This is a genomic window from Streptomyces panaciradicis, from assembly GCF_023516615.1.
Lineage (GTDB): Bacteria > Actinomycetota > Actinomycetes > Streptomycetales > Streptomycetaceae > Streptomyces > Streptomyces panaciradicis.
In genome coordinates, this window is sequence record NZ_JAMGBF010000015.1 from 54,670 (window position 1) to 109,332 (window position 54,663).

At 72.8% G+C, this 54,663-nt stretch carries 55 protein-coding genes and 1 pseudogene (2 of these 56 cut by a window edge); 26 read left to right on the forward strand and 30 right to left on the reverse strand.

Going from position 1 to position 54,663, the window contains the following annotated elements:
- Positions 1–684: the 5' portion of a glycoside hydrolase family 75 protein gene (locus M8J74_RS06410; protein ID WP_249835477.1), read on the reverse strand. It extends 12 nt beyond the left edge of the window; only the first 684 of its 696 coding nucleotides appear in the window; it begins with the start codon at positions 682–684; its stop codon lies off the left edge, out of view.
- 444 nt (positions 685–1,128) lie between these two features.
- On the opposite strand from M8J74_RS06410, the gene M8J74_RS06415 reads away from it, so the two are divergent.
- Together M8J74_RS06415 and M8J74_RS06420 are read left to right on the forward strand one after the other, a co-directional pair.
- A complete protein-coding gene (locus M8J74_RS06415; RefSeq protein WP_372500120.1) occupies positions 1,129–2,106 on the forward strand; it encodes a fibronectin type III domain-containing protein in 978 nt (325 codons plus the stop codon).
- Between the two features lie 166 nt (positions 2,107–2,272).
- Positions 2,273–2,833, forward strand: coding sequence for a hypothetical protein (locus M8J74_RS06420; RefSeq protein ID WP_249835478.1), 561 nt, complete (start codon positions 2,273–2,275; stop codon positions 2,831–2,833).
- Positions 2,834–2,836: 3 nt separating this feature from the next.
- Here M8J74_RS06420 and M8J74_RS06425 read toward each other — a convergent pair whose 3' ends face one another.
- A complete protein-coding gene (locus M8J74_RS06425; RefSeq protein WP_249835479.1) occupies positions 2,837–3,388 on the reverse strand; it encodes a PadR family transcriptional regulator in 552 nt (183 codons plus the stop codon).
- 22 nt (positions 3,389–3,410) lie between these two features.
- Positions 3,411–5,426 carry an NADPH-dependent 2,4-dienoyl-CoA reductase gene (locus M8J74_RS06430; protein ID WP_249835480.1) on the reverse strand — a complete coding sequence of 672 codons (2,016 nt, stop codon included), beginning with the start codon at positions 5,424–5,426 and terminating at the stop codon, positions 3,411–3,413.
- 117 nt (positions 5,427–5,543) lie between these two features.
- Between M8J74_RS06430 and M8J74_RS06435 the strand changes: the two genes are divergently transcribed.
- On the forward strand, positions 5,544–6,692 hold the full coding sequence (locus tag M8J74_RS06435; protein ID WP_249835481.1) for a M20 family metallopeptidase: 1,149 nt from the start codon (positions 5,544–5,546) through the stop codon (positions 6,690–6,692).
- 374 nt (positions 6,693–7,066) lie between these two features.
- Here the strand turns inward: M8J74_RS06435 and M8J74_RS06440 are convergent, their stop codons facing one another.
- Positions 7,067–7,435: a hypothetical protein gene (locus M8J74_RS06440; RefSeq protein ID WP_249835482.1), complete on the reverse strand. Its 369-nt coding sequence runs from the start codon at positions 7,433–7,435 to the stop codon at positions 7,067–7,069.
- 105 nt (positions 7,436–7,540) lie between these two features.
- Positions 7,541–8,416: a hypothetical protein gene (locus tag M8J74_RS06445; protein WP_249835483.1), complete on the reverse strand. Its 876-nt coding sequence runs from the start codon at positions 8,414–8,416 to the stop codon at positions 7,541–7,543.
- Between the two features lie 272 nt (positions 8,417–8,688).
- Here M8J74_RS06445 and M8J74_RS06450 point away from each other — a divergent pair, with 272 nt between their 5' ends.
- Both M8J74_RS06450 and M8J74_RS06455 read left to right on the forward strand, forming a co-directional pair.
- Positions 8,689–10,752 (forward strand): SpoIIE family protein phosphatase, encoded by a 2,064-nt coding sequence (locus M8J74_RS06450; protein ID WP_249835484.1) that lies wholly within the window; start codon positions 8,689–8,691, stop codon positions 10,750–10,752.
- 142 nt (positions 10,753–10,894) lie between these two features.
- Positions 10,895–11,650, forward strand: a complete 756-nt coding sequence (locus tag M8J74_RS06455) for a hypothetical protein (RefSeq protein ID WP_249835485.1) — start codon at positions 10,895–10,897, stop codon at positions 11,648–11,650.
- 157 nt (positions 11,651–11,807) lie between these two features.
- On the opposite strand, the gene M8J74_RS06460 is transcribed toward M8J74_RS06455, so the two are convergent.
- Positions 11,808–12,593: a putative protein N(5)-glutamine methyltransferase gene (locus tag M8J74_RS06460; protein WP_249835486.1), complete on the reverse strand. Its 786-nt coding sequence runs from the start codon at positions 12,591–12,593 to the stop codon at positions 11,808–11,810.
- 174 nt (positions 12,594–12,767) lie between these two features.
- Positions 12,768–13,814, reverse strand: a complete 1,047-nt coding sequence (locus M8J74_RS06465) for a hypothetical protein (RefSeq protein WP_249835487.1) — start codon at positions 13,812–13,814, stop codon at positions 12,768–12,770.
- Between the two features lie 81 nt (positions 13,815–13,895).
- Between M8J74_RS06465 and M8J74_RS06470 the strand changes: the two genes are divergently transcribed.
- Positions 13,896–14,333 carry a MarR family winged helix-turn-helix transcriptional regulator gene (locus tag M8J74_RS06470; protein ID WP_249835575.1) on the forward strand — a complete coding sequence of 146 codons (438 nt, stop codon included), beginning with the start codon at positions 13,896–13,898 and terminating at the stop codon, positions 14,331–14,333.
- On the opposite strand, the gene M8J74_RS06475 is transcribed toward M8J74_RS06470, so the two are convergent.
- Positions 14,297–15,040 (reverse strand): GNAT family N-acetyltransferase, encoded by a 744-nt coding sequence (locus M8J74_RS06475; protein WP_249835488.1) that lies wholly within the window; start codon positions 15,038–15,040, stop codon positions 14,297–14,299. The two genes, M8J74_RS06470 and M8J74_RS06475, sit on opposite strands and share 37 nt — an antisense overlap.
- A 275-nt stretch (positions 15,041–15,315) precedes the next feature.
- On the opposite strand from M8J74_RS06475, the gene M8J74_RS06480 reads away from it, so the two are divergent.
- From M8J74_RS06480 to M8J74_RS06515, 8 genes are all read left to right on the forward strand, one after another.
- Positions 15,316–15,921, forward strand: a complete 606-nt coding sequence (locus tag M8J74_RS06480) for a sulfite oxidase-like oxidoreductase (RefSeq protein WP_249835489.1) — start codon at positions 15,316–15,318, stop codon at positions 15,919–15,921.
- Positions 15,922–15,970: 49 nt separating this feature from the next.
- Complete coding sequence (locus tag M8J74_RS06485; RefSeq protein ID WP_249835576.1) at positions 15,971–16,690, forward strand: ferredoxin reductase; 720 nt, start codon at positions 15,971–15,973, stop codon at positions 16,688–16,690.
- Between the two features lie 148 nt (positions 16,691–16,838).
- Positions 16,839–17,432: an Rv1733c family protein gene (locus M8J74_RS06490; protein ID WP_249835490.1), complete on the forward strand. Its 594-nt coding sequence runs from the start codon at positions 16,839–16,841 to the stop codon at positions 17,430–17,432.
- 215 nt (positions 17,433–17,647) lie between these two features.
- The gene (locus tag M8J74_RS06495; protein ID WP_249835491.1) at positions 17,648–18,616 is read left to right on the forward strand and encodes an acetylxylan esterase; all 969 of its coding nucleotides are present in this window, start codon (positions 17,648–17,650) and stop codon (positions 18,614–18,616) included.
- Positions 18,617–18,626: 10 nt separating this feature from the next.
- The gene (locus M8J74_RS06500; protein WP_058927092.1) at positions 18,627–19,031 is read left to right on the forward strand and encodes a nuclear transport factor 2 family protein; all 405 of its coding nucleotides are present in this window, start codon (positions 18,627–18,629) and stop codon (positions 19,029–19,031) included.
- A 162-nt stretch (positions 19,032–19,193) separates the two neighbouring features.
- On the forward strand, positions 19,194–20,360 hold the full coding sequence (locus M8J74_RS06505) for a serine hydrolase domain-containing protein (RefSeq protein ID WP_249835492.1): 1,167 nt from the start codon (positions 19,194–19,196) through the stop codon (positions 20,358–20,360).
- A gap of 131 nt (positions 20,361–20,491) precedes the next feature.
- Positions 20,492–21,238: a GntR family transcriptional regulator gene (locus M8J74_RS06510; RefSeq protein WP_249835493.1), complete on the forward strand. Its 747-nt coding sequence runs from the start codon at positions 20,492–20,494 to the stop codon at positions 21,236–21,238.
- 163 nt (positions 21,239–21,401) lie between these two features.
- Positions 21,402–22,292, forward strand: a complete 891-nt coding sequence (locus M8J74_RS06515; protein ID WP_249835494.1) for a universal stress protein — start codon at positions 21,402–21,404, stop codon at positions 22,290–22,292.
- Positions 22,293–22,327: 35 nt separating this feature from the next.
- On the opposite strand, the gene M8J74_RS06520 is transcribed toward M8J74_RS06515, so the two are convergent.
- Together M8J74_RS06520 and M8J74_RS06525 are read right to left on the reverse strand one after the other, a co-directional pair.
- Entirely contained in the window at positions 22,328–22,552 is a 225-nt protein-coding gene (locus tag M8J74_RS06520) for a DUF2180 family protein (RefSeq protein ID WP_249835495.1), read from the reverse strand.
- Positions 22,553–22,679: 127 nt separating this feature from the next.
- The gene (locus M8J74_RS06525) at positions 22,680–23,402 is read right to left on the reverse strand and encodes a class I SAM-dependent methyltransferase (RefSeq protein ID WP_249835496.1); all 723 of its coding nucleotides are present in this window, start codon (positions 23,400–23,402) and stop codon (positions 22,680–22,682) included.
- Between the two features lie 94 nt (positions 23,403–23,496).
- Between M8J74_RS06525 and M8J74_RS06530 the strand changes: the two genes are divergently transcribed.
- Positions 23,497–23,904, forward strand: coding sequence for a nuclear transport factor 2 family protein (locus M8J74_RS06530; RefSeq protein WP_249835497.1), 408 nt, complete (start codon positions 23,497–23,499; stop codon positions 23,902–23,904).
- Between the two features lie 22 nt (positions 23,905–23,926).
- Here the strand turns inward: M8J74_RS06530 and M8J74_RS06535 are convergent, their stop codons facing one another.
- From M8J74_RS06535 to M8J74_RS06545, 3 genes are read right to left on the reverse strand one after another with little or no spacing between them, the layout of a single operon-like run.
- The gene (locus tag M8J74_RS06535) at positions 23,927–25,186 is read right to left on the reverse strand and encodes an RNA polymerase sigma factor (RefSeq protein ID WP_249835498.1); all 1,260 of its coding nucleotides are present in this window, start codon (positions 25,184–25,186) and stop codon (positions 23,927–23,929) included.
- The gene (locus tag M8J74_RS06540; RefSeq protein WP_249835499.1) at positions 25,183–25,482 is read right to left on the reverse strand and encodes a YciI family protein; all 300 of its coding nucleotides are present in this window, start codon (positions 25,480–25,482) and stop codon (positions 25,183–25,185) included. Before M8J74_RS06540 ends, M8J74_RS06535 begins: the two co-directional genes overlap by 4 nt.
- Positions 25,482–26,204 carry a YciI family protein gene (locus M8J74_RS06545; protein ID WP_249835500.1) on the reverse strand — a complete coding sequence of 241 codons (723 nt, stop codon included), beginning with the start codon at positions 26,202–26,204 and terminating at the stop codon, positions 25,482–25,484. Before M8J74_RS06545 ends, M8J74_RS06540 begins: the two co-directional genes overlap by 1 nt.
- Positions 26,205–26,599: 395 nt before the next feature.
- Here M8J74_RS06545 and rho point away from each other — a divergent pair, with 395 nt between their 5' ends.
- Complete coding sequence (gene rho, locus M8J74_RS06550) at positions 26,600–27,742, forward strand: transcription termination factor Rho (RefSeq protein WP_249835501.1); 1,143 nt, start codon at positions 26,600–26,602, stop codon at positions 27,740–27,742.
- 7 nt (positions 27,743–27,749) lie between these two features.
- Here the strand turns inward: rho and M8J74_RS06555 are convergent, their stop codons facing one another.
- Entirely contained in the window at positions 27,750–28,358 is a 609-nt protein-coding gene (locus tag M8J74_RS06555; RefSeq protein WP_249835502.1) for a cation transporter, read from the reverse strand.
- A gap of 121 nt (positions 28,359–28,479) precedes the next feature.
- Here M8J74_RS06555 and M8J74_RS06560 point away from each other — a divergent pair, with 121 nt between their 5' ends.
- Positions 28,480–29,562 (forward strand): hypothetical protein, encoded by a 1,083-nt coding sequence (locus tag M8J74_RS06560; RefSeq protein ID WP_249835503.1) that lies wholly within the window; start codon positions 28,480–28,482, stop codon positions 29,560–29,562.
- 247 nt (positions 29,563–29,809) lie between these two features.
- Positions 29,810–30,508 (forward strand): annotated as a pseudogene (locus M8J74_RS44785) (D-alanyl-D-alanine carboxypeptidase family protein); the annotation flags it as partial.
- A gap of 83 nt (positions 30,509–30,591) precedes the next feature.
- Here the strand turns inward: M8J74_RS44785 and M8J74_RS44790 are convergent.
- The 12 genes from M8J74_RS44790 to M8J74_RS06625 all read right to left on the reverse strand — a co-directional run bounded on the left by M8J74_RS44790 (position 30,592) and on the right by M8J74_RS06625 (position 42,623).
- Positions 30,592–31,944 carry a glycosyltransferase 87 family protein gene (locus M8J74_RS44790; RefSeq protein ID WP_308406011.1) on the reverse strand — a complete coding sequence of 451 codons (1,353 nt, stop codon included), beginning with the start codon at positions 31,942–31,944 and terminating at the stop codon, positions 30,592–30,594.
- The gene (gene mptB / locus M8J74_RS06575) at positions 31,941–33,338 is read right to left on the reverse strand and encodes a polyprenol phosphomannose-dependent alpha 1,6 mannosyltransferase MptB (RefSeq protein ID WP_249835577.1); all 1,398 of its coding nucleotides are present in this window, start codon (positions 33,336–33,338) and stop codon (positions 31,941–31,943) included. The genes M8J74_RS44790 and mptB overlap by 4 nt, the downstream gene beginning before the upstream one ends.
- Before the next feature lie 152 nt (positions 33,339–33,490).
- Entirely contained in the window at positions 33,491–34,429 is a 939-nt protein-coding gene (locus M8J74_RS06580) for a glutaminase (protein ID WP_249835505.1), read from the reverse strand.
- A 46-nt stretch (positions 34,430–34,475) separates the two neighbouring features.
- Positions 34,476–35,888, reverse strand: a complete 1,413-nt coding sequence (gene aspA, locus M8J74_RS06585; RefSeq protein ID WP_249835506.1) for an aspartate ammonia-lyase — start codon at positions 35,886–35,888, stop codon at positions 34,476–34,478.
- 143 nt (positions 35,889–36,031) lie between these two features.
- The gene (locus M8J74_RS06590) at positions 36,032–37,048 is read right to left on the reverse strand and encodes an asparaginase (RefSeq protein WP_249835507.1); all 1,017 of its coding nucleotides are present in this window, start codon (positions 37,046–37,048) and stop codon (positions 36,032–36,034) included.
- Between the two features lie 31 nt (positions 37,049–37,079).
- Positions 37,080–38,531 (reverse strand): amino acid permease, encoded by a 1,452-nt coding sequence (locus tag M8J74_RS06595; protein ID WP_249835508.1) that lies wholly within the window; start codon positions 38,529–38,531, stop codon positions 37,080–37,082.
- Positions 38,528–39,205: a FadR/GntR family transcriptional regulator gene (locus M8J74_RS06600; protein WP_058928574.1), complete on the reverse strand. Its 678-nt coding sequence runs from the start codon at positions 39,203–39,205 to the stop codon at positions 38,528–38,530. The genes M8J74_RS06595 and M8J74_RS06600 overlap by 4 nt, the downstream gene beginning before the upstream one ends.
- 167 nt (positions 39,206–39,372) lie before the next feature.
- Entirely contained in the window at positions 39,373–40,209 is an 837-nt protein-coding gene (locus M8J74_RS06605) for an undecaprenyl-diphosphate phosphatase (protein ID WP_249835509.1), read from the reverse strand.
- A gap of 73 nt (positions 40,210–40,282) precedes the next feature.
- Complete coding sequence (crcB, locus tag M8J74_RS06610) at positions 40,283–40,657, reverse strand: fluoride efflux transporter CrcB (RefSeq protein ID WP_249835510.1); 375 nt, start codon at positions 40,655–40,657, stop codon at positions 40,283–40,285.
- Complete coding sequence (locus M8J74_RS06615) at positions 40,654–41,034, reverse strand: DUF190 domain-containing protein (protein ID WP_058927071.1); 381 nt, start codon at positions 41,032–41,034, stop codon at positions 40,654–40,656. The genes crcB (M8J74_RS06610) and M8J74_RS06615 overlap by 4 nt, the downstream gene beginning before the upstream one ends.
- The gene (gene crcB, locus M8J74_RS06620) at positions 41,031–41,492 is read right to left on the reverse strand and encodes a fluoride efflux transporter CrcB (protein WP_249835511.1); all 462 of its coding nucleotides are present in this window, start codon (positions 41,490–41,492) and stop codon (positions 41,031–41,033) included. The genes M8J74_RS06615 and crcB (M8J74_RS06620) overlap by 4 nt, the downstream gene beginning before the upstream one ends.
- Before the next feature lie 168 nt (positions 41,493–41,660).
- Positions 41,661–42,623 (reverse strand): SMP-30/gluconolactonase/LRE family protein, encoded by a 963-nt coding sequence (locus M8J74_RS06625; protein ID WP_249835578.1) that lies wholly within the window; start codon positions 42,621–42,623, stop codon positions 41,661–41,663.
- Between the two features lie 181 nt (positions 42,624–42,804).
- On the opposite strand from M8J74_RS06625, the gene M8J74_RS06630 reads away from it, so the two are divergent.
- On the forward strand, positions 42,805–43,644 hold the full coding sequence (locus M8J74_RS06630; protein ID WP_249835512.1) for a YhjD/YihY/BrkB family envelope integrity protein: 840 nt from the start codon (positions 42,805–42,807) through the stop codon (positions 43,642–43,644).
- Positions 43,645–43,730: 86 nt separating this feature from the next.
- Here the strand turns inward: M8J74_RS06630 and M8J74_RS06635 are convergent, their stop codons facing one another.
- The 3 genes from M8J74_RS06635 to M8J74_RS06645 form a co-directional block, all read right to left on the reverse strand.
- Positions 43,731–44,018, reverse strand: a complete 288-nt coding sequence (locus tag M8J74_RS06635; RefSeq protein ID WP_249835513.1) for a helix-turn-helix domain-containing protein — start codon at positions 44,016–44,018, stop codon at positions 43,731–43,733.
- 195 nt (positions 44,019–44,213) lie between these two features.
- The gene (locus M8J74_RS06640) at positions 44,214–45,773 is read right to left on the reverse strand and encodes a glycosyl hydrolase 53 family protein (RefSeq protein ID WP_249835514.1); all 1,560 of its coding nucleotides are present in this window, start codon (positions 45,771–45,773) and stop codon (positions 44,214–44,216) included.
- A 129-nt stretch (positions 45,774–45,902) separates the two neighbouring features.
- Positions 45,903–47,924, reverse strand: coding sequence for a beta-galactosidase (locus M8J74_RS06645; protein ID WP_249835515.1), 2,022 nt, complete (start codon positions 47,922–47,924; stop codon positions 45,903–45,905).
- 231 nt (positions 47,925–48,155) lie between these two features.
- Here M8J74_RS06645 and M8J74_RS06650 point away from each other — a divergent pair, with 231 nt between their 5' ends.
- From M8J74_RS06650 to M8J74_RS06675, 6 genes are all read left to right on the forward strand, one after another.
- Entirely contained in the window at positions 48,156–49,487 is a 1,332-nt protein-coding gene (locus tag M8J74_RS06650) for an extracellular solute-binding protein (RefSeq protein WP_249835516.1), read from the forward strand.
- Complete coding sequence (locus tag M8J74_RS06655; protein WP_249835517.1) at positions 49,484–50,410, forward strand: carbohydrate ABC transporter permease; 927 nt, start codon at positions 49,484–49,486, stop codon at positions 50,408–50,410. The genes M8J74_RS06650 and M8J74_RS06655 overlap by 4 nt, the downstream gene beginning before the upstream one ends.
- On the forward strand, positions 50,407–51,312 hold the full coding sequence (locus M8J74_RS06660) for a carbohydrate ABC transporter permease (RefSeq protein ID WP_249835518.1): 906 nt from the start codon (positions 50,407–50,409) through the stop codon (positions 51,310–51,312). Before M8J74_RS06655 ends, M8J74_RS06660 begins: the two co-directional genes overlap by 4 nt.
- Positions 51,309–52,340, forward strand: coding sequence for a LacI family DNA-binding transcriptional regulator (locus M8J74_RS06665; protein WP_249835519.1), 1,032 nt, complete (start codon positions 51,309–51,311; stop codon positions 52,338–52,340). Before M8J74_RS06660 ends, M8J74_RS06665 begins: the two co-directional genes overlap by 4 nt.
- A 417-nt stretch (positions 52,341–52,757) precedes the next feature.
- Positions 52,758–53,108, forward strand: coding sequence for a VOC family protein (locus tag M8J74_RS06670; RefSeq protein WP_249835520.1), 351 nt, complete (start codon positions 52,758–52,760; stop codon positions 53,106–53,108).
- A gap of 72 nt (positions 53,109–53,180) precedes the next feature.
- Entirely contained in the window at positions 53,181–53,567 is a 387-nt protein-coding gene (locus tag M8J74_RS06675; protein WP_249835521.1) for a MarR family winged helix-turn-helix transcriptional regulator, read from the forward strand.
- Here M8J74_RS06675 and M8J74_RS06680 read toward each other — a convergent pair whose 3' ends face one another.
- The gene (locus M8J74_RS06680; RefSeq protein WP_249835522.1) at positions 53,568–54,167 is read right to left on the reverse strand and encodes a TetR/AcrR family transcriptional regulator; all 600 of its coding nucleotides are present in this window, start codon (positions 54,165–54,167) and stop codon (positions 53,568–53,570) included.
- A gap of 100 nt (positions 54,168–54,267) precedes the next feature.
- On the opposite strand from M8J74_RS06680, the gene M8J74_RS06685 reads away from it, so the two are divergent.
- A protein-coding gene (locus M8J74_RS06685; protein WP_249835523.1) for an oxidoreductase crosses the window boundary here: on the forward strand, positions 54,268–54,663 show its 5' end (the start). The gene runs 522 nt beyond the window's last position; the window shows 396 of its 918 coding nt (coding positions 1–396); its start codon is at positions 54,268–54,270; the stop codon falls past the right edge of the window.

Sequence of the window (54,663 nt, forward strand, 5' to 3'; positions counted from 1 at the left end):
CACGAACAGTCGCGCCAGGCGCCGGCCCGCGGCGACGGCGGCCGCGTGGTCCTCGATGGGCTTGACCTGCGAGTCCTTGAAGACGATGTAGGTGACCCCGGAGGGCGTCCCGCCGTGCCGGGGGTCGGGGGTGATGCCGAGGCCCCGGGCGGTGGCGTAGGAGGCCTCGCCGATGATGTCGCGCGGGCCGACGTCGCCGACCACCGCGTACTGCACCCGGTCCCGGTAGACGACCGCCGCGACCGAGCCGCCGCGTACCCCGTGGTCGCGGTGGTTCCAGATGCGGCTGACGGCGGGCACGACGATGTACGGCAGCCGTTCGGCGCTCAGATGGCGGCCGTCGGACTGCTGGTAGGCGGTCAGGGAGGAGAACAGCGGGTCGGTGCGGCGGTTGCAGCGCGGCCCGGCCCGGCCGTCGCAGTCGATGTCCAGGTCGGCCTTCCAGAAGACGGCGTCCCGGGTGCCGCAGACGGGGATGGTCGCCCGTCCCCCCTCGTCGCTGCGGTAGCGGCCGCGGGAGACCTGGGTGCAGCCGCGCACCTTGGCGAGCAGGTCGGCGGCGCTGACGTCGCCCTCCCGCCAGGCCACCGGCTGCGCCGCGAAGCGGGCGTGGACTGCGGGCGACGTCGTGGGGGCGAGCAGGGCGGCGCAGGCCGCGGCCAGCGTCAGCGACTGGACACGCACGATGGGGGGAGCCTCTCCTGGGGGACACTGACGAACACTCAGTCAATCTGACCCCGGTGCGCCCGCTCGGCCACCGCAAGGGGGCCGGACGGTGCACGACCCGAACGGCGGGCAGGGGCCGGGGACCTGATCCGGCGTCGGCTCAGGTCCCCCGGCCGCCCGTTCCCCGGCGCGGGATCAGCGACGACAGCGGCCCGCGCCACGGCATGAACTCCCGAGCCCTCGAGGAGAGTTCGGCCGTACGGAGCTTCAGCATACGTAACCTCCGCGGGCGGTCACCAACGCACCGGGGCCTACGACGGCCGAGCGCGCGGAGGGCCGCGCGGCGACACCCCTCCCGGCGCAGCCCGCCGACGGCGCGGTGACGCCCTCTTGTCGCGTCGGCCGCCGCGCCCCATATTGGTCCGTACCATTGCACGCCGTATTCGACCGGAGGGCCGTGCCGTGCGTCTCGCCGCCGTTCAGCCGCGCCGCTTCCTCGCCCTGTGCGGCGCCGTCGTCTGTGCGGCGGCGTGCGGTGCGCCGGGCCCGGGTGCCGACGACGGCCGGCTGCCGGGGGCGCCCGCGGGCGTCACCGCCACGGCGGGCAGCGCCGCCGACGTGCACGTGATGTGGGACGCGGTGTCCTCGACTCCCCGCGTCCGGCTCTACGAGGTGTACCGCGGCGCCACCCGAGTCGCCGAGGTGCCGGCCTCCGAGCACATGGTGGACGTCACCCGCCTCCGCCCCGCCACCGCCTACGTCTTCACCGTGCGGGCGCGCGACAGCGAGGGCCGGCTCGGACCGCCCAGCCGCCCGGTGCGCGCGACGACCCCGGCGGCCGTGGCCGCCGACGACACGGCACCCACCCGCCCGGGTCCGGCCCGCGGCCGGGTGATCGGCAGCCGTGCGGTCCAGCTGTCCTGGTCGGCGTCCCGGGACGACACGGCCGTGCTGTCGTACGACATCTACCAGGGCGGCTCGAAGATCCACACCGTGGGCGGGAACCAGACGGCGACCGTGCTCACGGGACTGCGGCCGGGCACCCGTTACGCCTTCTCCGTCCGCGCCCGAGACGCCGCCGACAACGTCTCCCCGCCCGGCGGCACGGTCCACCTGGCCACCCCGGGCTCCGACGACGGCCGCGGCACCGCGCCGGCCGCCTTCCGCGCCGGCTGCCACCGCGCCGACGGGGCGTACTACCTCGACCTCTCCTGGACCGTGCCGCGCACGGACGGCGTGGTCACGGAGTACCAGATCCGCCTGGACGGACAGCCCGCCACCTCCCTGGTGTACGGCGGCGACGCCCCGCGCGACCGGGCGCGCTACAGCTTCTACGTCGGCCGGGAGACCGGCGTCACGCACCGCGTGCGGGTCCGCGCCAGGCTGCCCGACGGCACCTGGGGCGGCTTCTCGGCGGAGCGGTCGGTGACGACGCGCTAGCCGGCGGCTCGCGACCGGACGGAGCAGTCCGTCACCTGCCCGGCGGCGCTCCGCATGCGTGAGGGGACGCCGCCGCGTTGGCTGACCCCGAGGCAGCACGGGCGTTTCCCGACCTCCGGCGGCGCAAGGGATGTTCCGCCGACCGTGCCGCCGGAGGGCAGTCGACATGCGCAACTCTCAGCCTCTGATCCGGACCGGCCTGGCCGTGGCAGCCGCCGCCGCGCTGCCCGTCGCCCTGGCCGCCGCCACTCCCGCCGCCGCGCTGGGTTCGGGGATCTCGGTGAGCACCAGCGGGTCCACCGTGTCGGTGACGACCACGGTGTGCAACCAGACCGCGAGCAACGGCATGTGGGGCACCGCCTCACTGCTCAACAGCAGCCAGGCGAACTTCTCCCAGGGCCGGCAGGTGGCCCTGTCGGGGACGACCAGCATCCAGACGGCCGCCTGGCAGGGAGTCAGCCCCGGCACCTACACGGTGATCGTGATGTGCGCCTTCAACAACAGCACCGCGGGCACGCAGTCCGTCATCGTCTCGGCGGCCACCGCGTCCCCCACCATCTCGACCACCTCCTCGCCGTCGCCGTCGCTGGGCGTGATGGGCGGTTTCGGCGGCGCCGTGCGCGACTACGGGCCGGTGACGCTGGGCGTGGGCAGCGCCCTGGTGGGGACGGGTGTCATCGCGACGGCCTGGTACCTGCGCCGCCGCACCAAGCCCCACCGGCTCTGAGCGTCACCCGTCCTCGGCGCCGGGCAGTTCGGCGAACTCCTCCAGCGCGTGGGCGAGCCACTGCGTCCAGAAGGTCTCCAGGTCGATGCCCGCCCGCAGCACGAGATGCCGCAGCCGGTCCTGGGCGCTGTCCCTGCCGGGCGGGAAGTCGCGCTTCTCGATCTCCTCGTACTCCGCCAACTGCCGCTGGTGCAGGGTGAGATGGCGGCGCAGATCGGCCTCGATGCCCTCGGTGCCCACGACGGCCGCCGCGCGCATCCGCAGCAGCAGCGTGTCGCGGTGCGGCCTCGGGTCCTGCGCGGCGGCGGTCCACCGCTGGAGTTCGGCACGGCCCGCGGGCAGGACCTCGTAGCTCTTCTTCTGCCCGCGGGCCGGCTGCTCGGTGGGCAGCGCCCGGATGTGTCCCTCGGCCTCCAGCCGTCCCAGCTCGCGGTAGATCTGCTGGTGCGTCGCCGACCAGAAGTAGCCGATCGACCGGTCGAACCGGCGGGTCAGCTCCAGCCCCGAGGACGGCTTCTCGAGCAGGGCGGTGAGGATCGCGTGCGGGAGGGACATGGAGTCATCCTAGGGACGGCCGCTACAGGGCGGCCGCGACCTCGGTGCCCTGCTTGATGGCGCGCTTGGCGTCCAGTTCCGCGGCCACGTCCGCCCCGCCGATCAGATGCGTGCTGCGGCCCGCGGCGACCAGCTCCTCGTACAGGTCGCGGCGCGGCTCCTGGCCGGTGCACAGCACGATCGTGTCGACGGGCAGCACGGTGGACTCCTCGCCGACGGTGATGTGGAGACCGGCGTCGTCGATGCGGTCGTAGCGCACGCCGGGGACCATGGTGACGCCCCGGTGCTTGAGCTCGGTGCGGTGGATCCAGCCGGTGGTCTTGCCGAGGCCGGCGCCGACCTTCGACGTCTTGCGCTGCAGCAGGTGCACGGTGCGCGGCGGGGCGGGGCGCTCGGGGGCGGCGAGTCCGCCGGGGCCCCGGTAGTCCATGTCGACGCCCCACTGGCGGAAGTACGTCGCCGGGTCCTCGCTCGCCTTGTCACCGCCGTCGGTGAGGAACTCGGCGACGTCGAAGCCGATGCCGCCCGCGCCCAGGACGGCGACGCGGTCGCCGACGGGCACGCCCTCGCGCAGGACGTCGAGGTAGCCCACGACGCTCGGGTGGTCGATTCCCGGGATGTCGGGGGTGCGCGGCGTGACGCCGGTGGCGACGACGACCTCGTCGAAGTCGGCCAAGTCGTCGGCGGTCACGGGGGTGTTGAGGCGTACGTCCACGCCGTGCGCGTCGAGCTGGTGGCGGAAGTAGCGCAGGGTCTCGTCGAACTCCTGCTTGCCGGGGACCTTGCGGGCGACGTTCAGCTGGCCTCCGACCTCGCTCGCGGCGTCGAACAGCACGACGTCGTGGCCGCGTTCGGCGGCGGTCACGGCGCAGGCGAGTCCGGCCGGGCCGGCGCCGACGACGGCCACGCGCTTGCGCAACCGGGTGGGCGACAGCACGAGTTCGGTCTCGTGGCAGGCGCGCGGGTTGACCAGGCAGGAGGTGATCTTCCCGCTGAAGGTGTGGTCGAGGCAGGCCTGGTTGCAGCCGATGCAGGTGTTGATGGCCTCCGGGGTTCCGGCGGCGGCCTTGGCGACGAAGTCGGGGTCGGCGAGCATCGGGCGGGCCATCGACACCATGTCCGCGTACCCCTCGGCGAGCAACTCCTCGGCCAGTTCGGGGGTGTTGATGCGGTTGGTGGTGACGAGCGGGATCGACACCTCGCCCATCAGGCGCTTGGTGACCCAGGTGTAGGCGCCGCGCGGCACGGAGGTCGCGATGGTGGGGATGCGGGCCTCGTGCCAGCCGATGCCGGTGTTGATGATCGTCGCGCCGGCCGCCTCGACGGCCTTGGCGAGGGTGACGACCTCGTCGAGGGTGGAGCCGCCGGGGACCAGGTCCAGCATGGACAGCCGGTAGACGATGATGAAGTCCTCGCCGACGGCCTCGCGCACCCGGCGCACGATCTCGACCGGGAAGCGCGTCCGGTTGTCGTACGAGCCGCCCCAGCGGTCGGTGCGGTGGTTGGTCTGCGCGGCGATGAACTCGTTGATGAGGTAGCCCTCGGAGCCCATGATCTCGACACCGTCGTACCCGGCCTGCCGGGCGAGGCGGGCCGCACGGGCGTAGTCGTCGATGGTCTGCTCGACCTCGGCGTCGGTGAGCTCGCGGGGCGGGAAGGGGCTGATCGGTGCCTGGAGGGGGCTCGGGGCGACCAGGTCCTGGTGGTAGGCGTACCGGCCGAAGTGCAGGATCTGCATCGCGATGCGGCCGCCGGCCCGGTGGACGGCCTCGGTGATCACCGTGTGCTGCTCGGCCTCGGCGTCGGTGGTGAGCTTCGCGCCGCCCTCGTAGGGCCGCCCGGCGTCGTTGGGCGCGATGCCGCCGGTGACGATGAGGCCCACTCCCCCGCGGGCCCGGGCGGCGTAGAACTCCGCCATGCGCTCGAAGCCGCGCTCGGCCTCCTCCAGGCCGACGTGCATGGAGCCCATGAGGACGCGGTTGGGCAGGGTGGTGAAGCCCAGGTCGAGCGGGTTCAGCAGGTGCGGGTAACGGCTCATCGGGCCCCTCCGTGCGCGGTGTCGTGTCTGTAGTTCTAGAGGACGGGGGAGGCTTTGTGCAACTAGTTGCACAACCATGGGGGCGTGACTCCGGCCACCGTCGGGCACAGTCACCGCATGACCGCGGAGACCGTCGAGCTGGCCCAGGAACTGATCCGCCGCCCGAGCCGCGGCGGGATCGACGACCACGGGCCCGTCCTCGGCGTCCTCGACGACTGGCTGGGCGCGCGCGACCTGCCGCGACGGCGGCTGCGGGACGACTCCGGCCGGACGGTCGCCCTGCTCGTGGAGATCGCCGGCGGCCGCCCCGGGCCCTGGTGGACGCTGGACGCCTGCGTCGACACCGCCCCTTACGGCGACGAGGACGCCTGGTCGTTCCCGCCGGTCGCGGGGGACGTGGTGGACGGGTGGCTGCGGGGGCGGGGCGCGGCAGACTCCAAGCTGGCGGCGGCGCTGTTCTGCCGGATCGCCGCCGAGGTGCGCGAGCGGGCCGGTGAGCTGCGCGGGGGGCTCGCCGTGCTGCTGGACGCCGACGAGCACACCGGCCGCTTCGGGGGCGCCCGCGCGTATCTCGCGGACTCGGCGGCGGTGCGCCCGGCCGGGGTGATGATCGGCTATCCGGGGCCGGACGAGGTCGTGGTCGGCGGGCGGGGGCTGTGGCGGGCCACGCTCACGGTGCACGCCGAGACCGGCCACTCGGGATCGAGGCGTCCGGCGCCGGGTGCCGTCTCCCGCGCCGCCCGGCTGGTACAGCTGCTGGAGCAGGCCGAACTACCGGACGCGGAAGGGGAGTTCCCGTTGCCGCCCCGGCTGACGGTGACCTTCTGCCACGGCGGAGAGGGGTACTCGGTGGTCCCCGGGCGGTGCGAGGTGGGCGTCGACATCCGCACCACACCGGGCTTCGGCGCCGAGGACGCGGAGGCCGTCGTCCGCGCCGCGGTCGCCGAGCTGGACGCGCGGCTGCCCGGCCCCCGGCCGACCGGGGTCACGCCGGTGGCGTCCTGGCCGCCGTACCGCCTGCAGGAGGACCGGCAGCCGGCCGCGGCGCTCCTGGAGGCCGCCGCCCGTGAGGGGCTCGCCGTGCGGGCGAAGACCGCGGGCCCGTCGAACATCGGCAACCTGCTGGCGGCCGAGGGCATCCCGGCCACCGCCGGCTTCGGCGTCCACCACGAGGGCCTGCACGGCGTGGACGAACGGGCCCGCCTGACGGACCTGCCCAAGGTCCACGCCGTGTACCGCCGCGCGGTCCTCACCCTGCTGTCCTGAAGCGCACCCCAAAGGGGCGCGGTGAACTGCGCGACCAGCCACGACGAAGCCGCGGCCCGCCGACCAGCGCCCCTCGCCACGCAACCCGGCACCCAGCACCACCCCCGTCAGCGACTCGGCGCCGCGCCACCTCCCCCACCCCAGGGGCGCGGGGAACTGCGCGACCAGCCACGACGAAGCCGCGGCCCGCCGACCAGCGCACCTCCCCACGCAACCCGGCACCCAGCACCACACCCGTCAGCGACTCGGCGCCGCGCCACCTCCCCCACCCCAGGGGCGCGGGGAACTGCGCGACCAGCCACGACGAAGCCGCACACCGCCGACGACCGCCCCCGGCACACGTGACCCGGCATCCGCCACCCGGCCCGCCCCCCTCAGCGGCTCTCCAGAATCACATGCAGCTCCCGCTCCTGATCGCCCGAGGCGAAGGAGAGGTCCCGTACCGAGAACAGGGGATCCAGCGTGCTGCGCAGCCGCTCGATCGCCCAGTAGCCACCCTGCGCGTCGACCGAGACCGAGGACGCCAGGCGGGCAGGTGGCGGACAGGAGTGGGCGTCGGTGACCTCGAAGGTGCCGAGCCACACCATCGGCCGGGTCTCGTGCAGCTGCTGGGGCACGTCGTCGGCGCCGCGGTCGGACTCGAAGCACGCGCACAGCGCGTCGAACACGATCCGGGCGTCCTCCTTGCTGCAGCCACTGATCTCGAGGGAGACGGGCTCCTCGTGCGATCGTTCGCGGTCCATGTCCTGATCGCTCCTCTCGTGGAGGTGACGCGGCACGGCGGGTTCCCCGCGAACCGCGTCACATCCCCAGAAAAGCACCACTGCGGTCAGCGGACCAGCGAGGGCTCAGCTCTTGGTGAACCGGTAGGTCTTGCTGTCCGTCAGCACGCAGAAGCCCGGCGAGACGACGATGACGCGCAGGGTGCCGTCCCGGCGGTCGTAGTCGATGCCCTCCGCCTCGAACGTGCCCGAGCAGGAGCTCCTGAGCGGCAGCTGCCGCAGCGCCGTGACATGGCCGGTGACGTCGGACGTGCCGTTCGCCGGAGCGGACAGGTCGACCTGCAGCAGGGGTTTGGTGACCCCGAACAGCGTGCCCGCGGGGTCGTCCGAGGAGCACAGCAGCCGCGTGGCGGTGACGAAGTCGCAGCCCTGCACGTCACGGACGGCGTGGTCGAGGACGACGGTGGAGACCTGCGGGAGGTTCGCCGAGGGCGAGGTGGCGGCGTTGACGCCGGGCGTCGGGAAGACGAGGAAGCGGCTCATGGTGCCGTACTCCCCGGACAGCATCCCCTGTCCGTCGGGCGAGATCGCCACCCACGAGTTGTTCAGCGCCTCGCCGGAGCTCAGCGTGTGCGTGTACTCGGACCAGGCGCCGCCGGGCGCCTGCACCCGGAACATCTTCGCGGTGCCCGAGTCGGCCTGGTACGGCTCGACGTAGTAGCCGTTGGCGGAGGCGTCGGGGTCGCCGACGTGGTTCCAGCCGCGGCTGGACAGGGAGACGGGGATGGTGCCGATGCCGGTGTAGCGGTTGGGGCTGCCGGCCGGGACCTCCACCGAGGCCAGCCCCTGGCTCTCGGTCAGCGGGTCGGCACGGTCGGAGCCCACCTCGGTCCAGGTGTCGGCGGCCGACGCGGGCGGCGCGGCCGACAGGACGGCGGCGGTGGCGAGGGCGAGGGCGGCGGTCAGAACGGCGCGACGACGTTGCCGGGCACGCAGGGGCATGCGAGGGCTCCTCGATGGGGGGCGGGGTGTTCCTCGGCGGTCAGTCTGACCGGACCGGAGAGTCATGTACAGACCAACTCAGCCTCGGAGGCTGCCGGTTCGGTGACACCGCGTACCCGGTAGTGTCGTCACGGCTACGGCGACGGCCCGGTCCTGTCGAGGGATGGTGGAGGTGTCGACGGAGACCTCACGAAGACGGTTGGGCGCGGGAGAAGATGGGGAGTCGGCACGGGGGACGGCGTGCCGCGCGAACGGCGAAGGCGGTGCCTGCCATGGGTGCACCCGGGTTTCCGGTGGCCGACGGCCACGAGCCGGTGCGGCCGAGCGGCCTGCTCGACGTGCTCGGCATGGCTTCGGTGGTGCTGGACGCCGAGGGCCGCATCGTGCTGTGGAGCCCGCAGGCCGAGGAGCTGTTCGGCTACCCGGCGCGCGAGGCGCTCGGGCAGTACGCGGCCCGCATCATGGTGCACGAGCAGCACCTCGACCTGGTGATCAAGCTCTTCGCCGACGTCATGGTCACCGGCCAGAGCTGGGCCGGCGCCTTTCCCATCCGCCGCAAGGACGGCACCACCCGGCTGGTGGAGTTCCGCAACATGCGGCTGCTGGACGACCGGGGTGACGTCTACGCGCTGGGGCTGTGCGCCGACCGCTCGACGGTACGGCGGCTGGAGCGGGACGTGGCGCTGTCCACGCGCATGATCGCCCAGTCCCCGATCGGGCTGGCCGTCCTGGACCTCGATCTGCGCTACGTCTCGGTCAACCCCGCACTCGAGCGGCTCAACGGCATTCCGGCGGACAAGCTCATCGGCAGGTCGATGCGCGAGGTGCTGCCACACCTCGACGTCGACGCCATCGAGGCCGCCGCACTGGAGGTGCTGCGCACCGGCCGCCCGCTCGTCGACCGGCTGACCGTCGGCCGGACCCCGGCGGATCCGGTGCGGGAGCACGCCTGGACGATCTCCCTGTACCGCCTGGAGGACGCGGTCGGCACCGTACTGGGCGTGGCCGCCATGGTCGTGGACGTGACCGAGCAGCACCGGGCGGGCGTCGAGGCCGAGGCCGCGCGGCGGCGGCTGGCCGTCATCGCGGACGCCACGACCCGTATCGGCACCACCCTGGAACTGGAGCGCACGGCGCGCGAGCTGGCCGAGGTGGCCGTGCCGGAGCTCGCCGACGTGGCGGCCGTGGACCTGCTGGACGCGGTGGTCGCGGGCAGACGCAGCATTCTCGGGCCGACGGAGCCGGCGGTGATGCGCGCTCTGGCGGTGCGCGCCGACGACGCCCCGGAGGCGCTGCGGGCGGCCGACCCGCCGGGGCAGGTGGCCCGCTACGGCCCCGACCGCCTGGTCACCGAGTGCGTGCGCACGGGCCGGCCGGTCATGCTGGCCCGGGTCGAGGAGGCCGACCTGCCGCGCATCGCCCGCTCCGCGGAGGCGGCCGAGCAGCTGGCCCGGGCGGGCGTCCACTCCTATCTGGCGGTGCCGTTGATCGCGCGCGGCGAGGTGCTGGGCGCCCTCGACCTCAAGCGCACCCGCAACGCGCTGCCGTTCACCGAGGACGACCTGCTGCTCGCCCGGGAGCTGGCGTCCCGCGCGGCCGTGCAGATCGACAACGCCCGCTGGTACCAGAACGCCCGCGACACCGCCCTCACCCTCCAGCGCAGTCTGCTGCCCAGCCATCCGCCGGTGACCGGGGGCCTGGAGGTCGCCTCCCGCTACCAGCCGGCGGGCGCCACCAGCGAGGTCGGCGGCGACTGGTTCGACGTGATCCCGCTGGAGGGCGGCAAGACCGCGCTGGTGGTGGGCGATGTGATGGGCAGCGGCATCACGGCGGCCGCCACCATGGGCCGGCTGCGCACCGCCACGAACACGCTCGCCTCGCTGGACCTCGACCCGGCCCGGCTCCTGGAGCACCTGGACCGCATCACCGAGGACCTGGACCACTCCATCGCCACCTGCGTCTACGCCGTCCACGACCCGGAGCTGCGGCAGTGCCGGATCGCCAACGCCGGGCACCTGCCGCCGGTCCGGCTGCGCGAGGGCCATCCGCCGGAGCTGCTCGAACTGCCCACCGGGGCGCCGCTGGGCGTGGGCGGGGTCGCCTTCTCCACCACCACGGTCGACCTGGGCCCGGGCGACCGGCTGGTCTTCTACACCGACGGTCTCGTCGAGACCCGTCAGCATCCCCTCGACGAGCGCCTGGACGCGCTGCTGTCGCTGCTCGACGGGCCCGACCGTCCTCTGCAGGAGGTCTGCGACCTGTTGCTGCGCACGCTGCACCAGCCGGACAACTCCGACGACGTGGCCCTGCTCATCGCGCGGGTGCAGCAGCCGTAGCGACCACCCGGGGGCCCGTCAGGGGGAGCAGCGCACCCGGTTTTCACAGGTACTGATTATCCGGCCCTTATCGCGCTCCTCGCACAATCACAGCTAGGCATGGCATGGGGATGCCGGGTGCCGTGACCGATGGGAGCGCGCCGTGACACACGATCCGCACGAGGAATCCGCCGCCGGTGGCGGGCCGTCCGAGCGCTACGGCGAGACGGCACCGCAGTGGGAGGTGATGACGGGTCCGGGTGGCGCGGAAGCCACGTCGGAACCGGCCTGGGACCGCGTGTGGCGGCGGCGCTCCGGCCGCGCCCGGGCGGTGATCGCGGCCACGACCGTCGCCGTGCTGGCCCTCGGCGGCACCGTCGCCTACGCCGCCACCTCGGGCGGTCCGGCCTCGGGCGCCACGCCGTCCGCGTCGGGGTCGGCCGCGCCGTCCCCGGACGGGCCCCGGGGCGGGCACGGCGGTCACTGGTTCGACTTCGGCGGCATGGGCGTGCACGGCGAGTCGACGGTGAAGGACCAGGACACCGGCACATGGGTGGTACGGGTCTGGCAGCGCGGGAGCGTCGAGAAGGCCGGCGGGGACCAGGTCACCGTCAAGAGCGAGGACGGCGCCGTGTGGACGTGGACCGTCGACTCGGGCACCACCGTCCTGCACGACGGCACCAGGGGCAGCGGGACCGGCGCCCTGAAGAAGGGCGACACGGTCTTCCTGGTGGGCACCCGCTCGGACAGCGGGACCAGGACGGCACTGCGGGTGCTGTCCGGGAGCTTCGACGGCAAGGGACCGGGCGGCAACCGCTCGGACCCGCGCTGGCGCGGTGGCTTCCCGGGCCACGGCCGGCACGGCTGGGGCATGCCCGGCCCCTCGGCGAGCCCCTCGGGCAACGGGGCGACGACCTGACGGGCCCGGGCCGGGCCTGCCCCGGCGGCTCCCCCGGCCCCGCCCGCCCCGTCGACGCGTTCCCACGGCTTCGGTCGGCGTGAGCGGACACCGCCGGGTGCCACCACGTCAGGGTGCCCGGCGCTCCTTCGAACGGCCCCGCACCGGCCCGGCCGCGTTACGGCCCGACGCCGATCACCACCTGGGCGTACAGCTCCTCGGAGACCGCGGTCGTGGCCATCAGCCCGGCGCCGGAGAACGCGTCGACGGCCGTCTCCGCCTGGCGTTCGCTGGTCTCCACCAGCACACATCCACCCGGTGCGAGCCAGTCCGGCGCCTGAGCGGCGACGCGGCGCAGGACGTCCAGGCCGTCCGTGCCGCCGTCGAGGGCGACGAGCGGTTCGTGGTCGCGGGCCTCCGCGGGGAGCAGGCCGACCTCGCCGGTGGGGACGTAGGGCACGTTGGCCGCGAGGATGTCGATCCGGCCGCGCAGGTCGTCGGGGAGTGCCTCGAAGAGGTCTCCCTCGTGGACCCGCCCGCCGGCGTCGGCGATGTTGCGCCGGGCGCAGCGCACGGCGGCCGGGTCGATGTCGGCGGCGTGCAGTTCCACGGCGCCGAGGGCGGCGGCCAGGGCCGTGCCGACGGCGCCCGAACCGCAGCACAGGTCCACCACGACCGTCGCCTCGGGGGCGTGGGCGAGGGCCTGTTCGACGAGGAACTCGGTGCGACGGCGGGGCACGAAGACGCCGGGTTCGACGGCGATCCGCAGACCGCGGAACTCGGCCCAGCCCAGGACGAGTTCGAGGGGAAGTCCGGCGGCCCGGCGCTCGACGAGCGCGGCCAGCTCGTCCGGTGTGCGGGCGGCGGCGAGGAGCAGCCGGGCCTCGTCCTCGGCGAAGACGCAGCCCGCGGCACGCAGCGCGGACACGACCGAGTCCCGGACGGTCAGGGGGAAGGGTGGCATGGAGCCGAGAGCCTTTCGATGGAGCGAAGGGCGCTCTCGCGGTCGCCTAGCGGCGGTGATCCGCGTCGACGCGAGGAGCGAGCACCCGAGCTGACACAGCGGTAATGGGTCTCACCTCCTCGGTCACCGGCGGCCGGGGCGATCCGCGGCCGGACGGCAACATTACCCCAACGCTCAGACACCGACGGCCTCATCGGCCTCCTCCTCTTCCGCCTCCTGCGCCGCCGCGGCCTCGCGCACCGCCGAAGTGTCCGCGGCCGCGGGCGCCTTCGCCCGCTCGTGGGCCGCCGCGACCGCCGTGACGGCGAGTCCGAGCAGCAGCCAGACCGTCAGCGTCCAGAGATTGTGCGACAGGCCGTCACGGCCGAAGTAGAGCAGGCTGCGCACGCCCTCGACGAAGCCCGCGCCGTTCCAGAAGGCGTGCAGGGTGCCGAAGAAGGCGTTCTGCAGGTCGGGGCGGAACAACCCGCCGGAACTGGTGAAGTTGAGCATCACGAACAGCACCATCATGGCGAGGGTGGTCCAGCGCTTGAGGAAGGTGTGCAGGCCCACGCCGACGAAGAGGATGCCGGCCGAGTACAGCCAGGCCATGCCCCACACCCCGGCGAGGTCGTGGTGCGCGAGGTGGAAGACGGGTCCCGCGAGCAGCGCGCCGATGCCGCTGACGACGGCGGAGACGCCGGGGGCCAGCAGGGCGCGGATCCGCATGGGCAGGGCCGCGCCGGCGGCGCCGAGGGCCGCGACGGAGGCGTAGGAGCCGATGCTCAGGGCGATCAGCAGGAAGAACAGGCCCTGTCCGGTGGGGTCGTCGGCGGCCGGGGCGGCGATGTCCGTGACCTTCAGGGCGGCGCCCCGCTCGGCGGCGACGGGGGCGAAGACCCTCTGCGCCGCCGTGGCGTCCATGTCGGAGGCGGCGGTGGCGACCACGAGCTCCGGGGACTTCGCGGCGGGCACGTAGGCGCCCGTGATGTCCCGGGACCTCAGCAGGCCGACGGCCTCGGCCCGGGTGCCGACCGTGCGGACGTCGAGCCGGTCCCCCGCCTCGTCCTTGAGGGTCTGGGCGAACACCTTCGTCCCGGGGCCCGAGCCGACGACGGCGACGGGCAGGTGATGGGGCTCCGGGGTCACGAACGCCCCCATGTACGCGAGCCCCATGCCGATGCACATCAGCAGCGGGGTGATCAGATGCGCGAGCACGTGGCGCAGTGCCGGGGTCCTCATCGCTCACCGCCTCCAAATGGTTGGCTTATACAACTCTCACTCAAGTTGTACTATACAACCAGTGGCGTGAGGGAGGTTCCGGTGGACGCGGACGAGGCGGTGGAGACGATCCAGCGCGAGATGACGGCTTTCGCCCGGCGGGCCCGGGCCTCGGCGGGGCGCATGCATCCCGAGCTGTCGCTCGTGTCGTACACCCTGCTCGGGCACCTGGAGGAGCGCGACGGCTGCCGGGCCACCGATCTGGCGGCCCACTACGCCCTGGACAAGTCCACGGTGAGCCGTCAGGTGGCGGCGCTGGAGCGGGCCCGGCTGGTCGAGCGGCGCGTGGATCCGGACGACCACCGGGTGCAGGTCCTGCACCTGACCGAGGCGGGCCGCCGGATCCTCGCCCAGGTGACGGACAGCCGCCGGGCCGCGTTCCGGGAGCGGCTGGCGGACTGGCCGGAGGAGGATCTGCGGCGGTTCGCCGGCTATCTGGCGCGCTACAACGCGTGGGCCACGCCCGGCGAGGAGGGCTGAGGCGCTGCCGGCTCCCTGGCTTGTGCGAGGTGTTCGGGGGCGCGGGCCGCCAGGAAGGCGGTCGTGCGGCGGAGCCGGAAGCCGAGGGTCTCGTACAGGCGGATGGCGCCGGTGTTGCGGGCGGAGGTGTGCAGGAACGGGGTCTCACCGCGCTCGCGGATGCCGTGGGCGACGGCGAGGATCAGCCGGGTCGCCAGTCCCTCGCCGCGGACGGCGGGGTCGGTGCAGACGGCGCTGATCTCGGTCCAGCCCGGCGGACGCAGCCGCTCCCCCGCCATCGCCACCAGAACGCCGTCGCGGCGGATGCCGAGGTAGGTGCCGAGCTCGACGGTGCGCGGCAGGAAGGGACCGGGCCGGGTGCGCGCGACCAGGTCGAGCATGTCGGGCACGTCGGCGGGGCCGAGCCGGACGGCCTCCGCGTCCGGCGCGGCGGCCAGGCCGTCGTCGACGAGCTGCACGCCCTCGACGTGGAAGACGACCTCCCAGCCGGCGGGCACCTCGGGGCAGTAGCCGTTCAGCGGCACCTCCGCTCCGGGGCCCGCGAGCGCGGCCAGGTCGGCCCAGTCGCCGGCGTCGGGTTCGTCGGGCAGCGCGAGCCACGGCGAGACGTCCACCGGATAGCGCAGCACCCGTCCGCGCCGCTCGGCGAACCGGGCGTGCGGGCCGGTCAGGGACGCGAGGGCCGGATTGTCGAGGACGTGGCTCATCCGGCGGCCTCGACGACGACCTCGTCCCGGACCTCGACACCGGCGGCCTGAGTACCGCCGTACCGCGTGCCGCCGTACGTCTTCGGCATGTGCTCTCCCTCTCCCTCGCGCTCGCCCCTGCCACAGGCGGCAAGCAAGATCGGGGAGCGGCTATTCCCGGGGCCCGGAAGACGTCACACGCCGTTCACGAAGCGGGGGTCCCCGGCCCCGGGGCATACCTGACGTGCACGTACGGTTGAATGCGTGAGAACCGACCTCCCTCCCGCTGGATCCGTATGAACGTCACCCGAGGCTTCACCGGGCGTCCCCGCGTCGCCGATCCGGGCCTGCCGCCCGGTCAGTACGACGCGGGCGACGACTGGCCCGTGCTGTCCGCCGAGGTCACGCCCGAGCTGGCGGCGGCCGACTGGACCTTCCGCGTCGACGGGCTGGTGAAGCGGCCCCGGACCTGGGACTGGGAGCAGGCGCACGCGCTGCCCGGCTCGGCGTACGACGGCGACATCCATTGCGTGACGGGCTGGTCCAAGTTCGGCGTGCGGTTCGCGGGCGTGTCCCTGGACGCGTTCCTCGACGCGGCGCGGCCTCTGGCGTCCGCCACGCACGCCGTCGCGTACGCGCACACCGGGTACACCGCCGGTCTCCCCCTGGCGGACCTGACCGGCGGGAAGGCCTGGATCGCCTGGGAGTACGACGGCAAGCCGCTGCCCGCCGAACACGGCGGTCCCGCACGGCTGCTGGTGCCGCACCTGTACTTCTGGAAGAGCGCCAAGTGGATCGCGGGCATCCGGCTCCTGGACCACGACGAGCCCGGTTTCTGGGAGCAGAACGGCTACCACGAACGCGGCAACCCCTGGGAGGAGCAGCGGTACTCCGGTGACTGAGCGACCGACCCAGACCCGCCCTGTGTTCGTCCCCCCGACGCGCTTCGCCGTGCCCGGCCGGATCGAGGTGAGCGACGGGGGCGCCGCGCGGTGGCAGACCGCGACGCTGACCGAGATCCGGCGCGAGACGCCGCGCGCCTCGACGTTCCGGTTCGCGGTGCCGGCCTGGACGGGGCATCTGCCCGGTCAGCATCTGATGCTCCGGCTCACCGCCGAGGACGGCTACGTGGCCCAGCGCCACTACTCGATCGCCTCCGCGCCGGACGACGGCGGGCACATCGAGCTGACCCTCGACCACGTCGACGGCGGCGAGGTCTCGGGCTGGTTCCACACGGTGGCGCGGCCCGGTGACCGGGTGGAGGTGCGCGGCCCGGTGAGCGGCTTCTTCGCCTGGCCCGGCGACCGGCCGGCGCTGCTGATCGGCGCCGGCTCCGGCGTCGTACCGCTGATGTCGATGGTGCGCCACCGCCGGGCGCGCGGCCTGGACGTGCCGCTGCGGCTGCTGGTGTCCGCGCGCGGTCCGCGGGAGCTGATCTACGCGCGGGAGTTCGGCGCGGAGACGACACCCGTCTTCACCCGGAGCGCTCCCGAGGGCGTGCCGGTGGGTCGTCTGGCCGCCTCCCATGTGGCGCCGCTCCTGGCCGACGGGCCTGCCGGCGGCTGGGAGGCCTATGTGTGCGGCTCGAACGCCTTCGCCGAGCACGCCTCCCGGCTGCTCGTCGCGGCCGGCCAGCCCGTCGACCGGATCCGCATCGAACGCTTCGGCTGACGCCCGTCCGCCGCCTCCCACGGTGAGCGATCTTGCCGCCGCCGGGTACCCGCTTCCCCGGGAACTCGCGCGCGCACGCGGCGCGGAGGGACAATACGGACCGGACCCCATCAGTCCCTCCGGCTCCGGTCACGGCGGGGAGGTCGAGATGCGAACCCGGGTGCGCGGCTGGCGCTGGCGGCGCAATCCGCTGCGGCGCCGGTCGGACGTCGTCGAGGCGTGGACGGTGCTGGCCGTCGCCGTGCTGCTGCTCGTGGGCGCGCCACTGGCGGGGGCGGTCGCCGGCTGGTGGGCGCACGACCACGCGCGGACCGTCGCGGCCGCGGACCGGGCCGCACGCCACCAGGTGCGGGCCGAGGTCGTCGGCACCCCGCCCGACAGGCCCGCCACCACACCGGGCGGCCGCGATCACGCGTACCCCGTGCGGGTGCGCTGGACGGACGGCGCGGCCAGGACGCACACGGCGCAGGCGCGCGTCCCGGCGGGCACCCGGCGCGGTGACACCGTCGACGTGTGGTTCGACTCCCGCGACCGCAGCGTCCCCCCGCCACCGGGAGAGAGCCAGATCTGGCAGCACACGGTCACCATCGGCACATGCGCCGCGGGCGGCTCGGCCGCTCTGGTGCTCCTGGTCAACGTCGTCGTACGCCGCGTCGCCACCGGCCACCGGCTGACCGAGTGGGAACGGGAGTGGGCGCGCACCGAGCCGCAGTGGACGCGCCGGCAGGCCGGAGGGCCGTAACCCCTTGAGGCCCTACCTCTGAGCAGGCCCGCCCGGCCGACGGGGTTCGTCCGATCCGTCGGACACCGACGCTCCCCGCCTCGATGACCAGCGGGTTCCTCGCCGGGGGCGGATTCGCGCCGTCGAGCGGCCGGGCGGCACAGGTCTGGCGAGTCGTCCGACCACCCACGTACGGTGTGATCACCCGTTCGGTCCCGACTTCAAGGCGGTCCTGCATGGCCCTGTTCGACCTCCCCCTCGACGAACTCCGCGCGTACCGCAGCGCGTCCGCCGAGCCCACGGATTTCGACGCGTTCTGGTCCAAGACCCTCCAGGAGGCCCGCGAGCACGACCTGGACGCCCGCTTCGAGCCGGTCGACACGGGGCTGACGACGGTCCAGGTGTACGACGTGACGTTCGCCGGGTTCGGCGGGCACCCGGTGAAAGGCTGGCTGACGCTTCCCGCCGGCACGGACGAACCGGTTCCGCTGGTCGTGGAGTTCATCGGGTACGGCGGCGGACGCGGGCTCCCGCACGAGCATCTGCTGTGGGCGTCCACGGGCCGCGCGCACTTCGTGATGGACACGCGCGGCCAGGGCAGCGCCTGGGGCGGCGGTGGCGGCACCGCGGACCCGATGGGCGGCGCCCCCGCGTACCCGGGCTTCATGACCCGGGGCATCGACGCGCCCGAGAACTACTACTACCGCCGTGTGTTCACCGACGCGGTGCGCGCCGTCGAGGCGGCGCGTTCGCATCCGCTGACCGACGCCTCGCGCACGGTCGCGACCGGCGGCAGCCAGGGCGGCGGCATCACCATCGCCGTGGGCGGCCTCGTTCCGGACCTGGTCGCGATCGCCCCGGACGTGCCGTTCCTGTGCGACTTCCCGCGTTCCACCACCCTGACGGACCGTCACCCCTACCGGGAGATCGGCCTGTTCCTCAAGACCCACCGCGGCCGCGCCGAGGACGCCCTGCGCACCCTGTCCTACTTCGACGGCGTCCACTTCGCCACCCGCGGCCGCGCGCCCGCCCTCTTCTCGGCGGCCCTGGAGGACCAGACGTGCCCGCCCTCGACGGTCTACGCGGCGTTCAACAACTGGGCACACGACGACAAGCGGATCGAGGTGTACGAGTTCAACGACCATGAGGGCGGGGGGCCTTACCAGCAGGCGGCCAAGCTGAAGTGGCTGCGGGCCTACGCCTGAGGGGCCGGGCATGCGGACACATGAGGCGGCGGAACGCTTCGTCAGGGTCTGGGAGCGGGCCTGGGCCGCGCACGACGTGGACGCGCTGCTGCGGCTGTACGCCGAGGAGTGCGTCCACCGGTCCATGCCGTTCCGCGAGCCGCACCGGGGCCGGGCCGAACTGGCCGACTACCTGCGCTGGTCCTTCGCGCGGGAGCGGGTGACGGACGTGCGCTTCTCGGCGCCGGTCGTCGGCCCGGACGGGGTGGCGGTGGCCGAGTTCCGGGTGCTCGCCGAGGAGGAGGGAGTGCCGTCCACGCTGGCGGGATGCGTGTTCGTGCGGTTCGACGAGGAGGGGCTGGCGGTCGCGACACGGGACTACTGGCACACGGCGGACGGTCACGAGGAGCCGGCCGGCGACCTGTTCTTCCTCTGACCCTCCCTGCCGTCGGGCGACCTGTTCCCTCTCTCGGTCCCCGCTCCCTCCGGCGACCTGTTACCCCTCGCGACCTTCCCTCCAGTCCGACCAGTCGGTACGTTCAGGGGGCCCGGATCGCGGCGGTGCGGCCCGGGCTTCCGGCGGACGACGGAGGGGACCATGACGGAACGCGAGCCAGTCGCGCGGGGACACTGCGACGCGCGGTTCGAAGCGGTGCGGACGGCGTTCGAGGAGAACTTCCGCGAACGCGCGGAGCTGGGCGCCGCCGTCACCGTGACCGTCGGCGGCGAGGTCGTGGTGGATCTGTGGGGCGGCTGGGCCGACGCCGACCGCACCCGCCCCTGGGAGCGGGACACCCTGGTCAATGTGTGGTCCACGTCGAAGGGGCCCACCGCCCTGTGCGCGCACGTCCTGGCGGACCGGGGGCTGCTCGACTTCGACGCGCCGGTGGCCGACTACTGGCCCGAGTTCGCCGCGGCCGGCAAGGAGAAGGTCCTCGTACGGCATCTGCTGTCGCACCGCTCCGGTCTGGCCGGCCTCAGGGAACCGCACTCGGTCGAGCAGCTCTACGACTGGGAGCTGATGACGCGGCGGCTGGCGGCCACGGAGCCGTGGTGGGAGCCGGGAACGGTCTCCGGCTATCACGCGCTCACCTTCGGCCACCTGGTCGGGGAGCTCGTGCGGCGGATCTCGGGGCTGACGCCGGGGGCCTTTCTGGAGCGGGAGGTGACCGGACCGATGGGGATCGACTTCACCATCGGCCTGCCCGAGAAGGAGGCGGGGCGGGCCGCCGAGCTGTTGCATCCGCCGGCCGCCTCCGACAGCGAACAGGGCGCCGCCTTCGGCCGGTTGACACCCGCGGTGCTCGCCGCGCTGGCCAACCCCCTGGTGGGCGCGGCCGAGGCGAACACGCCGCAGTGGCGGGCCGCGGAGATCCCGGCCGCGAACGGGCACGGCACCGCGCGGGCGATCGCCGCCCTGTACGGGATCTTCGCGGGGCGAGGGTCGTACGGCGGGCGGCGCGTGCTGTCGCCCGAGGCGGCGGAGCGGGTGCGCGAGGGGCAGGGCAGGTGCCGGGACCTGGTGCTCGGCGCCGGACTCGACGGCGAGACGGAGATCGGGCTGGGCCTGTGGCTGAGCGGGCCGAACGGCTCCTACGGGCCCAACCCGAGGGCTTTCGGACACGACGGCTTCGGCGGCTCCTGCGGGCTCGCCGACCCCGAGGTGGGGGTGTCGCTGGGGTACGTCATGAACCGGATGGGGCCTCATATCGCCGACGACCCACGGAAGACGGCACTGATCGAGGCCCTCTACAGCGCCTTGTGAGCCGGGGTGCGGGGCGGGCCGGTTTCGGCCGAACCGCCCGCCCGCTCTTCCCTGGTGGTTTAGACCAATGCTAGATCTGGTGGCGCACCGAGCCCGCACGGCTACCGCACGTCACCAACAGGAGGCGCGGCATGGCCCGCACCACTCCGCACGCCCACTCCCCCGTCACCGGCCCGCCGCTGTACTGGCGCGTCGCCACGCGCCTGTTCGACGACCTGCGCGACGGCCGCATCCCGCCGGGCGAACGCCTGCCGAGCGAAAGGAGGCTGGCCGAGCATCTGGGGGTCAGCCGGGAGACCGTACGGCAGGCGCTGGAGGTGCTGCGCCGGGACGGCCTGGTCGCCACCGACCGGCGCGGCAGCCACGCCACGCTGCCCGGCGCGGCGGTGAGCGGCCCGTCCTCGCTGACGTTCCCGGTGGGCGCCCGGCACACCGACCCCGGCGGCGCGGTCGACCGGGCCACCGTCACCTGGGAGCCTCCCCCGCCCGAGCACGCCGAGGCCCTCGGTCTCGCCGCGCACCGGCCGACGCTGGTGCACCGCTACGAGTCGACGGGCGCCGACGGCCGGGGCCGCCGTACCGCCGTGACCTCCTTCTCCGCCGTCGCCCTGTCGGAGGTGGAGGAACTGGCCCGCTACCGCGACCGCGCCGACGGTGCCGCCACGGCCCAGCTGCGCCGTGCCTACGACTGGATGCGCAAGGCGGGCCTGACCCTGCACCACCGCGACTCCATCACCCCGCTCGCCGACGCGCCCTCGGTGCGGGTGAGGCGGCGCGTGCACGACCAGTACGCGCGGCCGCTGGAGATCACCGACCTGCTGATCGACGCCCAACAGGAGGCCCTGGTCTACGAGTTCACACTGCCGTCGGCGGGCTGAGCGGTCGCGGCCGGCTCGTGGCGCGCTGCCGGGGCGGGCCGAACGGCCCCCGCGTCGCACCTTCAGGCCCTGCTCCGGCGGCCGTACGACGGCGATCCTGAAAGAGGGGACTGCGTGCGGCGCGGCATGCCCGGGGCCGCCGCGCCGGGACCGGAGGTGGGCCATGACCGGACCTGTCGTCGTCGGAATCGACGGCTCCCCGGCCGGGACGACGGCCGCATGGTGGGCCGCCCGCGAGGCCGCGAGCAGACGGCGGCCGCTGCTGCTGCTCCACTCCTGGTCCACGCAGCCGCTCGACGTGCCCCTCGCCCATGAGGCGCTCGGCAAGCAGCAGAACGGCGGGCGGCTCCTGCAGCGGACCGAGACCGAACTGCTGCACCACTACCCCGGTCTGGTCCTGACCACGGAACTGACGTCGACCCCCGCCACCGAGGCGCTGCTGGACCTCGGCGGGCTCGCGGAGCTGCTGGTGCTCGGCAGCCGCGGACACGGCTCCACGGCGAGTTTCCTGCTGGGTTCCACCAGCCTGTACGTCCTGGGCCGCGCCCGGTGTCCGGCCGTCGTGGTCCGGGCCGGCGATCCGGCGGTCGAGGACGGCTCGGGCCGTCCCGTGGCGGCCGACCGCGGCGAGGTCGTGGTCGGTGTCAAGGAGACGGGCCGGGCCGCCGACCCGCTGCTCGAGTTCGCGTTCGCGGCGGCCGACCGGCGCCGGGCCCGGGTGCGCGTGGTGCGGGCGCTGCAGTCGTTCGGCACGGTCGCCCCGGTGCACGCGATGGCCGCCGGTCACGCCGACAGCCACCACGAGGCGGAGGAGCACGCGCGTCTCGCGGCCGTACTGGCCCCTTGGCGGGAGAAGTTCCCCCACGTCCGGGTCGTGGAGCAGGTGGCGGCAGGGCCGGCCGCCGCGGTGCTGCTGTACGCGGCGGAGCGCAGCGAACTCACCGTGCTGGGGCGCCGGCGCAACCCCTCGCACCTGACCTGGAGGCTCGGGCCCGTGGCCCACGCGGCCCTGCACCACATGCCGTGTCCGGTCGCCGTCGTCCCGCACGACTGACCGGCCGGCGGGCCCGCGTGCCGGGGCGGGACCGTTCAGCCGGCGCACCGCACATGGTCGAACGTCTCGGCCTCGTAGCACGAGGGACATGTCACGCGCCGCGCGAGCCGGCGGCCGGCGCCCGGCCCCGAGCCGGGGGCGCGCTCCGTCAGCCGTCCGACGACGTGGGCGTGCCGCAGGCACACTCCGCAGCCGCAGCGGTCGCACACCGCGACCGCCGGGGCCGTCGTGTCCTTGAGCGCGCAGTCGTAGCAGTTCACGACGCACCTCCCTGACCCGCGTTCCGCACTCTCATCGTCCCGCCCGACGCGGTCTCCGGCGCCGGGCCGGTCGGGCCTTTCCCGGGACCGACGGCCCAGCCCCGGCCGCCGTGACCGCCCCGCGCCCTCAGGACCTGACGGCCCGCACCAGGCGCACCCGCGGGCTGCCGTCGCTTCGCCGCCCGAACTCCGGCAGGGCCTCCAGGCCGACACGGAACCCGGCGCCCTCCAGCTCCCGCCGGACGTCGCCGAGCCGGAAGTCCCGGTAGTACATGACGAACGGCGGGCGCCACACGGCGTTGCGCACCCGCATGACGGCGTCGAAGCCCAGCAGCATCCAGAAGGCGGGCGACGAGGGCCGGGGCGGCGCGAGCACGGGAAAGGCGAAGCAGCCGCCCGGCCGCAGCACGGAGTGCACCTGCCGGAACAGGCCGGGCAGTTCGCCGGGCAGGAAGTGGCCGAAGGCCCCGAAGCTGACCACCAGGTCGAAGGCCGGTCCGAACGGCAGCGCGCGGGCGTCCGCCCGCACCCAGGAGACGTCCGGCCCCGCCGGTCGGACGTTCTGCCGGGCCACGGCGAGCATCCCGGCGCTGAAGTCGACGCCCGTCACACTCTCCCGGCAGACCCGGCCGAGCACCTCGACCCCCGCGCCGGTGCCGCAGCACAGGTCGAGCCCCGTCGCGTAGGGCCCGGTCCGGGCGAGGGCCGCCGCCACGGCCTCCAGCACCGACTCGGGCGTCCGGAAGGGCGTGTGGTCGAACTTGGGGGCGAGCAGGTCGTATCCGCGCTCGACGGACGAGAGCGCCTGGACGGCGAGTTCACGCAGGCTGGGACCTTCGGGGCTGAACATCTCGGTCAGCTTAGGGGAACCGGTCGTGGACAGGCCCGCGCCTCCTGGCTAGTCTCATCGGCACCTATTCCACTAGTTCACTATGGAGTGAGCGATGCGCGCGTTCCGCGAAGCGGTCGAGGCGGGTGATCTCGACGCGGTCGAGGCACTGCTGGCGGAGGACGTCGTGTTCTCCAGCCCGGTGGTGTTCAAGCCGTACCCGGGCAAGGCGATCACCGCGGCGATCCTGCGGGCGGTGGCGCAGGTCTTCGAGGACTTCCGCTACGAGCGCGAGCTCGCCGGGCCCGACGGCCGCGACCACGCCCTGGTGTTCGCGGCCCGGGTGGGCGACCGCGAGCTGACGGGCTGCGACTTCATCCACCTGGACGAGAACGGCCTGATCGACGAATTCACCGTCATGGTGCGGCCGTTGTCGGGTGCGCAGGCGCTGGCGGCGGCCATGGGCGCCCGCTTCGAGGAGATCGCCAAGGAGGCACAGGCACGGTCGGCCTCCGCTTCCTGACGTCGGGTCCGGGGGCCCGCCCTCACCCCGGCCGGCACTGCGCGAGCCGCCTGCGCAGGAACCTCCGTTCGGCGTCGTTCCGCACCAGTTCCAGGGCCCGCTCGTACGCCGCGGCCGCCTCGGCCGTCCGTCCGGCGCGGCGCAGCAGGTCGGCCCGGGTGGCGGGGAGCAGGTGGTAGTCGGCGAGCTCGCCGTCGCGTTCCACTTCGGCGACCAGGGCGAGTCCGGCGTCCGGGCCCTCGGACATGCCGACGGCGACGGCGCGGTTGAGGCGTACGACGGCGGAGGGCACGAAGCGGAGCAGGGCGCCGTACAGCGCGGCGATGTCGGCCCAGTCGGTGTCGTCCGCCGTGGCGGCGTTCGCATGGCAGGCCGCGATGGCCGCCTGGATCTGGTAGGGCCCGGGCCGGCCGCGGCGCAGGACCGTCTCCACCAGCGCGGTGCCTTCGTCGATCTCGGCGCGGTCCCAGGCGCTGCGGTCCTGGTCCTCCAGGGTCACCAGGTCGCCGGCGGCGTCCACGCGCGTGTGCCGGCGCGCGTCGTGCAGCAGCAGGAGGGCGAGCAGGCCGAGCGTCTCCGGTTCGTCGGGCATCAGGCGGGCCAGCAGCCGGGCGAGACGGACGGCCTCCGCGCACAGGCCGGCGCGCACGAGTTCGGCTCCGGAAGTGGCGGCGTAGCCCTCGTTGAACAGGAGGTAGACCACGCCGAGGACGCCGGTGGTGCGTTCGGGCAGGAGGTGGGCGGGCGGCACCCGGTAGGGGATGCCGGCGTTGCGGATCTTCCGCTTCGCCCGCACCAGGCGCTGGGCCATGGTCGCCTCGGGCACCAGGAAGGCACGGGCGATCTCCGGCGTGGTCAGGCCCGCGAGGGTGCGCAGGGTCAGGGCGACCCGGGCCTCGACGGGCAGCGCGGGGTGGCAGCAGGTGAAGATCAGGCGCAGCCGGTCGTCCCGCACGCCGCTGTCGTCGCGGTCGTACTCGGGGTCGTACGGCTGCTCGTCGCGGGCCAGCACGGCGGCCTCCCGGAGTCTGGCCGCCCCGACCGCCCTGCGGCGCAGGACGTCGAGGGCGCGGTTGCGGGCGGTGGTGGTCAGCCAGGCGCCGGGGCGGCGCGGGACGCCGTCGCGCCGCCACCGGTCGAGGGCCTGGGTGAAGGCGTCCTGCGCGCACTCCTCGGCCAGGTCCCAGTCGCCGGTCACCCGGATGAGGGTGGCGACGACCTGGCCCCATTCCTCGCGGAAGGCGGCGGCGACGGCCGCCGCGACGTCCTCCGTGGCACTCACTCCCAGACCGGCCGTACCTCGACCGAACCGCCGTCACACGCGTAGGGGTGCCCGGCGGCCAGGGCGATCGCCTCGTCGAGGTCCTCCGCGTCGACGAGGGCGATCGCCGCGAGGTCCTCCCCTGACGGCGCGAACGGCCCGTCCGCGAGCAGGACTTCACCGTCCCGCACGCGGACGGTGGTGGCGTCCACGGCCGGCCGCAGCCGCACCCCGCCGGTGACCTCCGGGCGGTCCGGGCCCCCGGACGGGGGTTCCTCGCCCCCGTCCGGGAGGCGGGCCAGCAGGGCGTACCGCATCACGCCCCCTTCACGGACACGGCGTGCTCGTGGGTGATCAGCCGGCGCAGCCCGGTGTCGCGGTAGCCGGTGGTCACCCGCAGCGTCTCGTCGAGCGCCGTGCCGTCGCCGCGGGCCGCCGTCAGCCGGACCAGGGCGTGGGTGAAGCCGACGCTCTCGTCGACCTGGACGCGCAGGTCCAGCACCTCGCGGGTCACCGGACCGGTGACGGACGCGAACAGCTCCCGCAGCGCCTCCCGGTGGGCGCCCAGCCCCTGGCGCTCCTCGCCGTGGGCGAGGTGGAAGACGGCCGCGTCCGGTGTGTAGCAGGCGAGCGCGCGGTCCAGGTCGCGGGCGTGGAAGGCGGCGGTGAGTTCCGCGTCGAGGGCGCGGATCGCGCTCTCGGCGTCGTCCTCGTCGCCCATCGGCCAGAACGGCCGCACCTCCATGGCTCCGATGGCGGCCACGGGGTGCGCGGCGGCCGCCTCGACCGCCTCCTCCAGGCTGTCGCACTCCAGGACGTCGAATCCGGCGACGTACTCCTTGGTCTCGGCGAAGGGGCCGTCGGTGCGCAGGACCTCGCCTCCACGCACCCGTACGGTGACCGCCTCGGCGGGCAGGGCCAGCCGGTGGCCGTGCAGGCGGGCGCCGCGCTCCCCGAGTTCCTCCACCCAGGGTTCGACGGGCGCCATGCCGGAGGCGTCGGCGGTGTCGTCGCCGCAGACGAGCAGCATGTACTTCATGGGGTCCTCCCGGTCGTCATCAGCTTCCTACACCCCACCGACGAACGGGACCGGCCGCAATCGACACCGGCTGTGCGGAATAGGCCGGGACACCGTCGTGTTGACGCCGGTGAGCAGTCGAGCGGTTTGGGCCCGCGGCCCCTGTGGTACCGTCCTGCTAGCACTTGCGTACGCCCCGTTGAGGGCGCCGGTGCCGTTCCACCTCAGTCAGCCGACCGCCCGCCGTCCTCCGGCCGGCGCACCGGCTTTCCACCACCACCCCGTGACCGGCGCGTTTCCCGCCCCGCACCGAGGTGCCGTTCCCGCCGCCGAAGGCGCATGTCCGCCTTCCTCTCGCGGCCTCCCCCTCCCTCCCGCATGTCCCCTTGCATTCGTCCTCGAAAGGACCGACCGACATGACCACCACTCTCGAACACCCCCCTGTCAGGCAGGAACCCCAGACCCAGGTCGCCGCCGGTGTCCTCGACATCGACGCGGGCGGAAAGGGTCATCTGCGCGCCCCGGGCCTGCAGGCCACGCCGTCCGACCTGCCGGTCCCACCCGCGCTGATCCGCCGTCACGGCCTGCGCAAGGGCGACCTGGTCGACGGCGTCCGCGACGGCCGGCGCGCACTCACCGAGGTCGTACGGGTCAACGGGCGCACGCCCGACGAACTCCGCGGCCGTCCGCACTTCCGCGACCTCACCCCGCTGCATCCCCGGCAGCGCATCCGTCTGGAGCACCCGGCGGCCGGGCTCGCGGGACGCGTCGCCGACCTCCTCGCCCCCGTCGGAAAGGGCCAGCGCGGCCTGATCGTGGCCCCGCCCAAGACCGGCAAGACCGTACTGCTGCAGCAGATCGCGGCCGCCGTCGCCGGCAACCACCCCGAGTGCCACCTGATGGTGGTGCTGCTGGACGAACGGCCCGAGGAGGTCACCGAGATGCGGCGCTCCGTACGCGGCGAGGTGTACGCCTCCACCTTCGACCGGAGCCCCAAGCAGCACATCGCGCTCGCCGACCTCGTCATCGAGCGGGCGAAGCGGCTCGTCGAGGCCGGCGAGGACGTCGTGATCCTGCTCGACTCCCTGACCCGGCTGTGCCGGGCGCACAACAACGCGGCCGCGTCGAGCGGCCGTACGCTCAGCGGCGGCGTGGACGCCTCCGCGCTGCTCGGCCCGAAGCGGTTCTTCGGCGCCGCCCGGCTCGCCGAGGAGGGCGGCTCGCTGACGATCCTCGCCACCGCGCTGGTGGAGACCGGCTCGCGCGCCGACGACTACTTCTTCGAGGAGCTGAAGAGCACCGGCAACATGGAACTGCGCCTGAGCCGCGAACTCGCCTCGCGCCGCGTCTTCCCGGCCGTCGACGTCAACCCCTCCGGGACCCGGCGCGAGGAACTCCTCCTCTCCCCCGCCGAGTTGACCACCGTACGCGGCCTGCGGCGCGCCCTTCAGACACGGGACGGGCAGGCGAACCTGGAGACCCTGCTGGAGCGCATGCGCGACACCCCGGACAACGCGACCTTCCTACGGCGCGTCCAGCCCACGCTGCCGACTAGCTGACGCACCGTCAGATCCCGTGCTCGCCGGTGAAGATGTCCCGCACCTCACGCACCGCGTAGTAGACCAGGACGTATCCGGCCGCCGGGTCGGCCCACCACAGGCCGGCCAGGGAGTTGAGCAGGAGGCCGAGGAGCACGGCGGCGGCCAGGAGCCCGTCGATCAGCGTGACCCGGCCCTCGGTCCTGAGCACCGGATTGTCCAGCGCCTCGCCGGTGCGTGCCTTGCCCGCGGCGAGGGCGAACATCACGACGGCCGTCACCGCCGTCCAGGCGATGCCCAGCGCCGAGTGACGTGGCCGGAAACCGGTCGCCAGCACCCAGGTGGACTGCGCCAGCAGGTAGACGGCCAGCAGTGCGAAACCGACCCCGATCAACCGCATTGCCCTGCGCCGCCGTTCCTCGCCCGTACCGGACAACTCCCAGATCACCACGGCCGAGGCGCCGATCTCGATGAGGGAGTCCAGGCCGAAGCCGGCCAGCGCGACGGACCGCGCCGAGACCGCGGCGACGGCGAGCACCACGATGCCGATCACGTTCCAGCCGAGCGTGAGGCGTTCGAGGGTCATGCCCCGACGGGCGAGCGCCCGGCGGACGGTGTCGTCAGCGCTGGTCACCACGGAATCCTCCTCCGGCACGGGATGCGCGCAGCGGGGGGCCGCACACCACCCGATCATCGCCCCTTATCCTTCGGGCTGACCTGCACATGCAGACCACAGGTGCGACACGGGGGTACGGCACATGACATATCGGCGCGCGCTCATACCGGCGGCGGTCGGAGGCGCCCTGCTCACTCTGCTGACGCTGTGGGCCGGGGCGAGCGCCTCGGCACTCGGGCTCCAGGGCACGGGCAACGTCTTCGACATCGAGTCCGCGACCGCACTCAGAACCCTGCTTTCTCCCTGGTCGTACTCGGGCGTCTCCGGTGGCGCCCTCTACGCCGACCTCTACCGCACCGCGATGCAGATCAGGTTCGTGACCCTCTTCCTGTTCTTCGTGGCCGGTGCGCTGCTCCTGTTGCGCCGACTGCCGCCGGTGCAGGGCCGCACGCCGGCCACGCTGCTCGCACTGTGGGCCTGGGCTCCGGTGGCGGCGACGCTGGCCGTGACCGTCTCCGCGCCGTGGCTGATCGCCTCGCGGGGCCACGGCAGTTTCCGGGTGCTGCCGCAGGTGGCGAGCGTGATCGCCTCCGGCGGTCCGGTCGCGGTGGTCGCGGGGCTGCTGACCGCCCCGGTCATGGTGGTTCTGGCGCGTGTCATGAACGTCGACCCGGAACCGCTGCCCCGGCGCGACGTACCGCCGCTCGCGGCCCGTCTGGCGGCGAGCGCCGGGACCGCGGTGGTGGCGCTGTCGCTGGTGGTCCTCTCCTACCAGTCGGTGGCGGCCTGGATCCAGACGTCCTTCCCCGGCGAGGGGCTGTTGTCCGAGCCCGGCGACCTGCTGCGCGAGTGGCTGCTGCTGGGCGCCTGGAACGGCCCGTCGACCACGCCCCTGGGCGACTGGCTGCTGTACCGGGCCGCCGACGTCGTCGTGCTGGCCGTGGTGTGGTGGGCGCTGCGGCTGCTGCCGGGCCTTCTCACCGAGGCCACGGCGCCGGCGATGGCGGCGGGCGCGGTCTGCGCGACCGTGCTGGGACTGCTGGCGAGCCAGTTCCTGCACTGGGCGACGGACGACACCACCACCGTGCGCGGACCGGTCTCCTTGTTCGCCGGGCTCGGCGGCGGCGTGCCGGCCGCCCTCACCTTCGGCGTCGTCGCGGGGATCGCGGCCGTCGTGACGCTGCGGCTGGCCGGGCGCCGGGACACCGCCGACGCCGCGGAGTGACTGCGGCATCCGGGTGCTCCCGCCCGCGGCCCGGCCCGGCCATCGGCCCGAGCGCCGGACCGATTCCTACGTTGACAATATGACCATCGGATTTTCCTTCCGTATGCCTCGAACCGCGGTCGCGTTCCGCATGCCCCGGGCCGCGGCCGCCACCTGCGCGGTCTGTGTGGCGGGCGTCCTGGTGTTCGCGCCCGTCGCGGCGGCCGCCGCGCCGAAGCCGGGACCGGCCGGCGGGCCGAGGGCGGTGATGCCGCGCCCGTCGCTGCTGTACGGGCACGGCACGCTCGTGCGCCCCCGGCCGGGCACTCCCGCGCTCCCCGACGTCTCCGCCCTGTCGTGGCTGGTGGCCGACGCCCGCAGCGGCGAGGTGCTCGCCGCGCACGACGCGCACCGCAGACTGCCGCCAGCCAGCACCCTGAAGACCCTGTTCGCGCTCACCGTGCTGCCGACCCTGCCGGGGGGCATCCGGCACCGGGTGCGGGAGGAGGAACTGGCGGGCATCGGACCGGGCAGCAGCATGGTCGGGGTCGCCGAGGGACGCACGTACACCGTCGCCGACCTGTGGCGCGGGGTGTTCCTGAACTCCGGCAACGACGCGGTGCACGTCCTCGCCTCCCTCAACGGCGGCTGGGCCACGACGGCGGCCCGAATGCAGGCCGAGGCGCGGGCGCTCGGCGCTCTGGACACGCACGTGCGCTCACCCGACGGCTACGACACGCCGGGGCAGGTGTCGTCGGCCTACGACCTCGCGGTCTTCGGGCGGTCCGGGCTGCGCAACGCGGACTTCGCCCGCTACTGCGGCACCGCCGAGGCGATGTTCCCGGACGGCGCCGGAGGGTCGTACGGCATCCGCAACACCAACCGGCTGCTGACCGGCGCGGACGGCGTGGCGCCCTACCCCGGGCTGATCGGCGTCAAGAACGGCTACACCACCAACGCGGGCAACACCCTCGTCGCCGCCGCCCGCCGGGGCGGGCGGACCCTCGTCGTCACCGTGATGAACCCGCAGGCCGGGGGCGGGTTCACCGTCTACGAGGAGGCCCGGGAGCTGCTCGACTGGGGGGTCGCGGCGGCCGGGCGGGTGGCGCCGGTGGGGTCGCTGGACGGGCTGCGGGTACGGCCCCGGCCGGGCCCCCACGCGGCGCCGGTGGCCGCGGTCGTCGTGCCGGAGGGCGGGCCCGGATGGCCGGAGACCGGTGTCATCTCGGGGGCCGCCGCACTGGGCGCCGGTGCCGTGGCGCTCGTGCTGCGGGGCAGGGTCGCGCGCTCGTCGGAGGGATGACCGACCGGCAGCCGCAGCAGCAGGCCGAGGGTGATCCACGCGTAGGTGTTGCCGCCCAGGAAGCCGTCGACGCCGGAGGCGTCGTCGAACCACAGCCACACCACGCTGGTGCACATCACCGCGTACAGGGCACCGGCGGTCCGCGGGTGCCCGGCGCGGACCAGCACCGCGAAGGCCGGCAGCATCCACACCAGGTGGTGCACCCAGGTGATCGGGCTGACCAGGCACGCGGTCAGGCCGGTCAGGGCGAAGGCGGCCGGCCAGTCGTCCGCGGCGAGGGCACGCCGGGTGCGCCGGGCCCAGACGGCGAGGACCACCAGGACGGCGCACGCCCAGACGGCGTGGCCCGTCACGCCGAGCCGGGCCAGGACGCCCTGCAGCGACTGGTTGGAGACGTAGTCAAGGCGGCCCACCCGGCCGGTGTCCCACAGCGCCTGTGTCCAGTAGAAGCGGGAGGCGCCGGGGGCCACCCAGGCGGCGAGTGCGGTCGCCGCGCACGCGACGGCGGCGGCTGTCGCGGCCGCGCGTCGGCGGCCGGCGAGCAGCAGCAGGCCGATGAAGACAGCGGGGGTGAGTTTGACCGCCGCCGCGAGGCCGATGCCGACGCCGGCCCAGCGGTCGTGTCCGGTGCGCAGCAGCCGGGCGTCGACGAGCACCAGGGCCAGCAGCAGGAGGTTGACCTGGCCGAAGCTGAACGTGTCGCGCAGGGGCTCGAACAGGGCGAGCAGACAGGCCCCGAGAGCGCAGCCGAACCAGCCCAGGCGCCGCCACGCTCCGTCCGTCAGCAGGTGCACGATCAGTGCGAGGGCCGCGAGGTTCAGCAGCAGGGCGAGGACGATCGCGGTGCGCAGCCCGACGAGGGCCATGGGCAGCATGGCGACCGCGGCGAACGGCGGGTAGGTGAAGCCGTACGCCGTCCCCGGCACCCGGTAGTCGTAGAGCCGCCCGCCGTGGTGGATCCAGGTGCCGACGGCGCCGTAGTAGACGCGCAGGTCGAACCAGTCCCGCAGCAGCGGCACGGTCGCGGTGAAGACCGTGACGGCGACTGCGACGGCCGCCACCAGCAGGATGCGGCCGCGGTCGGTGGCGGGGGGCCTCACGCGGTACGTCCCAGGGCCGGGGCCTGCGCCGCGAGGTGCACCTGCCACAGCACGACCACGGCCAGCAGACCGCCGGAGACGGCCAGCACCAGTTCGTCGGCGCCCGCCGGCGCCCCGCTGGGCAGGGCGAGGAACGCCACCGCTCCCGTGACCGGTGCCAGGCGGCGCCGTACCGCCGGGCCGGGCGCCGCCGCGGCGATGAGGAACAGCGCCCACAGGGCGTACCACGGGCGGATCGCGGGGCCGAGGACGACGACCGCGGCCAGGCTGAGGCCGAGCGCGTAGACGGGGGTCGGGCGTCCTCGCCGCTTCCATATGACGAGGATCGCGACGCCGGTGGCGGCGAGGCCGGCTGCCTGCCAGGCGGGGACGGCGAGCGGGGCCAGATCGCTGCCGGCCTTCGTGAGCAGGGCGGCGGTGGCCCGGCCGAGCAGGCTGGTCAGCGCCCAGTTCTGCGGGGAGACGGGGGTCTTCAACGCCGCTATCCAGCCGTAGCCGGTGCCGGTCACGGCGGTGGTGGCGACGGTCGTGGCGACGGCGGCCGCGACGGTCGTGACCACCGCGCGCGCCGGTCGACGGCCCGCGCGGATCGCGAGCGCGACGACCGCCGCGAGGCCGAGCACCGCGGGCGCCTTGACCAGGGCAGCCAGGGTGACGAGCACGGCCGCCACCACCGGCCACCGGCCGAGCGCGGCCACCAGTCCCGTACCGAGCAGCCCGAGCATGATCGCGTCGTTGTGGGCGCCCGCGACCAGGTGCAGCAGCACCAGCGGGTTGAGGGCGCCGAGCCACAGGGCCTGGGCGGGGTCGGCGCCGCAGTGGCGGGCGAGGCGGGGCAGCGCCGCCGCCATCAGGGCCACGCCGAGCAGTGCCACCAGGCGCATCCCGATCAGCCCCGCCGGGAGTTCGCCGCGGGTCAGGCCGGTCAGGGCCGAGGCGACGCCGAGGAACACCGGGCCGTACGGGGTCGCGGTGTGCCGCCACAGCGCGGGGACCTCGCCGGCGAGCGGCCCGCCGAGGTGGGCCGGGCCGTACGCGTACACGTCCATGTGGGCGTCGACCATGGCGCCCTGGGCGAGGTAGCTGTAGACGTCCCGGCTGAACAGCGGCGGGGCGAGCAGCAGGGGTGCCGCCCAGACGGCGAGGACCAGCAGCAGGGCCCGTGTCGTCGGCGGTTCGGCGCCCCGCACGAGCCGGCCCAGCAGCAGCCAGGCGGCGATCAGCAGGGCGACGCCGAAGTACACGCAGACCAGCCCCAGCGCCACACGCACGTCGGCGGGGGCCGGCAACTCCTCAACGGGCAGGGCGCCGGCCGTCTCACCTCCCAGCGCGAGGAAGGCGGTACCGGCCAGCCCCAGCACCTGGCAGCGGCGGAGATCGACGGGAAAAGCCAAGGCCAACACTCGGGAAGCGTGTCAACGCCGGATGGCGGGAGATTGACGCGCCGCCCTCGCGTCGGGGACCTGGATGTGACCGGCGTGTGATCCCGTGGCGGCGACGACTTCCACCGGCCCGAGGAAGTTCCCGGACCGAGCGCGGCCCCGGCTCAGAACACCGAAAGGCCCGTCAGGGTGGTGAAGCGGTCCAGGGCCGCCACTCCCGCCACCGAGTTGCCGCGCTCGTCGAGCCCGGGGCTCCACACGCACAGCGTGCAGCGCCCCGGCACGACCGCGATGATGCCGCCGCCCACCCCGCTCTTGCCGGGCAGTCCGACCCGGTAGGCGAACTCGCCGGCCGCGTCGTACGTCCCGCAGGTCAGCATCACCGCGTTGACCTGCTTGGCCTGGCTGCGGGTGAGCAGCCGGGTGCCGTCGGCGCGGATGCCGTGCCGGGCCAGGAAGCCGGTGGCCAGGGCGAGGTCGGCGCAGGAGGCCGTGACGGAGCACTGGCGGAAGTACTGGTCGAGCAGGACCGGGACGGGGTTGTCGATGTTGCGGTAGGACGCCATGAAGTGGGCCAGGGCCGCGTTCCGGTCGCCGTGGCCGGCCTCCGAGGCGGCGACGTCCTTGTCGAAGTCGAGCGCTGTATTGCCGCTCTCGGCGCGCAGGAACGCCAGCAGCTCGCCCGCCGCGTCGCCGGTACGGGTGTGCAGACGGTCGGTGACGACCAGCGCGCCGGCGTTGATGAAAGGATTCCGCGGGATGCCGTTCTCGTACTCCAGCTGGACCAGGGAGTTGAAGGGGTTGCCGGAGGGTTCGCGGCCCACGTGCTCCCACAGCTCGTCGCCCTCGCGGGCCAGGTCGAGGGCGAGGGTGAAGACCTTGGTGATGGACTGCGTGGAGAACGGCTCCCGCCAGTCCCCCACGCCGTACACCGTGCCGTCCAGCTCCGCCACGGCCATGCCGAAGCGGCGCGGGTCGCGGGCGGCGAGCGCCGGGATGTAGTCGGCGGGCCGCCCGCGGCCGGGGGTGCGTTCCATCTCCTCGGCGATGCGCTCCAGGACCGGCTGGAAGGAGTGGGACGACGTCGCGTTCATGATCACCATTGTGCCTCCGTGCCGGTCCCGGTGCCTCGTGGCGCCTCGTCGCGGATCAGACCAGGGGTGCGCCGTTGCCGGCGAGGACCTCGGGCCGCAGCAGGCCGGCGAGCGTCTCGGCGGGCAACAGGCCCTTCTCCAGGACGAGTTCGGCCACACCACGGCCCGTGACCAGGGCCTCCTTGGCGATGTCGGTGGCGGCCGTGTACCCGATGTGCGGGTTGAGGGCGGTCACCAGGCCGATGGAGTTCTCGACGCTCGCACGCAGCGCCTCGGTGTTGGCGGTGATGCCGTCCACGCACCGCGCGGCCAGCGTGAGGCAGGCGCGCTCCAGGTGGGTGATGCTCTCCGAGAGGGAGTGCAGGATGATCGGCTCGAAGGCGTTCAGCTGCAGCTGCCCGGCCTCGGCGGCCATGGTGATGGCGACGTCGTTGCCGATCACCTCGAAGGCGACCTGGTTGACGACCTCGGGGATCACCGGGTTGACCTTGCCGGGCATGATGCTCGAACCGGCCTGCACCGGCGGCAGGTTGATCTCGCCCAGGCCCGCACGCGGCCCGGAGGACAGCAGCCGCAGGTCGTTGCAGCTCTTGGACAGCTTGACGGCGATCCGCTTGAGCACCCCGGACATCTGGACGAACGCCCCGCAGTCCTGGGTGGCCTCGACCAGGTTGGCTGCCGTGACCAGGGGCAGGCCGGTGAGGGCGGCGAGGTGACGGCGGGCCGCCTCCGCGTATCCGGCCGGAGCGTTGAGTCCGGTGCCGATGGCCGTGGCCCCCAGGTTGATCTCATGGATCAACTGGACGGCCTCGTCAAGACGGTTGCGGTCCTCGTCAATCATGACCGCGTACGCCGAGAACTCTTGACCGAGCGTCATCGGCACCGCGTCCTGCAACTGTGTACGGCCCATCTTGAGCACGTCACGGAACTCGACGGCCTTGCGGGCGAAGGAGTCCTGCAGTACGGACATCGCCTTGAGCAGTCCCCGTACCGCGAAGACCGTCGCGATCTTGACGGCGGTCGGGTAGACGTCATTGGTCGACTGGCCGAGGTTGACGTCCTCGTTGGGGTGCAGGAACCGGTACTGCCCCTTCTCGTGCCCCATCAGCTCCAGCGCCCGGTTGGCGACGACCTCGTTGGCGTTCATGTTGGTCGAGGTCCCGGCACCGCCCTGGATGACGTCGACGACGAACTGGTCGTGCAGCTTGCCGTCCCGGATCTCCCGGCAAGCCTCGACGATCGCCGCGGCCTTCTCCGGCGCCAGCAGCCCCAGCTCCTCGTTGGCGAGGGCGGCGGCCTCCTTGACCGCGGCGAGCGCGTCGATCAGATGCGGGTAGGCGGAGATGGGCGTGCCGGTGATCGGAAAGTTCTCGGTGGCCCGGAGGGTGTGCACCCCCCAGTAGGCATCGGCGGGAACATCACGGTCGCCGAGCAGATCATGCTCGCTACGGGTGAGGGCGGCGGTCATGAGGTTACGGTTCCTCTTTCTGAGAGGGGGACATGAGCGCCCTTGCAAGGGGCGCGGGGCTGTATCGATGTGCGGCTGCCGCCGCGCGGGCGCGACCGGCCACACCCGGCCCGCAGTCGCGAAACAGCACATTTGGCAGGGCCCTAGGCGCAGGCCTGGACGACCACGGGGTCCAGCGACCGAGCGGGTCGCACACACCCGACCGGCTGCCCGCCACCGAGCAGCGCCTCGCCCCGGAACTCGGCGAGCGCCGCCGGATCGACCCCGGCGCGCGCCAACGCCGCCGCGGCCACGGGAATCCGCGCCCGGTTCGCCCCGTCGGCGATCTTCACGGCCACGGCCCGCCCGTCCGGCAGCGCGGCGACCTGCACGCCCTCGAAGCCGTCCTTGGCGAGCAGCCCCGGCACGGCCCGCATCAGGGCGGCGACGTCCCGGCCCGAGCCGGAGGCCATCTCGGCGTGCGCGCGCATCGCGTCGGCGACACGCGCCTCCGGCGTGCCCGGGGCAGCCGTGGTGACGCGCGCGGCCGCCCGGGCGAGCCCGTGCAGCGACACCGAGAACAGCGGCGCCCCGCAGCCGTCGACCGTGACCCGCGCGATCCGCTGCCCGGTGAGGTCCTCGACGATCTCGGCGATCGCCTGCTGCAGCGGGTGCGCGGGGTCGAGATACCCCTCCAGGGGCCAGTCGTTGAGCACGCACGTGTACAGCATCGCCGCGTGCTTGCCGGAGCAGTTCTGGGCGAGCCGGGAGGGCGGCCGGCCCTCCCGCACCCAGGTGTCCCGGACGACCGGGTCGAAGGGCAGGTCCGGGACGTTGCGCAGGTGGTCCTCGGTCAGACCGGCGAGTTCGAGGATGCGCCGGGTCCCGGCGAGGTGCCGCTCCTCGCCGGAGTGGCTGGCGGCGGTGAGCGACAGCAGCTCACCGTCGAGCGGCAGGCCCGCCCGGACCATGGCGACGGCCTGGACGGGCTTGAGGGCCGAGCGGGGGTAGAAGGCGGCCTCGATGTCACCGAGCTGGAAGTCGACCTTCCCGTCGGTGCCGAGGACGACGACGGAACCGTAGTGGATGCCCTCCACGACCCCGCCGCGTATCAGGTGGGCGACGGGGGCGTGGAGGGGCTCGCGGATCAGGGGTGCGTCCGCGACGGAACTGCTGAACATCACTGCCTCTTGTCAGGGAGCGGCGCGTGGGTCACGCGTCGACTCCGGTAGATGCGTTCTCGGTGGAGGTGCGTCCGACACGGCCGCGGATGGCGAACCAGCCGCCGACCAGGGCACCGACGATCAGGGGCAGGCACAGCACGGTGGTGCGGCCGGCGCCTCCGTCGGCGTACATGAGGACCAGGACGGAGGCGAGGAAGGCCAGCGTCACGATCTCGGTCCAGGGGGAGCCCGGCAGCCGGTAGCCGGGGCGGGTCAGCTCGCCCCTCTGGGTCTTCTGCCAGAAGAGGAGGTGACAGATCATGATCATGCCCCAGGTGGAGAGGATGCCGAGCGCCGCGAAGTTCAGGACGATCTCGAAGGCGTCCGCCGGGACCACGAAGTTCAGTCCGACACCCAGGACACATATACCGCTGGTGAGCAGGATGCCGCCGTACGGGACCTGGCTGCGGCTCATCACGCGGGTGAACTTCGGCGCGGAGCCGGACATCGCCATGGAGCGCAGGATGCGGCCGGTGGAGTACAGGCCGGAGTTGAGCGAGGACATCGCCGCGGTGAGGACGACGAGGTTCATCACGCCGCCGGCCGCCGGGATGCCGATGTGGGACAGCACGGTGACGAAGGGGCTCTCGCCGGCCGTGTACTTGTTCCAGGGCAGCAGCATCGACAGCAGGAGCACCGAGCCGACGTAGAACAGGCCGACGCGCCACATGATCGAGTTGATCGCCTTCGGCATGATCTTCTCGGGGTTCTCGGTCTCACCGGCGGCGACGCCGACCAGTTCGACGGAGGCGTAGGCGAAGACGACGCCCTGGATGATCAGCAGCATGGGCAGCATTCCGTTGGGGAAGACGCCGCCGTTGTCGGTGATCAGGGACGGTCCGGGGTGCGCGCCGTCGACGGGGTGCTGGGTGACCAGCAGGAAGATGCCGATGCACATGAAGACCACCAGCGCGCTGACCTTCACGATCGCGAACCAGAACTCGAGCTCACCGAAGATCTTGACCGAGATCAGGTTGACGGTCAGGACGACGGCGAGGGCGATCAAGGCGATCAGCCATTGGGGGATGTCGGAGAACATGCCCCAGTAGTGCGTGTAGGTGGCCACGGCGGTGATGTCGGCGATGCCGGTGGTCGCCCAGTTCAGGAAGTACATCCAGCCCGCGGTGTACGCGCCCTTCTCGCCCAGGAACTCGCGGGCGTACGACACGAAGGCGCCGGAGGAGGGGCGGTACAGGACGAGTTCGCCGAGGGCGCGCACGACCAGGAAGGCGAAGACGCCGCAGACCGCGTACGCGATGAACAGGGAGGGGCCGGCGTCGGCGAGACGGCCGCCCGCGCCGAGGAAGAGACCGGTGCCGATGGCGCCGCCGATGGCGATCATGTTGACGTGCCGGGACTTCAGGGACTTGCTGTAGCCCGCGTCGCCCGCGTCGACATGTGCGGCCGGTGTGCGCGTCTCTTCTTTGAGGTGCTCGCTCACGCCTCGGGTCCGCCTTCCGTGGGGGTTTGCGCGCGCGAGGGGCGCACGATGTCGGTGAGGGTGGTCTCGACGCGGTCGAGGTGGTGCGCCATGGCGTCCGTCGCGTCGAGTTCGGAACCGTCCATCAGCGCCTCGACGATCGCCCGGTGCTCGCGGTTGGAGTGTTCGCGGCGTCCGCCCAGGTCGTTGAGGAAGGCCGACTGACGCGCCAGTGCGTCGCGGATCTCCTCGATGACCCGGCGGAAGACCGGGTTCTGGGCGGCCTGGGCGACGGCGAGGTGGAACAGCGTGTCGAGGGCGACCCAGGAGGTGGTGTCGGTCTCCCGCTCCATGCGCTCCAGCAGGTGCGTGAGGTGGTCGAGGTCCTCGGGGGTGCGGCGCCGGGCCGCGTAGCCCGCCACCGGGATCTCCACGTGGCGGCGCACCTCCAGCAGGTCGCTGGCCGCGTAGTCGCCGAAGGTGGGGTCCTCCACCGCGCTGGCGACGACGAAGGTGCCCTTGCCCGTCCGGGAGACGGTCAGGCCCATGGTCTGCAGGGCCCGGAGGGCCTCGCGCAGGACGGGCCGGCTGACCTCGAGGGTGCGGCACAGCTCGGCCTCGGAGGGGAGCTTGTCCCCGACCGCGTACTCGCCGTTCTCGATGGCGGCGCGCAGATGGGCCAGGACCGCTTCCATGGCGCTGATGCGCCGCGGACCCTGACTGGCTGTCTTGCTGTCTGACAGGTTCACGGGAGTGATCCTGCGGGTGACGTACGGGGACTGTCAAGGGAGGTGAATGAAAAGATTCGCGGGGCGCGCGACCTGAAAACGGATCGCACACCCCGCGTCGGTGACCGGACGGGTCAGCTGCCGATCGCGCCCGTGCCGAGCAGGCCCAGCAGCAGCACGCCGATGATGATCCGGTAGACCACGAAGGCGTTGAAGGAGTGCTTGGCGACGTACTTCAGCAGCCAGGCGATCGAGCCGTAGGCGACGACGAACGAGATGGCCGTGCCGACCAGGAGCGGGGCGGCGCCCACGCCCGCGCCGAGCGCGTCCTTGAGCTCGTAGATGCCGGCGCCGGTCAGGGCGGGCAGGCCGAGGAAGAAGGACAGCCGGGTCGCCGCGACCCGGTCGAGGTCGAGGACCAGCGCCGTGGACATGGTGGCGCCGGAGCGGGAGAAGCCGGGGAAGAGCAGGGCGAGGATCTGCGAGCTGCCGACCAGCATCGCGTCCTTGAACGTGGTGTCGTCCTCACCGCGCTTGTGCCGGCCCATCTGGTCCGCGGCCCACATCACACCGCTGCCGACGATCAGCGAGGCGGCCACCACCCACAGGGACGCCAGCGGACCCTCGATGAGCGGCTTGGCGGCCAGGCCCACGACGACGATCGGGATCGTGGCGTAGATCACCCACCAGGCGAACTTGTAGTCGTGGTGGTAGCGCTCCTCCTTGTTGGCCAGTCCCCTGCCCCAGGCGGTGCAGATCCGCACGATGTCCTTGAAGAAGTACAGGAAGACCGCGGCGATCGCGCCGACCTGGATGACGGCCGAGAAGCCGACCACCGCGTCGTTGTCGACGGGGATTCCCATGAGCCCCTCGGTGATCTTCAGATGCCCGGTGGAGGAGACAGGGAGGAACTCGGTCAGTCCTTCCACGACTCCGAGGACGGCGGCTTGACCGACGTTGATGACGCTCATGGGATCCAGTTCTGAAGGAGTTGGTCGACAGTGCTGTAGACAGTCTTACTACGGGCGAGCGGGGGCCTTGCGCCTACCCCCACAGCGCCCGGGCGAGCCACACCCCGGCGAAGGCGGCGCCGAGGCCCGCCGTCACGCTTCCGACGACGTTGGCGGCAGCGTAGAGCCCCGCCCCGGTCTCGGTCAGCCGCAGGGTCTCGTAGGAGAAGGTGGAGTAGGTCGTCAGCGCTCCGCACAGGCCGGTCCCGAGGAGCAGCTGGGTCTGGGAACCGGCGGCGCCCTGGGCCACGGCGCCGGTCAGCAGGCCCAGGATCAGGCAGCCGGTGACGTTGACGGCGAAGGTGCCCCAGGGGAAGACCGAGTCGTGGCGGGACTGCACCGCACGGTCGGTGAGATAGCGCAGCGGTGCGCCGACCATGGCGCCCACGACGACCAACAGCCAGTTCACAACGACTTCTTACCCTTCCTGCCCGACGCGCCGGTGGCCCGCTCGCGGCCGACGTACCGGATGACCTCGCAGTCGTCGAGGATGACGAGCCCTTCCTCGACGAGCTCGTCGAGCTGCGGAAGGAAGGCGCGGACGCGTTCCTCGGTGTCGACGACGACGATCGCCACCGGCAGGTCCTCGCTCAGCGACAGCAGCCGCGAGGTGTGGATCAGCGAGGAGGCCCCGAACCCCTCGATGCCGCGGAAGACGCTGGCCCCGGCGAGGCCGGCCGCGTGGGCGCGGTGGACGATCTCGGAGTACAGCGGTTTGTGGTGCCAGGTGTCGTTCTCGCCGATGAAGACGGTCACGCGCAGGGCGCTGCCGGTCAGCCTCGTCATGGCTGCCTCCACTTCAGGACGCGGCGGGCGGCGGTGACCGCGAGCCAGACCGCGGTGAGGGCCGCGAACAGGGTCGCGGCGAGATAGGCCAGCCCGGTGGCCGGCCGGCCGCCGTCGACGAGCTTCTGGATGTCGACGGCGTAGGTGGAGAAGGTCGTGAAGCCGCCCAGGACGCCGGTGCCGAAGAAGGGGCGCACGAGCCGGTGGGCGGCCCAGACGTCGGTGATGACGACCATGAACACGCCGATCACGGCACAGCCGATGACATTGGTCCACAAGGTCGCCCACGGGAAGTGGCCGGGCGGGGTGGGCCACGCCAGGGCGAGTCCGTAGCGGGCGCTCGCGCCGAGGGCGCCGCCCAGCGCGACCACCGCGAGGACCGGTGCCTGGGTGCGCCAGGCCGGTGCTCGCCGGGTGCGGGCCGGGGCGCGCAGGCTCTCGGCTTCCGGTGCGGTCATGGTCGTACGTCTCCTACTCGCCGGGGCCCGGGTGCGCGGGCGCCGCTCCTTCGCAAGTAGGGACCGTTGGCGGCACCGGTGCCGCGGTTCGGGTACGGCGGGCCCCACCGCCGCGCCGCGAAGGAGGTCGCGGCCGGGCTACAGCGTAGCGTCCGGGCCGCGCGGAGGTCATTTCGGGTCCGGCCGCTCGCACACCGCGATGCCGCGCTCCCACAGGCTGCCCAGGACGAGGCGGCCGCCGGCCTCGCAGACGCTGGTGACGAAGCGGAAGCCGGAGCGGTGGTGGGTGAGGTGGTGGACGATCGTGCCCCGGTCGTCGACCGCGAGGACACCGATGGTGCCCGTGGGGCGGTAGGGGGCGTGGACCGCGACGCGGGCGGCCGCGGCGCGGACGGCGGGGGCGGCGCGGTGCAGCAGGTCCAGCGGCGGGATGCGGGGGCCGGCCAGGGAGACCCAGACGGGTCCGTCGGGTGCGCCGCGCCAGATGTTGTCGGGCATGCCGGGGAGGTTCTCGACGAAGGGCTCGCCCTGCCCGGCCTTCGGTCCGCTCAGCCAGTAGCGGCTGAGCCGGCGGGCGCCGGTCTCGGCGACGACCAGGAACGATTCGTCCGAGCTCAGCGCCAGTCCGTTGGCGAACTGCAGGCCGTCCAGCAGCACTTCGGGGTGCTCGCTGCCGGGGGCCAGGCGCAGCAGCCGGCCGGTGCCGGTGTGTTCGACGATGTCGCCGATCCAGTCGTCCAGTGGGTAGCGGCGGCTGGAGACGGTGAAGCAGACGCTGCCGTCGGACAGCGACACGACGTTGCTGCAGAACCGCAGCCGCTCCCCCGCCACCGAGTCGGCGAGGATGCGGACGATGCCCTCGCGCAGGTCGACGCGGAGCAGGCCGAGTTCGGCGTCGCACACCAGCAGGGCGTCGTCCGGCAGCAGTTCGAGGCCGAGGGGCCGGCCGCCGGTCTCGGCGAGCACCTCGACGCGGATGGGCGCCTCGCCGGTGAGGCCGTCGACGCGCAGGATGCGGCCGTCCTCCACGCCGGTCAGCACCCGGCCGTGGGCGTCGGCCACGACGTCCTCCGGGCCGCGGCCGCCGATGGCGACGTACTTCAGCGGGACAAGTGCGGCGGGACGGTCCATGAGAACCCCTTCGTCGAGGTCGGGACGGTTCATGCTGGCATGCGTACGGGCGTCCGACGGGTACCGCGTCACTCGATCAGGTTTACCTCGTGGCTTTTCTGCCCACTCAGTCCATCGCCACCAGTGTCTTCACCGGACCATGCGCACAGCGGTGTCCCGGTAACCAAGAAGGGGTGGTTCCATGTCACGGTCCTCCGCGTGGTGGCACCGGTTGGGGTTCGCCGAACTCCATCGGCGCGGCGCGGAACTGGAGTTGCTGCACCGGGCCATGGGTTTCGCCACGCTCGCCCTGGTCACGCTGGCGCCTCTGCTGATCGTCGTCGCGGCGGCGGATCCGCTCGGGCACGGCGGGTTCGCGCTGTGGCTGGTGGACGGCATGGACCTGTCGGGCAGGTCCGCCCAGGCGCTGTCGCACGTCTTCACTCCGCCGCGCAAGGTCATCAGCACCACCAGCGCGTGGAGCGTGGCGCTGCTCGCGCTGTTCGGTCTGTCCTTCGCGTCCAGTGTGCAGAACGGCTACGCGCGGATCTGGAAGCCGTCGGCCGGCCCCTGGCACCGGCTGTACCGCCAACTGGTGTGGCTGGTGGTGCTGATGGTGTACGTGTACACGCAGGTGCAGACCCGCAATGTGCTGGCCGGGCCGCCTCGCGTTCCGCTCAGCCTGGTGGTCGGGCTTCTGTTCTTCTGGTGGAGCGCCCACTTCCTGCTCGCCGGTGAGGTGCGCTGGCGCCATCTGCTGCCCGGGGCCGTCGCCACGATGGCCGGTCTGGTGGGCCTGCGCTGGTTCTCGTATCTGGTGTTCACCCCGCTGCTGATCACCAACGCGGTCAGCTACGGGCCCATGGGCACCATCGTGGTGGTGGAGTCCTGGCTGGTCGGCGTGGGGTTCGTGGTGTTCGGCGGCGCGCTGGTCGGGCGGCTGCTGTGCGAGCGCTTCGGGTACACGGAGGAGCCGCCCGAGGACGAGAGCGGCACGGGCCAGGGGCCGTCGACGATGCCGTGGTCGCGGGGCACGGTCTAGGGCGTGTGCCAGGCGTCGCGGGGCAGGCGGGGCTTTCGACACACGCCCTGGCAGCACCTGTCCGGCCTCCGCTCCCCCCGCCGCGTCTACCAGCCCTTCTCGAACAGGCGGGCCACCTCGGCGATGCGTATCTCGTCGCGCCGGTAGCGGGTGTGCTGCCGGCTGCCGTGGGTGCGCAGCAGGCCCAGGTCCGCGAGCAGTTCGAGGTGGGTCAGGGCGACGGCGAGGGGCACTCCCAGTTTCGCCGCGACGGCGTCCGCGGTGACACCGTTCTCGACCGGGTCGCCGTGCGGCTGCGCAGGGAAGTGCTCCGGCGGGTCCTTGAGCCACTCCAGGATGTCCTGACGCAGCGTGCCGCCGGGAGTCCTCAGCATCTCGTCCCCCTTACCGGGCGGGCCACCGCGTACCGCGTCCTCCCACTGTCCCGCAGCGCGCGCCGCCGTGTCCGGGACTCCGTGGCCTTTGTCCGGGACCGAACGGCCCCCTGCGGAGTGGGCCGTTGGGCCCGGCCCCGGGAATGCGGGCGGGGGCCCGGCCGCTCCCCTGCGACCGGGCCCCCTCCACCAGGTTCAGCGGTGGCTGAACCAGCTCATGGCCGAGGTGGCCCTGTCGTTGTAGTCGAACAGGGCCTGGTTCTCCCAGCCGTTGCCGGAGGCGGGGTCGGCCGGGTCCCAGCCGTTGCCGGTGACGGCGGTCCAGGTGGCCTCCCAGTAGAAGACGCCGAGGCCCTTGTTGCCGGGGACGGCCTCCACGATGTTCGCGACGGCGTTCATCCACGCCAGCTGGCCCGCCTGGGTGGCCGGATAGCCGGTGACCAGCTCGCCGGTGGTGTCGATCTGGTTCTCCAGCGAGTCGTCCTGGGCGAGGGTGAACGGGTAGGCCGTCTCGGCGACGTAGACCGGCTTGCCGTAGCGGGAGACGACGTCGTCCAGGGTGGTCTGGGCGGCGGCGAGCGAGCCGTGCCAGTACCCGTAGTAGGACAGGCCGATCACGTCGTAGTTCACGCCGTACGTCCTGGCGTTGTCGAACCACCAGCGGACGGTGGAGTCGTCGCCGGCGTTGGCCAGGTGCAGGGCGACCTTGGTGGCGGAGGAGACCGCCTTGACGGCGCTGTAGCCGGAGTTGAGCAGGCCGGCGAGCTGCGCCCAGTTGTCGGTGGAGCCCTCGCTCCACAGCATGCCGCCGTTGATCTCGTTGCCGACCTGCACCATGTCGGCGGTGGTGCCCTGCGCCTTCAGCGCGTTCAGCACGTCGTACGTGTGGTTGTACACGTCCGTCTTGAGCTGACCGTAGGTGTGGCCGGACCAGGCGGCCGGCTTGGTCTGCTTGCCCGGGTCGGCCCAGGCGTCCGAGTAGTGGAAGTCGACCAGCAGCTTCATGCCGGCCGCCTTGACGCGCTTGGCCATGGCCAGCACGCGGGCCTTGTCGTTGTAGCCGTCGGCCGGGTCGACCCAGACCTTCAGGCGGGCGTAGTTCATGCCGGCGTTCCCGAGGAGGGTGACCGCGTCCCCGGCGGTGCCGGAGCTCGTCCGGTAGACGCCCCCGAGGGCCTCGCTCTTGGCGAGGGAGGATATGTCGGCACCCTTGATCGACAGTCCGGTCGATCCGGATGCGAAGGTCAGGTCGTCAATGTTGATCCAGTTACCGGCGTTCGCGTCACTGTTGATGCTGATGGTGCACTGGTTGTCGGTCACCTTGACCGACGTGACGACACGGACCCAGCTGCTGGTGGACACCGGCAGGTCGGTGCGCTGTGCGGAACCGCCGCAGTTCTTCAGGGCCAGGTACGCGGCGTTCTGCCCGCCGCTGGAACGCACCCAGGCGGTGAGCGTGTAGCTGCCGTTGGCCAGGCCCGACAGGTACTGGTATGTCTCCACCTTGTAGGCGGACGCCGCGTAGTGGGACAGCCGGTAGCCGCCGCTGTGACCGCCGGACTCGGTGTACGAGGCGCCGGTGTCGCCGTACTCGGACCAGCCCGCGGGGGTGGCGACGCCCGCGCCGTCGGTCTCGAAGCCGCCGTTGGCGAGCGTGCTCGCCGCGTGCGCCGCGGTGGCGGGCAGGGCGATGAGGGCGAGCCCGGCCACGAGCGGCAGCAGCAGGGCCCTGAGGGTGCGTCTGGGATGGAACATCGTCGTCCGTCGTCCCTTCGACGAATGGGGATGGGAATCCCCTCCGGTGGAGGTGCCCCTCCGGTGGCGCCCGGAGGAGAGCCCCTCCGCCCGCGGCTCTCGTGGCACACACGGGCGGAGGGAGTCGGCTCAGCCGTCGAGTCGTACGACCCGCACGGCTCCCGCGGGCACTTCCAGACGGCCCGCGGCGCGTTCGCCGGTGAGCAGCTCGGTGCCGTGCGCCTCCAGTGGCACCTTGGCGTCCGTGGCGGTGTGGTTGATCGCGAAGAGGTAGCTGCCCGAGTCGCCGGTGCGGCGTACCACCTCGACGTCGCGGGGCAGGTCGGCGCGCGCCGCGACACCGGCGTCCTCGACGGCCCGGCCGAGCAGGGCGTCCAGCCCCTCGGGGGTGAGGCGGGTGGAGACGTACCAGGCGGTGCCCGCGCCGAGACGGTGGCGGGTGACGGCCGGGTGGCCCGCGGTCAGGCCGTCGGCGTACGTCCACACGGTCTCCGCGCCGCGCGGCACGACGAACTCCGTCCACACGTCGCCGGCGAGTTCGGAGCCGTCCGGGCCCGTCACGCGCACCGCCTGCCCGGGCAGCAGCGGCGAGAACTCCTCCACGGTCAGACCGAGCACGTCCCGCAGCGCTCCGGGCAAGGCGCCCTCGTGGACCCCGTCGTGCTCGTCGACGATGCCGGAGAAGTACGACACCACGAGGGTGCCGCCGTTCTCGACGTACTCCCGGAGGTTGTTCCCGGCCGCCTCCGTCATCAGGTACAGGGCGGGCACGACGACAAGGGGATATCTCGACAAGTCGGCTTCCGGGTGGGCGAAGTCGACGGTGAGGTGGTGGTCGTAGAGGGCCTCGTAGAAGGCGTCGGCGCGTTCGCGCGCGTCGTGGTCCTCGCTGGGGCGCCATTCGAGGGTCTGCGCCCACCAGGAGTGCCAGTCCCACAGGACGGCCACGTCGGCCTCGGTGCGGGTGCCGCGGACCGTGCCGAGCGAGTCGAGGGCCGCGCCGAGTTCGACGACCTCGCGCCACACGCGCGTGTCGGTGCCGCCGTGCGGGACCATCGCCGAGTGGAACTTCTCGGCGCCGCGCCGGGACTGGCGCCACTGGAAGAACATCGCGCCGTCGGAGCCGCGGGCCACGTGCGCCAGGGAGTTGCGGGCCATCTGGCCCGGCGCCTTGGCGGGGTTGCGGGGCTGCCAGTTGACGCCCGAGGTGGAGTGTTCGAGCAGCAGCCAGGGGGCGCCGCCGGCCACGGAGCGGGTGAGGTCGGCGGCCATGGCGAGGTTGACGTGGGTGCGCCGGCCGTCGGTGATCAGGTAGTGGTCGTTGGTGACGATGTCGACCTCGCGGCCCCAGGCCCAGTAGTCGACGGAGTCGCACTGGCTGAGGGCGGTCATGAAGTTCGTGGTGACCGGCACGCCCGGCGACAGACGGTGCAGGATGTCCCGCTCCATCAGGAAGTTCTCGCGCATGGTGGCGTCGGCGAAGCGCTTGTAGTCCAGCGCCTGGGCCGGGTTGACGGCCGTCGGGGTGGCACTCGGCGGCCCGATCTCCTCGAACCCGGTGTAGCGCTGGCCCCAGAAGGCCGTGCCCCACGCGTCATTCACGGCTTCGACGCTGCCGTACGACGCCTGAAGCCAGCGCCGGAAGTGGGCGGCGCAGGAGTCGCAGTAGCAGGCCGAGACCGGGACGCCGTACTCGTTGTGCACGTGCCACATCGCCACGGCCGGGTGGTCGCCGTAGCGCTCGGCGAGCCGGGTGGTGATGGCGGCGGCGGCCGCGCGGTAGTCGGTGTTGCTGTGACAGATGGCGGCGCGGGAGCCGAACGCGAAGCGCACGCCCTCGCGGCTGACCGGCAGCGCCTCGGGATGGGCCCGGTAGAACCACGCGGGCGGGCAGACGGTGGGGGTGCCCAGGTCGACGCGGATGCCGCCCGCGTGCAGCAGGTCCAGGACCCGGTCCAGCCAGCCGAAGTCGTACGTGCCGGGTGAGGGTTCCAGCAGCGCCCAGGAGAAGATCCCGACGCTCACCATGCTGACGCCGGCCTCGCGCATCAGCCGGACGTCCTCCTGCCACACGCTCTCCGGCCACTGCTCGGGGTTGTAGTCCCCACCGAAGGCGAGCCTGGTGAGGCCCCTGGGGCTGTTCTCCGGCATGGATCTCTCCCGAATCGGTCGATCATTTGGGAACGTGCACACACATCTTTGGCGGTGCGAGCCCAACATAACCGCACAGCAACAACCATTGACAAGTGTCCGGGATGTTTCTCTACTGTGAACGCTCACAGAGCAGCATCACAGGTCCTCGCCACGGGCGGGGGCCCGGCTCATGTCATTCGCATGGCACGTTCCCGCAGCAGGCGGGGACCCAGGTCAGGGGAGAGACCCATGCCCAACGCGCAGCGCCGCCGTCTCGTCGTCAGAAGTGCAGCGTCCGCCCTCGCCGTCGCCCTCGGCGCCTCCGCACTCGCCGCCTGCGGTTCGTCCGGCGGCGACAGCAAGGCCGAGTCCGGTCCGGTCTCGCTGACGTACTGGACCTGGACGCCCGGCATGGACAAGGTCGTGGACCTGTGGAACAAGGGTCCGGGCAAGAAGGACCAGATCACGGTCACCGTGAAGAAGCAGGCGTCCGGCGACTCGCTGGTCACGAAGATCCTCACCGCCCACAAGGCGAAGAAGGCGCCGGACCTGGTGCAGGCCGAGTACCAGGCGCTTCCGACGCTGGTCAGCAATGACGCGCTGGCCGACATAGCGAAGGAGACCGGCGACGCCAAGGGCAGGTTCGCCGCCGGCGTCTGGCAGCAGACCACGCTGGGCACGGACGCGGTGTACGCGATCCCGCAGGACATCGGGCCGATGATGTTCTACTACCGCGCCGACCTGTTCAAGAAGTACGGCCTGAAGGTCCCGACGACCTGGGACGAGTTCGCGCAGGTCGCCCGGCAGCTGAAGAAGAAGGCCCCGGACAAGGACCTGACCACCTTCTCCGCCAACGACTCGGGTCTGTTCGCGGGCCTCGCCCAGCAGGCCGGCGCCAAGTGGTGGACGACCTCCGGCGACAAGTGGAAGGTCGCCATCGACGACGCGGCGACGCAGAAGGTCGCGAAGTTCTGGGGCGATCTGGTCAAGGAGGGCGCCGTCGACAACCAGCCGATGTACACCCCGGCCTGGAACAAGGCGCTCAACACCGGCAAGCAGATCGCCTGGGTCTCCGCCGTGTGGGCGCCGGGCACGCTGACCACGGCCGCGCCCGACACCAAGGGCAAGTGGGCCATGGCCCCGCTCCCCCAGTGGTCCACCGGCCAGGACGTCACCGGCAGCTGGGGCGGGTCCTCCACGGCCGTCACCACGGACTCCGCCCACAAGGAGGCCGCCGCGAAGTTCGCCGCCTGGCTGAACACCGACGGCTCCGCGCTCCAGGCGCTGGCCAAGGAGAGCGGCATCTACCCGGCCGCCACCAACGCCCAGACCAGCGGCGCCTTCGCCACTCCCCCGGCGTACTTCGCCAACCAGCCGGACTTCTACACCAAGGCCGCCGAGATCGCGAAGACCACCGCGCCCTCGGCCTGGGGCCCGAACGTGAACGTCGCCTACACCACCTTCAACGACGCCTTCGGCGCCGCCGCCAAGAACAAGTCGGACTTCGTCGCCGCCCTCAACACGATGCAGGAGGCCACGGTCGCCGACCTGAAGAAGCAGGGCTTCGGGGTCTCCCGGTGACCAGCGCCGCCCGCCGCAGGCCGTACGGGGTCAAGGGGGCCCCGTACGGTTTCCTGATCCCCGCGACGATCCTCTTCGCCCTGTTCTTCGCGCTGCCCATCGGCTACGCCGTCTATCTCAGCTTCCGCAAGGTGCACGTCTCCGGACTGGGCCTGGGGTCGGGGGCCCGTAAAGAGGTCTGGGCGGGGGTGGAGAACTACACCGACGCCCTGACCGACAGCGAGCTGACGCACGGGGCGCTGCGCGTGCTGGGCTACGGCTGCATCGTCGTCCCCGTGATGCTCGGCCTCGCACTGCTCTTCGCGCTGATGCTCGACTCCGAGAGAGTGCGCCTCGCGCCCTTCACCCGGCTCGCGATCTTCCTGCCGTACGCCGTCCCCGGTGTCGTCGCGGCGCTGATGTGGGGCTTCCTGTACCTGCCGGACGTCAGCCCGTTCTACTACGTGCTCGAAAAGCTCCACCTGCCGCAGCCGGACCTCCTCGACGGCGGTCCGCTCTACCTCGCCATGTCCAACATCGCGGTGTGGGGCGGCACCGGCTTCAACATGATCGTCATCTACACCTCGCTGCGGTCGATCCCGGCCGAGGTGTACGAGGCGGCGCGGCTGGACGGGGCCACCCCGCTGCAGACCGCGCTGCGCATCAAGATCCCGATGGTGGCGCCGTCGCTGGTGCTGACCTTCTTCTTCTCGATCATCGCCACGCTCCAGGTGTTCAACGAGCCGACGACCCTCAAGCCGCTCACCAACTCCCTGCCCCTGACCTGGAGTCCGCTGATGACCGTCTACCAGGACGCGTTCCGCAAGGGCGACATCTACCAGGCCGCCGCCGAGGCCGTGATCATCGCCGTCGTGACGCTGGTGATGTCCTTCGGCTTCCTGCGGGCCGCGAACCGCCGCCAGAAGCAGGAGGCCACGCGATGAGTTCCCTCGCCGTCCGGGAGGCCCCGCCGGCCGCGGGCACCACCGGCGCCATCCGGAACCGGCCGCCCCTGCGCCGCCGTATCGCCCTGGTCCCCACGCTCACCCTGGTGCTGGGCGCGGTCTACACACTGCTGCCGGTGGCGTGGGTGGTCGTCGCGTCCACGAAGTCGGGCAGTGAGCTGTTCTCCACGTTCACCTTCCTGCCCGGCACCGGCTTCGCCGACAACATCCGGCAGCTCGACGCCTACCGCGACGGCGTGTACTGGACGTGGATGGGCAACTCCGCCCTGTATGCCGGTCTGGGCGCCCTGCTGTCGACGTGCGTGTCGGCGCTCAGCGGCTACGCGCTCGCGATCTACCGCTTCCGCGGCCGCGAGGCCCTCTTCAACATCCTGCTCGCGGGCGTCCTCATGCCACCGATCATCCTCGCGGTCCCGCAGTACCTGCTGCTGGCCAAGGCGGACCTCACCGACTCCTACCTGTCGGTGCTGCTGCCGCAGATCCTCTCCCCCTACGGCGTCTACCTGGCGCGGATCTACGCCTCCGCCGCCGTGCCCACGGACGTGGTGGAGGCAGGGCGGATGGACGGCGCCGGCGAGTGGCGGATCTTCACCCGGGTCGCGCTGCCGATGATGGTGCCGGGCCTGGTGACGGTGTTCCTGTTCCAGTTCGTGGCCGTGTGGAACAACTTCCTGCTGCCGTACATCATGCTCAGCGACGACGAGAAGTTCCCGATCACGCTGGGTCTGTACACGCTGCTGGAGCAGGGCTCCAACCAGCCCGCGCTGTACACGCTGGTGATCACGGGCGCGTTCCTCGCGGTGCTCCCGCTCATCGCGCTCTTCCTGGTCATCCAGCGCTTCTGGAGCCTCGATCTGCTCTCCGGGGCCGTAAAGTCATGACCATGAGCAACACGGGGGGCCGACGCAGACCGCCGACGATCCACGACGTGGCGCGCGAGGCCGGTGTCTCACGGGGCACCGTCTCGCGGGTGCTCAACGGCGGGCACTACGTCAGCCCGGCCGCGGCGGAGGCGGTCAACGCGGCGATCCGCAAGACGGGCTACGTCGTCAACCGGCACGCCCGCTCACTGATCACCGGACGTTCCGACTCCGTCGGCTTCCTGCTGACGGAGCCTCAGGAGCGGTTCTTCGAGGACCCGAACTTCAACGTCCTGCTCAGCGGCTGCACGCAGGCGCTGGCGGCGCACGACATGCCACTGCTGCTGATGCTGGCGGGCACCAAGGACGAACGGCGGCGCATCACGCGCTACATCACCGCCGGCCATGTCGACGGGGTGCTGCTGGTCTCCAGCCACTCCGGCGACCCGGTCGCGGAGGAACTGCGCAAGGCGGGGGTGCCCCTCGTGCAGTGCGGCAAGCCCATGGGGCCCGGCTCCAAGGTCAGTTACGTCGCCGCCGACGACCGGGACGGCGCCCGGGACATGGTGCGCCATCTGCTGTCCCTGGGCCGTCGCCGCATCGGCATGGTGACCGGTCCGCTGGACCTGCCGGGCGGCGTCGACCGCCTCGCCGGCTACAAGGAGGTGCTCGGGGAGGCGGGCATCGACATCGACGACCGGCTCGTCGTCTCCGGCGACTACAGCCGGGCCAGCGGCGAGGCGGGCGCCGAACGGCTGCTGGCGCAGGCCCCCGACATGGACGCCGTGTTCGTCGCCTCCGACCTGATGGCGCAGGGCGCGCTGACCGCGCTGGCCCGCGCCGGGCGCCGGGTCCCCGAGGACGTGGCCGTGGGCGGCTTCGACGACTCCGTCGCGGCGGTGGAGGCCACCCCCGCCCTCACCACCATCCGGCAGCCCTACGACCGCATCAGCGCCGAGATGGTGCGGGTGCTGCTCGCGCAGATCGGCGGCGAGGACGCGGCGGCGGTGATCCTCCCGACGGAGCTGGTCAAGCGGGACTCGACGTAGCGTCAGGCCCGGGCGCCCGCCGCCGGCGCCTTCGTGGGGCTGCTGACGGTCCGCCAATGGAGCGGTGCGGCGGCCGGGATCGCGGAGCCGCGCGGGGTCACCCGGCGCCGGATCGTGGCGCCGTCCCGGGACCAGCGGACTGGCTGGTGCGCGCGCACCTGTCCGCGGCGGCCGCCTTCACTCGCCCGGACCGGCGAGGAGGCTCTCGCACCCCGGCCGGCGACGCTCGCCGACGACCTCGGGGCGGGGCGCCGGCGCGCCCGGCACGTCGGCCCGCTCGCCCTCGGCGGACCTCCCGGTGGCGGATGGCCGGATCGCAGCCGGTCAGGATTGGAGAAGCCATGCCCCGCTCCCCCGCTCTAGCGTGACATCACCGACGAAAACCGTCGGTTCCACCACCGAGCCGAGGAGCATCCCATGACCGCCGGCCTCAACACGATCATCTACCCCGTCAAGGACCTCGCCAGGGCGAAGGCGGTGTTCAGCGCCCTGCTGCAGACGGAGCCCTACGCGGACGAGCCGTACTACGTCGGCTTCAAGGACGCCGGGCAGGACGTCGGGCTCAACCCCAACGGCCACGCGCAGGGCTGGACCGGGCCGGTGCCGTACTGGCACGTCTCCGACATCCGGGGACGGCTCGCCGCCCTGGTGGAGGCGGGTGCCGAGGTGCTGGAGGACGTGCGCGACGTCGGCAACGGCAGGCTGATCGCCTCCCTCAAGGACGCGGACGGCAACCTGATCGGCCTGCTCCAGGACCCGGCCGCCTGATACCCCCGGAGCACATGCATCCGCACTAGTTGCACACTCAACAATTGGCCGATTCGGTGTTACCGTGCGGGTATGGCGGTGAAGACGGCAGACACCCGGCTCGAGGCGAAATGGCGGGACATCCTGTCCGCGCACGCGCGCACGATGTGCGAGATCGACCGGGTGCTGCACCCGCACGGCCTGGGCGCGAGCGATTTCGAGGTCCTCGACATCCTCGCGTCCGAGGCGCCCGAGGAGGGCGCCCAGTGCCGGGTGCAGAACCTGGTGGGACGGGTCCATCTCAGCCAGAGCGCGCTGTCCCGGCTCATCGGCCGGCTGGAGAAGGACGGCCTGGTCGAGCGTTCCGTCTGCACCGAGGACCGGCGGGGCGTGTATGTCGCCCTGACCCGCAAGGGCCGCGACCTGCACGCCGAGGTGCTCCCGCTGCAGCGCGCCGCCCTGGGACGCACGCTCGGCTGATCAGTCCGGCGCGCAGCCCCTCAGCACGAAGGCGATGACGTCGTCGAGTCCCGTCTCGGCCATCTCCGGGGGCAGGTGCCCGGTCGCCGCGAGGTCGGCGTAACCGTGCAGCACCGCGAAGACGGGCCCTCCGACCCGCTCCAGCGACCCCTTGCGCACCTCTCCCCTGCGCTGCCCCTCCTCGATCAGCCGCTCCAGCAGCTCCGACCAGCGCTGGGTGGCCACCAGCAGGCCCTCCGACGCCTCCGGAGCATGCTTGAGCGAGTACATCAGCTCCAGCAGCGCGGCGTTCTCCAGGGCGAACCCGACATAGGCGCGCACCATCGCGTCGAAGCGTTCGGCGAAAGACTCGCCGAGCCCTTCCTGTGACGCCTCCAGGACGTCCCGCAGCCGTTCGAAGCCGGTCTGCGCGAGCGCGTCCAGCAGCGCCTGCTTGTCCTTGAAGTGGCGGCTCGGCGCGGCATGGCTGACGCCGAGATCACGGGCGAGTTCCCGCAGCGACAGGTCGGCCGGCCCCCTCTCACGGAGGGTCTGCTCGGCTCGCGCCAGCAGGGCGGCGCGCAGGTCTCCGTGGTGGTAGCGGCGAGTCCGGGAGTGCATGGGCCTCAGTGTAACGGTCATGTTTGTGGCGCCTACATTGTTGTCGCCGTCACCATTGTTGTCATTGACAGCATTGTTGGCGGCGCCTACATTTGCGGCCATGGCTACTCGATCCAGCAAGTGGAACGTCAACGACATCCCCGACCAGACGGGCCGTACCGCCGTCGTCACCGGCGCCAACAGCGGGCTGGGCATCGCCACCGTGGAGGCGCTGGCCGGCGCCGGCGCGCATGTGGTGCTCGCGGTGCGGGACCCTGCGCGGGGCACCGCCGCCGCGGCTCGGGTGAACGGCAGCGTGGAGGTACGCCGCCTCGACCTCGCCGACCTCTCCTCCGTGCGGGAGTTCGCGGCGCAGTGGCAGGGCGACCTGGACCTGCTCGTCAACAACGCCGGGGTCATGAACATCCCGGAGTCCGCCACGAAGGACGGCTTCGAGACGCAGTTCGGCACCAATCACCTGGGCCACTTCGCCCTGACCAACCTTCTGCTGCCGCGC

Bases quoted from the DNA above. Each gene is read 5' to 3' on its own strand.
- M8J74_RS06615 (WP_058927071.1), bottom strand. From the start codon at position 41,034: ATGACGAGGCTGACCGGCAGCGCCCTGCGCGTGACCGTCTTCATCGGC.
- rho (WP_249835501.1), top strand. From the start codon at position 26,600: ATGACCACCACTCTCGAACACCCCCCTGTCAGGCAGGAACCCCAGACC.
- M8J74_RS06525 (WP_249835496.1), bottom strand. From the start codon at position 23,402: ATGTTCAGCCCCGAAGGTCCCAGCCTGCGTGAACTCGCCGTCCAGGCG.
- M8J74_RS06545 (WP_249835500.1), bottom strand. From the start codon at position 26,204: ATGAAGTACATGCTGCTCGTCTGCGGCGACGACACCGCCGACGCCTCC.
- M8J74_RS06450 (WP_249835484.1), top strand. From the start codon at position 8,689: ATGGGTGCACCCGGGTTTCCGGTGGCCGACGGCCACGAGCCGGTGCGG.
- M8J74_RS06590 (WP_249835507.1), bottom strand. From the start codon at position 37,048: ATGTTCAGCAGTTCCGTCGCGGACGCACCCCTGATCCGCGAGCCCCTC.
- M8J74_RS06625 (WP_249835578.1), bottom strand. From the start codon at position 42,623: ATGGACCGTCCCGCCGCACTTGTCCCGCTGAAGTACGTCGCCATCGGC.
- M8J74_RS06665 (WP_249835519.1), top strand. From the start codon at position 51,309: ATGACCATGAGCAACACGGGGGGCCGACGCAGACCGCCGACGATCCAC.
- M8J74_RS06660 (WP_249835518.1), top strand. From the start codon at position 50,407: ATGAGTTCCCTCGCCGTCCGGGAGGCCCCGCCGGCCGCGGGCACCACC.
- M8J74_RS06435 (WP_249835481.1), top strand. From the start codon at position 5,544: ATGACCGCGGAGACCGTCGAGCTGGCCCAGGAACTGATCCGCCGCCCG.
- M8J74_RS06635 (WP_249835513.1), bottom strand. From the start codon at position 44,018: ATGCTGAGGACTCCCGGCGGCACGCTGCGTCAGGACATCCTGGAGTGG.
- M8J74_RS06460 (WP_249835486.1), bottom strand. From the start codon at position 12,593: ATGCCACCCTTCCCCCTGACCGTCCGGGACTCGGTCGTGTCCGCGCTG.
- aspA (WP_249835506.1), bottom strand. From the start codon at position 35,888: ATGACCGCCGCCCTCACCCGTAGCGAGCATGATCTGCTCGGCGACCGT.
- M8J74_RS06560 (WP_249835503.1), top strand. From the start codon at position 28,480: ATGACATATCGGCGCGCGCTCATACCGGCGGCGGTCGGAGGCGCCCTG.
- M8J74_RS06440 (WP_249835482.1), bottom strand. From the start codon at position 7,435: ATGGACCGCGAACGATCGCACGAGGAGCCCGTCTCCCTCGAGATCAGT.
- M8J74_RS06530 (WP_249835497.1), top strand. From the start codon at position 23,497: ATGCGCGCGTTCCGCGAAGCGGTCGAGGCGGGTGATCTCGACGCGGTC.
- M8J74_RS06475 (WP_249835488.1), bottom strand. From the start codon at position 15,040: ATGAGCCACGTCCTCGACAATCCGGCCCTCGCGTCCCTGACCGGCCCG.
- M8J74_RS06490 (WP_249835490.1), top strand. From the start codon at position 16,839: ATGCGAACCCGGGTGCGCGGCTGGCGCTGGCGGCGCAATCCGCTGCGG.
- crcB (WP_249835511.1), bottom strand. From the start codon at position 41,492: ATGACCGCACCGGAAGCCGAGAGCCTGCGCGCCCCGGCCCGCACCCGG.
- M8J74_RS06425 (WP_249835479.1), bottom strand. From the start codon at position 3,388: ATGTCCCTCCCGCACGCGATCCTCACCGCCCTGCTCGAGAAGCCGTCC.
- M8J74_RS06510 (WP_249835493.1), top strand. From the start codon at position 20,492: ATGGCCCGCACCACTCCGCACGCCCACTCCCCCGTCACCGGCCCGCCG.
- M8J74_RS06630 (WP_249835512.1), top strand. From the start codon at position 42,805: ATGTCACGGTCCTCCGCGTGGTGGCACCGGTTGGGGTTCGCCGAACTC.
- M8J74_RS06540 (WP_249835499.1), bottom strand. From the start codon at position 25,482: ATGCGGTACGCCCTGCTGGCCCGCCTCCCGGACGGGGGCGAGGAACCC.
- M8J74_RS06505 (WP_249835492.1), top strand. From the start codon at position 19,194: ATGACGGAACGCGAGCCAGTCGCGCGGGGACACTGCGACGCGCGGTTC.
- M8J74_RS06670 (WP_249835520.1), top strand. From the start codon at position 52,758: ATGACCGCCGGCCTCAACACGATCATCTACCCCGTCAAGGACCTCGCC.
- M8J74_RS06465 (WP_249835487.1), bottom strand. From the start codon at position 13,814: ATGAGGACCCCGGCACTGCGCCACGTGCTCGCGCATCTGATCACCCCG.
- M8J74_RS06675 (WP_249835521.1), top strand. From the start codon at position 53,181: ATGGCGGTGAAGACGGCAGACACCCGGCTCGAGGCGAAATGGCGGGAC.
- M8J74_RS06680 (WP_249835522.1), bottom strand. From the start codon at position 54,167: ATGCACTCCCGGACTCGCCGCTACCACCACGGAGACCTGCGCGCCGCC.
- M8J74_RS06640 (WP_249835514.1), bottom strand. From the start codon at position 45,773: ATGTTCCATCCCAGACGCACCCTCAGGGCCCTGCTGCTGCCGCTCGTG.
- M8J74_RS06420 (WP_249835478.1), top strand. From the start codon at position 2,273: ATGCGCAACTCTCAGCCTCTGATCCGGACCGGCCTGGCCGTGGCAGCC.
- M8J74_RS06600 (WP_058928574.1), bottom strand. From the start codon at position 39,205: ATGGAAGCGGTCCTGGCCCATCTGCGCGCCGCCATCGAGAACGGCGAG.
- M8J74_RS06445 (WP_249835483.1), bottom strand. From the start codon at position 8,416: ATGCCCCTGCGTGCCCGGCAACGTCGTCGCGCCGTTCTGACCGCCGCC.
- M8J74_RS06605 (WP_249835509.1), bottom strand. From the start codon at position 40,209: ATGAGCGTCATCAACGTCGGTCAAGCCGCCGTCCTCGGAGTCGTGGAA.
- M8J74_RS06515 (WP_249835494.1), top strand. From the start codon at position 21,402: ATGACCGGACCTGTCGTCGTCGGAATCGACGGCTCCCCGGCCGGGACG.
- M8J74_RS06650 (WP_249835516.1), top strand. From the start codon at position 48,156: ATGCCCAACGCGCAGCGCCGCCGTCTCGTCGTCAGAAGTGCAGCGTCC.
- M8J74_RS06580 (WP_249835505.1), bottom strand. From the start codon at position 34,429: ATGGTGATCATGAACGCGACGTCGTCCCACTCCTTCCAGCCGGTCCTG.
- M8J74_RS06645 (WP_249835515.1), bottom strand. From the start codon at position 47,924: ATGCCGGAGAACAGCCCCAGGGGCCTCACCAGGCTCGCCTTCGGTGGG.
- M8J74_RS06500 (WP_058927092.1), top strand. From the start codon at position 18,627: ATGCGGACACATGAGGCGGCGGAACGCTTCGTCAGGGTCTGGGAGCGG.
- M8J74_RS06495 (WP_249835491.1), top strand. From the start codon at position 17,648: ATGGCCCTGTTCGACCTCCCCCTCGACGAACTCCGCGCGTACCGCAGC.
- M8J74_RS06480 (WP_249835489.1), top strand. From the start codon at position 15,316: ATGAACGTCACCCGAGGCTTCACCGGGCGTCCCCGCGTCGCCGATCCG.
- M8J74_RS06430 (WP_249835480.1), bottom strand. From the start codon at position 5,426: ATGAGCCGTTACCCGCACCTGCTGAACCCGCTCGACCTGGGCTTCACC.